This is a genomic window from Alteribacillus sp. JSM 102045, from assembly GCF_041949975.1.
GTDB lineage: Bacteria > Bacillota > Bacilli > Bacillales > Marinococcaceae > Alteribacillus.
This window is the reverse complement of the sequence record NZ_JBHFQG010000011.1, coordinates 57672-106447: the sequence shown is the minus strand read 5'-3', so window position 1 is coordinate 106447 and position 48776 is coordinate 57672. Positions and strand designations below refer to the sequence as shown.

Below are 48776 nucleotides of genomic sequence, written 5' to 3'. Positions count from 1 at the left end.
TGCGATGCGCTTCTCCCATATCTTTATGTGTTCCGATCGATCCATCGCAAAACCTCCTCTTTAGATCTTGAGGAGATTATCCCAAAATTCTTAGGCAATCAGAAGGTGTGATCTATTTTACGCTTACTGCTTTTTACCTAATTTATAAAAAAGTAAATTCGTACCCTTTTGCTCTTATTCGATCGATGAGCTCTGGAAGTACAAATAAGGTTTGTTCTACCTCGTGCAAAAGTATTATCGCCCCCTCCTTGAGATGGTCCACTACATTTCTAATGATAACACCGGGAAAAGACTTGTGCTTCCAATCATAAGAAGTGATTTCCCACATAACGGGCGTTAATCCCATTGTTTTTAGAAGGTTCATTGTATCTTCATTATATTGGCCAAAAGGCGGTCTGAAAAATTTTACGTTGGTTCCCGTAATTTTTTGCAGTACTTCCACACTCATTTTTATTTGCTTATATTGTTGGCCTTTTGTTAAAGAAGTTAAGTTTTTATGATTATGAGCATGGGAGCCTATTTCATGCCCTTCCTGTATAACTCTTTTCCACGGTCTTTGAGCATGAAGAATCTTTGATTGCCAGAAAAAAACGGCTGGAACCTTTTTTTCCTTTAAAACGTCTAAGATAGCATTCAATTGTCGGCTTGGTCCATCATCAAACGTGAGTATTACTTTTTTACCTTTCATTCCTATTTGGTCTGCATTTTTTATCCATCTCTCATCTTTGAGACCGTACACGACCTCTTGATTGATTACTCATGGATGATGCATAAAATAACACCTCTTACTGTTAAATTGAGAAGGTATTTAGTTTGGAACAGCTTTTATTGCATAATGAAAATCATTTAACTGAATAAGCTTTGTGTGAAAACCGTTCTCTTGCAACATCTTATTTAACTCATCAGAAGATAAGCGTATTTCAAGAGGAGGTCCATCTTCTGTTTCAACAGCTTCCCATTCTAACAGCAAAACTTTCCCTCCGGGTTTTAATATTCGCTTTATCTCATGGAGTACTTGTTTGATACTGCCTACTTCATGAAGAACAAAAGCTGCCAGCACCTTGTCTACCGCATTACCCTTTATATTAATAGCTTCTAGATCGCTAACAGCGTATTCAATATTAGTTAGACCTTCGTTTTCAGTTCTTTCTTTTAACATATCGAGCATTTTAGGTTCAATATCAACAGCATAAACAGTTTTATTCGTTTCTTTAGCTGCTGGTACAGTGAAAAAACCATTTCCTGCTCCAAGGTCTGCTATGAAATCATTTTCATTTATTGGAAGTTCAAGAATGATACTATCTGGATTTAAAAGTTTAATTCGTTCCTCACTTATAAGCTTATTAGCTTTACTCGGATCAAACCTTTTTTCATGCAACATTTTCAGCTCCCTTTCATTGGTTTTATTAGATTACCGGGTACTGTATAAAATATTGAAAAATTAAGTCAGTCACTCATCCTCCATTAATGTTTATGACATTTTCAAACCCTTGTTTTTTGAGGATATTTTTGCAGCTTTTTTGCTTCGCATACCGTTTTGGATCTTTTTCTTTATCTAATTCTCTCGTGCGGTCGGCTAATTCCGATAACGGAATATTTTTAAAAGGTTTTTAATGATTAGCTTTATATTCATTTGGTGTTCTCACATCTATAAATTGCGCATTCTTATCTTTCAAACGATTTTTCGCTTCTTCGATGCTTATATGAGATACCCCTTTACAGTCATGAACCGAGTCATCAAAAACCAAACAATAACAATCAGCAAAAGCCCTTTGAAAAAAAGTTTCCATCCATTCTCCCTCCTGTACAAATGTGATGTTTTTCGTATTGAGCTTTCACTTTAATTGAGTATATAATATACCCCATATAGTATATATGTCAAATACAGCAATGAGCTTCTTAAATCAAAACTTCATATTAGAGTTGGTAACTTTAACGATATCTCCTTCTTTTACTTCAATAGGAGAGGTATAGAGGTATCTGGAAGAACTTCATTATTCATCCTAAAACTAATTCCTTCCCCCATGCTTAAATCCACATCATAAGTTACAACCGGTTCAGGTATTTCCTCAAAAATTATATCTCCCCTTCCAAACCAACCTGCCATTTGCTGCCTTCCAAAATATGATGACCACAAAACTAACCAGCCCAAGTGCATGTTTATTTAAAAAATATTATCAAGAAGTAAATTATTTTAATTAATTACTACACATTACCTTCTTAAACCAAGGATCTACCATAAAACAATAATTGAATTTGATCGCCTAAAATTGTTTGAATCTTGTCGGTATTTTCAATGGATCTCAACATGAACAGTAGGTGTTAGACATTCAGAAACATAGGTTTTAAAGTTGATCAACTGATTTCTAATTCCCTTGCATAAAGCTGTCAAAAATAATGCAAACTATTCCCGATGTGCTATTAATGAGGAGGAAATTATGAATGGAACCAGCTAAAGAAATCAGCAAAACAGGTTTCAGTGCATTTACAAATAGGGACTCCTTTTATAAAGTTAGTATGATTGGTCACACCTCCTGCAGGAAGGGAAGAGTGAAACCTTTGACTAACTGCGATTACATACGGCCGTTATTAGCAGTGAAACCTAACTATTATAGGTAGCAGAGATATGAAACAGTTAGACAAACAAAGTATTAAAAAATTAGAAATGCTGCTATGGAGTATTGCCCTGCCTGGATTCGGTCATCTGTTAATCGGAAAGTATATAAAAGGATTTATTTTTATTTTTTTAGAGATTTTAATTAATGTTATGGCCAATTTTAATCAGGTTATCGTTTTAAGTTTTCATGGAAATATTCAAGAAGCGATTGAACAAACAGACTATCAGTGGCTTATGTTTTATCCTTGTTTGTATTTTTTTGCGATCTGGGATGCTTATAAAGAAGCAGGCGGCGGGACCAGGCCGTTCGCCTACTTGCCTTTAGCTTTTTCTGCCTATTTTGTAACAGTAGGCTTAATTTTTTCTCCCTCATTTACAATTTATGGGATATCTCCCGGTCCAATGTGGCTGCCCATGATTTTCTTGCCCATCGGTTTAGGTGTCGGAAGTATAATTAGAACGATTATATTAAACAGTCAAGATGAAACCTGAAATCTCACCCCATTTATAATACAAGAGAAAAATCCTTTCCACATATCAACAATGATTTGTTTCCTGACTTTTTGGGGCAGCACCTTATGGTTATTATAGGAGGTCAATTTGATGCATGATAAAAAAACCAGCTTAACTTCCGCAGAAATTGGCTCTGTGCGGAAAAAATAATGACGCTTTTAAGCTCTGCAGGTACAGGAAATTATGCTACTGCTGCTACTGCCGCTTCTGCCAGCCAGCGACTAGCAAGAAAAAAGAATAAAACACCAAATAGTAATTGCCTCCATTATGTGATTCCTTTGTGGACTCGCTTTTTTTATTGCTTTCTATTTTTAATAACCGCAATCAATAATAACAACAAAGGAATAATAACTTGAAGAGGCAGATGCATATATAGAGATACAATCGAAAGCCCTTCATAAATATGTTCTGCATAACTACTAGAAATAGTTATTGATAAAAACAAAACGACAATTCCTATTGGATAAACTAGTTTGGATGTATCTTTCACCTTACATAAGTTTGATATACCGATTATACCTGCATAAAAGTAAATACTGACCTTTATAAAACCACCGATAATCAATGCAATCATAAAGTAAACATCCAGCCGTTCTAGAAATTCTGCTACCTGGATGGCCTGTATAGTATTAAGAAGAGGAAATTGGGAACGTGTAACCAGGTCAACGCCCAGCACGGCAATATTAATTGCCATGGTTAAGCCAAGGTTAATGCCATTTAATGCAATAGCTACAATACCTGCCACTTTTAATTTTTTTGGCCTGTTTATATATGGAAATATCATCGTAAAAGCGATTACTTCACCAAAAGGGATATACAATGTCTCGGTTAAAACGGCCTCTAAAACAGGTTTCAATCCATTTTCTAATATTGGCTGTAAATTTTTCACATCAATTAACCCTGATACAATAACTAAAATAAATCCTGAAATGGCTAAAAAATACATCAACACAAAAAGAAGTTCGCTGGACCGGGCAATTACCTCTATTCCTTTATGTACCGTGTACACTACCGTAAGTAATAAAAGTGCATTAATAATAAATAATGGTGTCTCTTTATAGGCAAATGTTACGAGCATTTCACCAAAATCCCGTAGTACTCTTGCAGCGATGTACAAAAAATAAATGATGTAAACGCTCGCAAGTATTTTACCAAAAAATTTACCGATTAATTGCTGCATATATTCTGTTGGTAAAATGTCAGGATAATAGTTATACAGGCGCTCGTAAATAAAAAATAAGAAGAAGCCTCCTACCATTCCTAATAAAATGGCAAGCCAGGCATCCTGCTTTGCTTCTACTCCAAGAGGAATTAAAAGGGCGCTGCCTTGTTGGAAAAGAAAAATGAGAACAAACAGTTGACTTGCATTTATCTTAGCTTTTTCCACTTTTATCCCCCCTTTTTTCCTCGTTAACCTTCCATATTTGAAAAAAATGGTTTATTTCTCAAACCTGTGCGCCGTACAAAAGCATCTACCGTAATATTCACCTCTAAATCAGGGAAATATTCTTTATTCCAAGCGTGCTTCATTTGTTTCCAGGCTTGCGGATCTGCACGATGTACTGCTTCGCCAAAGCCTAAAAAATCAGTTTGTAGCTCTTGAGCCTTATTTACTGACGACATTATATTTTCTTTAATTTCTTTTTCTATCAAATCCTCCAATTCAATTAAAATGTGTGGATTACTAAGGTCAACTGGCTTAGAAGTTTCCCCTATCCCTCCTTCCACAGCAACTTCTACAGATATTTCCGGCTTATTTTTGTTCTTGACGCTGGCCTTAACGTTTGTATTCTGGCGAAGAGAACGGTAAACGATTGAATCTTTCTCTTCTTCCCAGTCCACAGCTACTGCTGTTTCCTTAATTTTATCCAATACCCATACGGTTCCTTTTGATAAATCACCATTTATTATGTCAATCATTTTCCCGTCCTTAAAAATAGCAATCCCAGTTGCCTGAAAGCGAGCATTAGGTACTGTTTCTTGGATACTTTCTAATTTTTCTCCTTCTTCTGGATCACCCGACATCGTAAAACAAGTAATAACAGGCTCTTGACCGGGCATAGTCAATTTTTTCAGCACATCCCTTGTCTCTACATTCAAATGTTCTCCCCAAAACCTTTCGGTAAGTTCCATCGTTTTAATAACTTTATTTGAAGGAATTTTATCAAGCGGCGTTAATGTTTTAATAATATCTGCTGCATTTACACCTTGAGCAATAATTATTCTTGTCGTTGTGCGAAATTCAGGATCCCGTTCTAAAGCATCAAAAATTTTCATAACGCCTTCTTCTCTTGCAAGCTTTTCACCAATAATGAACAAATTGGTATGAGCGTAGTATAATTGGCGCGAAACTTTAGTTGATAATCTTCTGTTTACTTCGATCAAACTGGTACCAATCTCTGAGTAACTTGTTACAGGTGCACTCTCTGAGCCGCCCGTTCCCTGTTTCCCTTCTCCAGCCACATTTCCTGGATTAATCACTTGCACAGTACCAACATATTGGCCATCATCTGTTTTATCTACTCCTAGTGCTGAGACCAAAGCCAAATCGGATAGTTCGTCATTACTCCAGCATCCTGAAAGAAAGAAGGTGCTGCACACTAGTAAAAGAAAAAGACATCGTTTCAATTTTATACGTCTCCTTCCCCGCCCAATTTTGCTGTTCTTTACTATAGCTGCATCAGAAATAGTGTTATTTTATCGTGCGCCTCGATGGCGGTTTAGGCTTTTGGTTATCTCCTTGACGAATCGTATTCTTATCCACCGTTAGTCTTGGTCTTTCTTTCTCCCCCCACCAAGGCAGACGAATAACAGAGTCTCCAGCACTAGAAGGAATAAATGGAGCAAGCGGTGACATATAAGGTACTCCAAAAGAGCGAAGACTGCACAAATGAACAACTAAAAAAATGAAAGAAAGGATAATCCCATAAAAGCCAAAAGCGGCTGCCACGATCATCATTCCAAAACGGATGATCCGGGCTGAAATAGCGATGGAATAAGCAGGAGTTGCAAAACTAGCAATTGCGGTAATAGCTACAATAATAACCATGGCTGGAGAAACAATACCAGCTTGAACAGCAGCCTGGCCAATTACGAGTGCTCCAACGATAGATATCGTTTGTCCCACTGCTTTTGGCATTCTTACTCCAGCTTCCCGCAGTATTTCAAAGGTTACTTCCATAATGATTGCTTCAATCACAGCCGGAAACGGAACAGCTTCTCGTTGTGCAGCAAGAACGACTAACAACTGAGTAGGAATCATTTCTTGGTGAAAAGTTGTGGCTGCTACATATGTAGCAGGTGCAAACAGTGAAATCAAAAAGATAACAATTCTTAATATACGTATACTGGTAGCGATATCAGAACGGCTATAATAATCATCTACAGATTGAAAAAATTGAATGAACACAGCTGGTACAATCAACACAAACGGGGTCCCATCAACAAAAATGGCAATCCTGCCTTCAAGAAGATTACCTGCCACACTGTCAGGACGCTCCGTATGATGGATAGTAGGAAAGGTCGTTAATGACTGATCCTCAATCAGTTCTTCAATATAGCCGGACTCCAATACGCTGTCTATGTCGATTCGTTGTAATCGATCACAAACTTCCTTGACAATTTTATCTTTTGCTATACCATTAATGTACATAATTTCCACATCAGTATTGGTCACTTTTCCAAGGTTTACCGATTTCACTCTTAACTCTTTGTTTTTAATACGACGCCGTACTAGTGCTGTATTGGTACGAAGTCTTTCTGTAAAGCCCTCGCGCGGTCCACGCAAAGAAATTTCTGTAGGCGGTTCTTCAATAGAACGTTGCTCCCCGCCCTTTGTATCTGTACTTAAACCTTTGGAAAGCCCGTCAATAAGAATGATGGTTTCTCCTGCAAACAAGGACTGAAAGAGCTTCTCCCAACCATTAATGGATTGGACCTTTCCCAGTGAGAGAACTTTAGCAGCTACCGTGGTTAAAACTTCTTCATTCAACTCTTCTATAAGCAAATCCTCATCATTTATGAGCGAATGAATGAGAAAATCATCAATTAATTGACTATCTACAATCCCTTCAACAAAAACGACAGCTGCTTTCGTTTTTGACTCGCTAGGAAGAGTCAATTCCCGAACAATAATATCTGAGCTGTCGCCCGTTCTTATTTTTAATTCTCGCAGGTTCTCCGTTAACGATTCATTTAGTGGCTCTTCCTTTTCGTTTGGTTGTATTGTCTCTTGCTTTGATTTCGTTCTTAAAAGCTTTCGCAGCTTAAATTTCATAACGCATAGATCCTTTTTCTGTTTTTGTTAGTTTTTTGCAAACAATCCAATATCTATACTCCTAATTTTAAACTGCATAACAATACGTCATCGGATAAAAACTAAGGATTGGAGTTGATCGAAGTGAAAATTACGGGGATTTCTTTTTTGGTAATGGGCCTGTTGATCAGTTTAACTTTTTGTTTAGACATAATTGCAGGGTTTGAATTAAAAACTTCCTTAAAGAATGCTGTTAATCCATTTCGTACAATGGAAACAGTAGAAATGTTTGTTTTATTTTTCTTTGTTTTTTTGTTTTTTATTGATGTAGTTTTATCTTTAATTAATAAAAGAAAAAAACATCAATAAAAGTTAATTTTAACAACTTGTGCGTTTATCATTTTGGAGAAATAACGTCTTTATCCTTGAAAAAGGAAAAGCCCGTCTATTTGCTGTGACGTATACGTATCTAAACCAATAGAGATAAAACTTATTGGTGTTGGCTTCATAAGATTATGGGTTAACAAAATTGTTTTTTTAATTCAAAGAATGACAAAGAATAGAGCCGATTTTATTTTAAAATAAAAGAGGAACCGTCCATAATTTCGACATCTTCTCTTCTTTTAATATCTTCCATCAAATGAAATAGTGATTCATCTTTTCTCTTTGCTTCAATCATGCAGTCTATTTGTGGAACGCTTCCTTTTATTTCTCTCAAAAACTTGAAAAACATATCAATGTCTATATAGTCAGCATGATGACGAAATGCTTTTTCGCTTTTCGGACTAGAAATATGCATTTTTATGGGCAGGGGGGAATGTTTCCATGAATGTACAACACGATCCCAATTTTCTTCCCAATTTTGGCGGTGATAATTAGCAAGATGATGATGATAATCAAACACTAGCGGAATCCCTAGTTTTTCACATAAATATAAAGTATCATCAAGAGTAAAAGCAGTATCGTCGTTTTCAAGCATAATCATGGTTTGCAGTTTTTTTGGAACCATCATCCAATTCGTTATAAAACGCTCCAGTGATTTTTCCTTATCCTTATAATTTCCTCCCACATGAATAACACAGCGGTGTGTGGTATCTATTCCCATTTCTTTTAACAATGCATGGTGAAGGTTTAATGTTTTTATTGTTGTTTTTAATACTTCTTTTTTCTGCGAATTAATAAGTACAAAATGATCAGGATGAAAATCTATCCTCATATTATTACTTTTCGCATAAGCGCCTAATTCATGCAGTGCTTCCTTTAACGGACTGATATAATCCCAATCAAGCAGTTCTTCATGGTTAGCAAGTGGAATAAGCCGGGATGTTAAACGGTAAAAATGAATATTTGAAGCAGCATTATGCTTTAAGAGTCTATATGTATTTTGTATGTTAGTAAGTGCGATTCGTTCTAATTTACGTAAGGCCGCTTCCCTGTTTTTGATCTTTTGAAATTGAGCAAAGGTCATGGTTTTTGAGGGGGAAGCGTTTGTCAATTCCATACTCATTGCCACGTAACCTAATCGTACCATTGTCATTTTATCCACCTCATGAACAGTATGGAAAAAATAACAAAATGGTAATCAATTTAAATGAAATATATATCAACCAATAAAAAAATAACCAGAGTTCCCCCTATAGAGAAATCTGGTTTACAATGGTTTGGCACTATTATTTGCATTAAACTCCATAGTTATATTTTTACAACGTTTTGTTGGTTCGTAACAATTATGAGAACTTTTCCTTCAGTTAGTTCTTGGGCGAACTGTTCTTGGTTTAGGCTTTTCAATCCCTATTTCATTCTTTTTAGATTTTAATTCATCTACCGATTTTCGAAACAGATTTTTCGTAGCGGTTCCTAAGCCGTGTTTCCTTTACACCAATTTTGCTGGCTTCAGTTTCTTTTTTCATCCGCTTGGTGTGATTTTTTATTATGTGTCCACACATAAATGTCATCATTGTTTATACCCTTACTTTTTCAGTCCTCTACTGCTTCGTTAACTTTTCGGTCGTTATCAAAATCATTTATAATAAGATTCCTTTACCCTGGCTCATCCATAGGATAACTAAGCACATGGAAGCAAAATAATTTAAACGTTAGTAAGCGTTAATTCTAGTTCATTTTAAATATATTTATTGATTATATGCACATATGCTCATATAATAAAAAATATGAAAGGTAAAAATTTGTGCAGACTATGGTCAAAGAGGTGTTTTGATTTGGGACACAATCACAGCCATGCCCATAACCATACTCATCATGCAAATAAAAAAGCTTTATTGATCAGTTTTATTCTCATTTCCGTTTTCATGATCATAGAAGTTATCGGCGGCTTCTTGACAAACAGCCTGGCACTTTTATCAGATGCCGGTCATATGCTTAGTGACGCAGTAGCACTTGGGTTAAGCCTATTTGCCTTTAAACTCGGAGAAAAAAAAGCCAATGCAAAAAAGACATTTGGATACAAAAGGTTTGAAATACTGGCAGCATTTTTAAATGGCATAACCTTAATCGCTATTTCAGGCTATATTATATTAGAGGCGTATCACCGTTTCATAGACCCACCTGAGGTAGCAAGTATTGGTATGTTGTCCATCGCATCTATAGGACTGTTGGTTAATGTTATCGTGGCTTTTATCTTAATGAGAGGAGATACGACAGAAAATTTAAATCTAAGAAGTGCTTTTTTACATGTCATCGGCGATCTATTAGGCTCTGTTGGGGCAATTATTGCAGCGCTTCTCATTTTGATATTTGATTGGGGGATAGCTGACCCGATTGCAAGTGTTATCGTCGCCATACTTGTATTAATCAGCGGGTGGCGTGTTACGAGAGATTCGGTTCATGTATTAATGGAAGGAAATCCTGCTCATTTAGACTTATTAAAAATTAGAAAATATCTTACAGATTTTAATGGAGTCATAGGCATCCATGATGTACACATATGGGCCATTACTTCTGACTTTCCTACAATAACATGCCACCTTGTAGTTAATGAAGATGTAGACAGGGACAAATTGCTGCAACTCGTTACGAAACAGCTTGAAGAAGAATTTGGGATTCAACACAGTACCATTCAAATAGAAGGGCCTTCCCTTAAAAAGGATATAAAAGATATGTGTAATACGTGTAACTAAACAAATTAAAAAACAAACCATGCAATCGTACATCGAGCATGGTTTGTTTTTAATCATGTAAACAATGGTTTATTGATTGTTTTAACAGAGATACCACATGCTGATCCTCTAGAGAATAATATATAGAAGTCCCTTCTCTTCTAAATTTCACTAAACGCAATTTTTTCAAAAAACTTAACTGGTGGGACACCGTGGATTGAAGCAATGATAACTCGTTTGCTATTTGGGACACGGCACATTCTTTTTGCGTTAATAAATGTAATATCCTCACTCTTGTCGGATCTGATAAAGCCTTAAAAGTCTGAGTAACTAATAACAAAATCTCCTCATCCAAATCCTGTATATTATGGTTGTCTGCTTCTCTCATTCCTATATTCTCCTTAAATAATTAAATCCTCTTATTATTAGCATACCGAAAAATACAAAAAAAAGAAATTGCTGTTATTTCAAAAAAATGAACGGGGAGCTGAAGTCTTTCTGCAAATAGGTTATCACAAGGAAAAAGGTCGTAAAGCTGCCATAAATTCCTGTGCGGAACGATAACCAGCTCTTATCGCTCTCATTAATACATTCTTCAGCTGCCTGTTTTTCAGATGAAAGGTGTGTACTCTTTGCGGCACTTTTCCATTGATGAGATAGATACACATCAAAGCTGCTTTGTATAAATCGGTTTGCCTGCTTTTTGCATTTTTTGTATACTTCGATAAGTTAAAATCTACCAGCTTTACTGTAGAAGAGTTGTCGTTATGAATCATTACATTTTTCGGCAGCAGATCATAGTGTACAATGCCTTTATAGTGTATAGATGCTGCAGGGCTTTTAAAATATAAATAACAATTTGTACTGCTTGTTTTACGCTTCGTTTCTTCCCCTCATAATAAAAATTACTTACTCCAAGGGGCTTACCTTCAACCTGTTCCATTACTATATGAGCCTGTTTATTTTTCACAAAATAATTATAAAAAGCAGGTAAATATTTCGATTTTCCATAACTTCTCATAATAAAAGTTTCGTTGTCGGCAACTGCTATTTTAGGTATTTTTTTTATTGCTACCTTTCTCTTATTTTTAAGATCATAGCCAAAATACACTGTTCCGTATGTTCCTATCCCTTTAGGATTGACTTCCACTGAATATTGATTCCAAATAAATTTTCTCAACTTTTTTCGCTCCATAAAATGTTTAATACATTATATGAAATGAAAGTTTTTTATGAATAGATAAATGTTCTAGCAAATAAATTATTTGATTTTAGAAAAAAGCAGGGAACCTACAAGGAACCCTGCTCTTTGAAATATAACACGATATTCAAAAATATTATAAAGATTTAATTGTGGAAATCCAGTCCGGATTGAACTTCTTTGACATAACCAGTACGAATGACATAATCACCGAAATGTTCGCCTTCGTTTCGTTCTTTCGCATATTCGAACAAAATCGGACGTAATGTTTCTAGAATCTCTTCTTCCCCAATATTTTCACGATATAATTTATTTAGCCTTTCCCCTGCAAATCCAGCACCCATATACAAATTATACTTTCCAGGGGCTTTTCCAATAAAACCGATTTCTCCTAGAGTCGGCCGGGCACAGCCATTAGGACAGCCCGTCATTCGAATAGTAATTTCATCATCACGTAATCCCGCTTCTTCCATAATCACTTCCAGTTTATCTATTAAAGAAGGAAGATAACGTTCTGATTCAGCCATAGCCAGGCCACAAGTAGGAAAAGCAACACAGGCCATGGAATTTCTGCGCAGGGCTGAATCACGTTTTCCATCAGAAAGACCGTACTTTTCTACAAGTTCATTTATTTTACTTTTCTTTTGACTTGTCACGTTACTGATGATTAAGTTCTGATTAGGAGTGAGCCTGAAATCACCAGTATGAACCTTGGCGATTTCCCGAAGACCAGTCATTAACTTGTAATCTTCCGTATCTTTAATTCGTCCGTTTTGAATAAATAACGTTAGATGCCACCGGTTGTTTGTGCCTTTTACCCATCCGTAACTGTCTCCGTTATTGTCAAAATGATATTCCCGCTGCTCTTTCAGCTCCCATCCCAGCCGTTCATGCAGTTCATTTTTTAACCAATCTAACCCTCTTGCATCGATTGTATATTTAAAACGTGCATTTTTTCGGTTGGAACGATTGCCATAATCGCGCTGGATAGTCAGAATTTTTTCTGCCACCTCCAGCACGTCCTCTGGCTTACAGAAACCAATGACTCTGCCGAGCTGCGGATACGTATCTGTTTCTCCGTGGGTCATTCCTAAACCGCCGCCAACGGAAATATTAAAGCCCTGCAATTGACCTTGTTCAACAATAGCAATAAAGCCAATATCCTGTGAAAAAACATCTATATCGTTGGAAGGCGGTACTGCTACACCAATCTTAAATTTTCTAGGCAAGTATAACGCACCATACATTGGTTCGATTTCATCTTCGGTCTTGGAGCTGTCCACTACTTTTTCTTCCCCGAGCCAAATTTCATGGTACGCTCTTGTTTTTGGAAGCAGATGCTCACTGATTTTTGTCACCCAATCGTATACCTCTCCATGAACTTCGGATTGGTATGGGTTCGAATTACACATTACATTTCTATTCACGTCACCACAGGCAGCAATGGTATCCATCATCGCTTCATTCATGGCCTGCATGTTTTTCTTCATGTCCCACTTAAGAATCCCGTGTAATTGAAAGGTCTGACGAGTCGTCAACCGCAGGGTGCCGTTTCCATATCTCTTTGCAACGTCATCCATCGTCAACCATTGTTTTGGCGTAGCAACGCCTCCCGGAAGACGGACACGCACCATAAAGGAGTAAGCTGGTTCTAGCTTTTGCTGTCTTCTTTCATTACGTATATCTCGATCATCTTGCAGATAACTTCCATGGAATTTAGTTAATTGGGCATCATCGGCAGATACCGCTGCAGTAAGCGGATCTGCAAGCGACTCTTCCAGCGTTCCCCGCAGATAATTACTTTCTCGTTTTATTCTCTCATTATCACTGGGTGGACCAGCTTGAGTAGGAACTGTTTTATTTTTTTCCATGCTTAATCTCCTTTCCCGCCTTGATTAATAAACATCCCGCTGATAACGTTTTTGCTGCTGCATATCTTCTATATAGGCATCTGCATCTTGTTCACTCATGCCGCCTTCTTTTTGTAAAATAGTTTTTATGGCTTCATGCACATCACTTGCCATATATTGTTCGTCTCCGCAAACATAAACGACTGCTCCTTCCATGAGCCAGTTATAAAACTCCTGGCTCTTCTCGAGCATACGGTGCTGTACATATACTTTCTCCTCTGTATCACGAGAAAAAGCCACATCCATTTTCGTTAAGACGCCTTCTTTCAACCATCTCTGCCATTCGACCTGATAGATAAAATCGGTTCTAAAATGCTGATCTCCAAAGAACATCCATGTTTTACCTTCCGCTTCAATCTCTTCTCTTTCCTCAAGAAAGGCTCTAAATGGAGCAGCACCAGTACCAGGCCCTATCATAATGATTGGCGTATCTGGATATTCAGGAAGTTTGAAGTTTGGATTACGCTGAATAAAAACTGGCAGCAAGTCGCCTGGTTCCGAACGTTCCGCACACTGACCAGAACATACACCCGTCCGCGGTCGTCCGTGTGTTTCATATCTTACCGTGCCGATCGTAAGGTGCACTTCATCTGGATTAGCACTCGGACTGCTGGCAATAGAGTATAAACGCGGTGGTATTTTACGTAAAATCTTTACAAATTCACTAACCGGCACATTCCAAGGAGCAAAATCTCTGCCTAAATCCAATAAATCTCTTCCATTAATATATTCTCTTAGCTTCTCCTCATTTCCTGCTTCCACAAGCTCCTGCAGCTCACTATTATCAGAGAGAGGAGCTGCCTTTTCCAATAACGGCTTGGTCAGTACCGTAATTTCATAAGTGGAAATCAAGGCTTCCCGTACCGTTTGCTGTTCTCCTTTTTTATTTACCGTGATTCGTTCTTCTGGATCCCAGCTCATTTCATCTATCAGTTTATCGACAAGCTCCGGGTCGTTTTCAGGGTATATGCCAACACTATCTCCTGGTTCAAATTCAAGACCAGACCCTTCAAGAGATAGTTCAATATGACGGGTTTCTTTATTAGAGCCGCGACCATTTAGATTTATATTTTCTAAGAGTTCAGCACGAAAGGGATTTGTTCTGGAATAACTTGTCTGCGCTCCTGCAGTCGTTTGCTTCGGCACCGGAACTTGAGCGCCAGCACTCGCATTAGCTTTTGCTAACTCGAGAAGAGCTCCGGATACCCCTTCCAGCCATTCTTCTGCAGACTCTTCGAAATCAACGTCACAATCCACTCGCTCGTACATCCGCTCTCCACCTAACTCCTCCAAACGTTTATCAAAATCTTTTCCGGTTTGGCAGAAGAATTCATAAGAAGTGTCTCCTAAAGCGAGGACGGAATAACGGAGCTCTTCTAACTTAGGTGCACGTCTTCCATGCAGAAATTCATAGAATGATAGAGCATTATCTGGGGGATCTCCTTCCCCATGGGTGCTGACTATAACAAGTAAGTTTTCTATTTTCTTTAATGTTTTGGGTTTAAAGCTGTCCATAGACGAAAGAGTAACTTCAAATCCTTGCTCTTTCAGCTTTTGGCTTGCATCTTCTGCTAATGCCTGCCCATTCCCAGTTTGAGAACCATAAAGTATTGTTATTTTTTTTGATACACTATCAGAAAGAGCCTTGGGTGCTTGAAGCTCCTGTAAAGCAGCTGCATTGGGAGCAGCAGGGGCAGCAGCTGTCTGATTTGCAGCCAGATACCCGCTCAGCCATATTTTTTGTTCCTCTGTTAGTGTTGGCAACACACGATTAAGTAAATCCGTTTGTTCTTGACTAAAAGGACTGTTATTTATCAGAAGCTGCAACAGTATCCACCTCACAACGCAAATTTTTATCCATCTAGATGCTTAATATGATGGACATAATGCTAGATAAATCATCACCATTATGTATAAAAGAACAAATGCTGTTGACACGAAATGAGACAGGTACCTCTTCGGTCTAAACTCCACTTGCATCTTTGGTAAATGAACAGGATGAAAAACTTGTAATCTAGCGTCGAAATGATTATGTTTAATCGTATCTTTATTATTCCTATGTGTCAAGTTGGTTTTTGATACAAATAAAAGAAAAAACAGTTTTGAGTAATGATAGATCAAAACTGTTTACTATTACATATTATTTATATGTTGGTTCGTTTGCAGTAATGAAGAGTTTACGTTGCTGAGAGAGTTTTCTCCCGAGAGTGCCATCGTGATATCCAATCAGCAATGATGTTTTGTAAAACCTCTTTTACACTTGCTCGCCTGCTACGGCTAATCCATACATACACGGCCTTCCGACAAGCACCAATTTTGCTCCTAAAGCAAGTGCCTTGATTACATCGGCACCTGCCTTATACCGCTGTCCATTAAGATGGGAATCTGGTCTTTGGGATCAGCAGTTTCCAGTATATTAAAAATCGAAAAATATTTATTGTTAGTAAAAATGAAGGATAGTTAAAGGAAGGAAGGGCAAAATAAACGCATAAGTGAAAAAGGATGGAGTATAAAAATATGCAAGAACCCCTTGTTGTTATTGTCCGCTCAATTATTACTTTTTTCACCATACTGTTGTATGCCAGGCTGATTGGCAAACAGCAGATTGGAAATTTCACAATGTTTGATTACATAAACGGCATTACGATCGGATCCATAGCAGCTACATTAGCTACTGATCTTTCATCAAAAGCGTTAGTTCATTGGATTGCCTTAACCATATTCGTCGTTCTAACCATTCTCCTTCAGTATCTTGGTGTAAAAAATCGATATCTTTCGAAAGTACAGGATTCAGAGCCTGTAGTTCTTATGGAAAATGGAAATATATTAGAAAAAAATTTAGCAGCAGCCAGAATTACTAAAGATGAATTAATGACGCAGCTGCGATGTAAAAACATTTTCTCTCCCATTGAAGTAGAAGTGGTTTTATTAGAACCTGACGGGTCTGTATCCGTTCGTCCCATTTCCAGTTATCAAACCGTTCAAAAGAAGGATTTAAACATACCTGTTCAGTTTTCTAAATTAACCACAGAAGTAATCGTGGACGGAATAATAATAAAACAAAACCTTGAACAGCGAGGAAAAGACGAAGCTTGGCTGATGGATCAGTTACACAAACAAGGAGTGCGCTCTCTTAATGAAGTATCTTATGCAGCAATTCTGCCTAACGATTTTTTCTACGTTGATAGGTATGATGACAACATTTCAGATGAGTTAAACATTAGTGATTATCAAGGTCCCTACTAAATAATTTTATTATTTTATATATTAAAAAGGCAGGGAATATCAAATGAAAAAATTCCTTCTATACTTCATCCCCTGTGTATTTATTATTTCTACTTTTGTTTTAATGACGAGCGGCGGGTGGATGAAGAATTCATTCAACGAAAATAACAACGTCATTTCTTACTTAGAAAACATGGAACACCATATAAAACACGAAGAGTGGAATAGTGCCAAAACTGAGCAACTAAAAGCTCAAAAAGCGTGGGAGGCAGTATCAAAAAGAATTCAATACAGTGTAGAACGTGCAGATATGCAGACTATGAATCAATCTCTTTCTAAAATAAAAGGCGGTATTGAAAATCAAGACACCAGCACCATTTTTCCAGAGTTATATTATTTTTATGACGCTTGGGACAAATTAGGATAAGAAGTCCATACATGAGGTGAAAAACAGATGAATCGAGGAATCGTAACAGCATTGTCAGCGATAGGTATCGCCCAGGGTCTTAAGGTTTTTACCCACCAGAGAAAAACAGGCAACTGGAGCTGGAAGCCTATATTTCAGACAGGAGGTATGCCTAGCTCACATTCTGCAGGAGTCTCTTCACTCGCGTCTTACATTGCGGCAAATAAAGGTACAACGTCAATTGATACAGCCCTGGCTGTTGTTTTTGGTGCAATCGTCATGTACGATGCTCAAGGAATTAGACGTCATACAGGTGAGATTGCGGAGCTGGTGAATGACATTGACGAAGATATTGAAGTTATTTCTGATGACTTCCCTAGTTTACGACACGAAAAACAAGAAGAGGAGCTGAAAGAACTACTTGGACATCAGCCTGCTGAAGTTGCTGGTGGAGCTGTATTAGGAATATTACTTGGAGTGATTAGTGCTGGCTTAGAGAATTAATTTATAAATTGAAAAAAGTCTTCTGTCCCGTCCAGAAGACTTTTTTATGTGTAACACTGGGACTGTTATGTAGTATTTCTCCATTCTTTTCGTAAAGAAAACTTGAAACAATAAGTGGTGAGAAACTGATTTTAATCATTTATTTTTCGATAAGGAAGACGCCATTTAAAGTGTACCGAAAGCATTCTAAGCGTTACGATTACTACAAGCAAAATAATAAAACCCGGGGTAGAATTTACAAGCCCTAGACCGATGATTAATCCTGCCAGCATCGCCCAGGCGATGTATATTTCCTGCCGCAAAAACATTGGTTTTCTATCGGCTAACACATCTCTCACCATTCCGCCGCCAGTTCCTGTTAAAGCAGCAGCTGCAATAGCTGCGCTGACAGGATGACCCATATTCGCAGCATAAATGGCTCCTTGAATAGCAAAAGCAGCTAACCCCATTGCATCAAATAGGACCCCCCACTTCATCCATTGATGAATCCACAGCTTCGGGAGAAAAAATGCTAGGGTCATAACAATAAATGCAATAACAAATAAATTCCCCTGCTCCCATAATGCAGATACCGGAACCCCTATAAGAAGATTACGAATAGCTCCACCGCCAAATGCGGTGACAAAACCTAATATATAAACTCCCATTAAATCATATTCTTCTTCCATTGCCACAATAACGCCGCTTAGCGCAAAGGCAATAGTTCCTATTACATTTAAAATATCCCAGGTCATCGAGTCCATTCCTTTTTAGAAACAGTTAAAAAGATATGTTTTTATAGTTCCTTAGATAGTATATCACTTTTATCCATACAAAAAAGCCTGCCTCTTTTATTGAGACAAGCTATTTTCCCTGAAAGGATATTCTTATTGGAAGGTTCCCTTTAATGTTTCTGGACTTTTACCAAGGATTAACTTACATACGTTTTCATACCCTATCTCATTAAATTGTAAAAATAAACGTCGCACTTGATTAAAATGTTCATGGTTTTTCAATTTCATTACTTCATCCAAGTACAGTCTTTGGACAGACGGCTCCATATGAGTAGTTTGGTATCTGCTTGAATCTTGTTCTAACAATAGACAGCCTAAATATTGATATTTGATTTGCATTTGCCGTGTTAGATTCGTAACATGCCTTAATGCTTTATACACATCCGGGTAGTGGATATTTAATTCATTAATCTTTTTTCTGACTGCATACAAGTCTTCTATACTCGATAAAGCTAACATAAAATATTCCTCCCTATCCTATAATTCCCATGGTTTTTCCAAGCTGATAGACCCTGCAAGCTCTTTACTTTTTTGTCGTTTCAATTTCCGTAATTGCTCCCTCTCCGGACCGGTCTCAAACAGTTTCTTTTCCTCTTCTGTTACAGGAGAAATACCTGGTACCTTTATCGGTTTTTTATTTTCATCTAGAGCCACGAATGTTAAAAAAGCGGTTGTAGCAATGCGGCGTTCTCCGGAAATCATATCTTCTGCTATTACTTTACAAAATATTTCCATAGAGCTTGTGCCTGTATAAGAAACAAACGATTCAATACAAACGGAATCGGTTTGATAAATAGGACTTAGAAAATCAATGGAGTCCGTAGAAGCTGTCACGCACTCTTTTGCTCTTGAGTGACGTCTTGCTGATAACACAGCGCAGCCATCCAGCTTTTTCATTAATACTCCGCCAAACAATGTATTGTAATTATTTAAATCACTGCATAACACTTGGTCTGTGTTAACGACTCTACTTTCTTTTGGCTGCTTTTTTTCCATTTTACCTTCACCTTTCATACCAACGAAAAAAATGTTTTCTCCACAGCCTTTATCGTAATATGAAATGTTCCATGCGTAAAATGGAATTAATACATAAGTTTAGATAACTTTTGTCTATGATAACGCATACGCTTTTTTAGATTAGAATATTTTTTAAATGGGGGAATAAAAATTATTTACGAATGAAGTTTTTCCTTTGCAAATCGAAGCCATTCGTTTGCAGCGTGTGATAAATAACTATCCTTCCGCCAGATAACAGCAAGCTTCCAATACATATCCTCATGATAAATTGGAAGTGTTATGATTTCTCCTTTCAGCTGATTGCAAATGCTCTCAGGTAACAATGTAATCCCTACCTTTGAGGCAGCCATTTTTCCAAGAAGGTCCCATTGCGAGCTTTCAAAAACGATAAAAGGCTCAAACTCCTCTTTTTTACACGCAGAAAGAATACGGTTACGAAGGGCAAAATCACTATTTAATAACATAAAGTGTTCTTTTTTCACATCATCTAATGTCACTCTTTTCTTCTTAACTAATGGGTGAGAAGTATGAACGACCAGCTTAATATCCTCTGTGACAAAGGAAAAAGAATCGAACAACTCTTGGTTAATTGGTAAAACAACCACCCCAATGTCAATCGTGCCATTTTCTACATCGGAAGCAATCATATTTGAACCATTTTCGATTAATTCGATGGTAATTGCAGGGTACTTTTCACGAAATTCGCCTATGATTGCTGGGAAAAAACTAGAACCAACCATTGGAGGCAAACCAATTCGAATATGTCCTTGCTTTAATTCGGAAAGGTTTTCCAATTGATTTTCTAAATTCTTAAAGGCGTTAAGGATAACTTGAGCCTGTTCCAAAATAATTTTACCTGCATCTGTTAAAACCACCTGTCGTTTCGACCGATCAAATAAACTGACGTTAAATTCCTTTTCTAAATTTTTTATCATTTTACTAATAGTCGGCTGAGTCACATATAAATGTTCAGCGGCTTTACTAAAACTTTTAAAACGATTTATCTCAATAAAATATTGTAATTGTTTTATATCCATGGTTTCACCTGCTTGTTCTTTATTAAGTATCTCTTTCACATTCTAACTCCATCAAAAGCATTGATTGAGTTTTATCTAATTTTTTATAAAATGGGATTATATGACACACATAAAAGTGGTGAAAAATGCGTGTTTTATTTACATACGTTTGAGATCATTCTGGTCTTTTTTGTGCTGTTTTAATCGGTATTTCCAAAACGGGTCTGCCGACATTAGGCATTTTGTTTGTTGCAATTATGGCCTCAATTTTTCATGCAAGAGAATCTATAGGCATTGTTTTACCGATGTTAATAACTGCTATATCATTGCCGTTACATATTATCGGCGCAGTGTTAACTGGAAAACATTATTATCATTATTACCGTGGGTTCTAGGTGGATTATTCAGCGGCTTTATTTTATTGTATTTCATCGTTTCAAGCAGACCGATTGAGATTATTTTAGGAATGATAATTCTTGTTATGATTGCCCTTCAAGTTTCAAGGGAGCTATGGGCAGCAAAATGGCTGGAAGCTATTCCACAGTCCAAATGGTTCGTTGGTGTAATAGTAACATTGGCGGGTTTTACGACGATGATTGGCAATGCCGCCGGACCCATCATGCTATATTTTTACTTGCTATTTCCCTTCCCAAGAAAGAATTTATTGGTACAGGAGCCTGGTTTTTCCTCTCGGTTAACCTGATTAAAGTACCTATGTATATTGGGTTGGGATTGATTACGTGGGAAACTTTAACTTTTAATGCGTGGCTCATTCCAGCCATCCTAGGAGGAACCTATTTAGGTATAAAATTTCTGCCTTTTATTCCCCAGAAAAAGTTTAATATTATCATTTTATTATTGGCCGTGTTTGGCGGGCTGCGCCTTTTTTTTTACTTAATACCTTCCAGTAAAGAAACTTCTTAGTATCGTTTTTATTGCTGTTAGTAGTTTCTTCTTGTCATCAGTTTTTGCTTTTCCATAATTTTATGAGATTTTTCGATAATATCTGTTAATACTTCCCCTTTATATACCTTTCCATATTTTGTGTTTTCCTGATAGTATTCTACAACTTCATCCAGCAATTGAGCTGTTTCTTTATGGATCCGAACATTGAGCTGTACTTTTTCATTTTCTGTACTCATAAAATCAACCTCCAAAGATAGCGAATACTAACTTTTTGATATCATCTGCTAGCAGTGTAATAGCATGCGCTATTATACAAATTTTTGGAGAAACTTGTCAATTAATTCTTTGCAGGGGTAAATCACCTAACGTTCTTGGTTACTGCATTGCATGAACCGTCACAAGTAAAACAAAAAGGAGGCTCTTAATATGACAGCCTCCTTCTGCTATAAATTTTTCTTTGCTTTATATCTTCTTTTTCACTAAGATTTAATGAAAGATAGTTTTCCTATTCTCTAGGATTAGGAAACACTCTTTGTATCATTTCATTGAATTCCTCAAAAAGTCCTTCAATTGGTTCTCCTCTTTCAAGCTTATTTGCGTAATGTTCCATGCGATCTACAAAATCTGGGTTGGCGGACACTAATACATTTTGAATATTATTATCTGCTGACTTCACTTCTTCAGAAATTTTTTGTTCTACTTCATCTCTAACTTCTTGTTTTGCTTCTTCTTCTAGCACTACCGCAACATAAGCTGTTCGATTTGCCACAATCACATAGGATTGCTCGACCTCATCCAGGCTTTCGACATTATCAGCGACCTCTTCTGCAACTTCCATACGAGTTTGATTTTGATTTTCATTGTTGTATGTTAAATTTTCGGTACCTCCCCCTTCACTTGATTGATTATCCTGCTCTCCCTGATTGGCCCCGCACCCTGTAAACAACGCGATTGTTAAAAGTAGAGAAAGACTTTTCATTAAAAACTTCACTATATTTCCTCCTTCATTTCATATCAAATTTATTATTTTACCTGCTGCATTTATTATACAGATAGTATTGTTAAATGCATTTTCATCCATACCAAGTTTGGTTTTGCTGTCCTTTTTTATTTATTATCTTTGGAGGCAGTGGTTTTAAAAGTAAATGATCCAACAGGCGAACCAGCAGACCATAGTTTTTTAAATTTGTTGTATTATAGTGGTGTGACCATTTTATCCGTTGGTTATGGTGACCTGGTGCCGGTCGGAAGCGCCCGGTTCTTTTCTCTTATTGAAGCAGCTATTGGTTTATTACTTCCAGCGGCTTATTTTGTAAAAGTCCTTAATAGCCAGGATAAAGAAAAGGGTTGGGTACAACAGGAATTTTCTTCGAAAAACAGAATATAAGAAAAAGAAGCATTCAACGGAATCGTGAGGTGGCCTGAAATGAAAGCAGATGCGGTATTTGAAGGCGGCGGAGTTCGGGGTATTGCTTTTACCGGAGCTATTCATGCAATGGAAGAAGTTAACATAGAGTGGCAGAGACTAGCTGGCACCTCAGCAGGGGCTGCAATTGCTGCTCTGTTAGCCAGTGGTTACAAAAGCTTTGAAATACGAGAACACCTCAGAAAGATGGATTACTCTCAGTTTCGCGGCAGGACTTTTTTCAACCACATTCCTTTTATAGGAAGCTTTTTAGCTCTCTCCCTGCACCTGGGCATTTATAAAAATGATTACCTGGAAAATTGGATGGATACCCTGCTATCAGAAAAAGGAATCCACACATTCGCTGATCTTCCAGAGGGAAAATTAAAAATCATTGCCTCTGATATTTCAAATGGGCAGATGCTCATATTTCCTGATGATTTAATACGCTATAAAATGACTCCAAATGACTTGAAAATCTCCACTGCAGTGATGATGAGTGCTTCTATGCCTTTTTTCTTCCGGCCAGTTATATGGAAAACAAAAGACCAGACAAAATCATATATTTTAGACGGTGGACTACTTAGCAATTTCCCTATATGGCTTTTTGATGTATCTGCTCCTCGTTTTCCCACTTTCGGTTTCCGTTTTGTAAAAGAAGAAGTAAATGTAGGATCTGTTATCCCCACGCCTATTCACCTTTTTAAAAATATATTTAAGACGATGCTGCAAGCACACGATTTACGGCACATAAATGAGAAAACAAAAGAACGTACTATCCAAATTCCAACAGGCAGCATTACTTCCACAGATTTTGATCTCTCCCAAAAAGATATCGAATTTCTATTCAATTCCGGGTTCGAATCGACCAAAGAATTTTTAACTCATTGGGATTTTGAAAAACACAAAGAAAAGCGAAAACGCACTCTTTTTTAAAATATTTACTATTGGTCACCCTAATCATAGGACAAAAGAAAGGATTTGAAAGAGGCATGGCTCGGGGTTCATATTAGAATAGGAGATATTCTGATTTTCAAAAATATAAATACCCTACCCAGCACTTATATTCACGCAGCTTTAACAATTGATGACGTAAACATGATTGATACCAATTTTTTAAAGCAGCAGGTATACATAGAATTAATTATCCCGCCATGAGAAAAAAGGCAGCCCCTTACGATTATTTAAGATAACTTGGAATGATCTTCAAGTACATTCTAAAAGCTGACCTGCCTCATTCGTTAAGTTTAAAAGAACGATTTATTTGTACAGAAGTGATCAACCGTTCTTTTAAAAACAAGAAATTAATTTGTTTCCCGCAATCCTGGTGATATTGCCCCTGCTGATTTCTTAACATCAAACCGTCCTTCCTTTATCGGTGTTAATAAAACAAGATAAGTTTAATAAACAGCACATAAAATCCCCCGTACAAAAATAATCATTACTATAAAATCAATTTTAGAAAGAGGTATCATATGATTCAATTGGCGGGGATGCCTTTTCAACAAACAAATCTTTGGCAGTCAGGAAGTATTGAAAGTCACATTGTTCAAGCTATGATGGAAGATCGCACAATGTATGCTTATCCCTCCATGAACGTATTGTCTTTTGAAGTAGAACTGCGCAAAAATATTATTTTAAGTGCAAGAGCTTTAAATGATAGTGATGCGGAATTTGAAATTTTTGCATTAACGCGAGCAAACCCACAGTACTGGTATGTAACAAATATGGGTTCTATTGAATTAAAAGCTGGAACAAGTCCTTCTGTGGCTATTCGTGACATTTTTGGAAACAGTTCCTTTTATGGGTTCGAATGCGCCACTGCGATGATAATCATTTATTATTATGCCGTGATGAATGTTATTGGAGATCATGCATTCAATCGACTTTTTCCTAACATTCAATTGTACAGCTGGAACTTTGACCCTGACCTGGGTTTAACTACGAGTTATACGAATTACTTTATTCCTGGAGACGTCGTGTATTTCGAAAACCCGGATTATCATCCGCAGATGTCTCAATGGCGTGGAGAAAATGCTGTTGTTCTAGAAGACGGCCGTTACTTTGGATACGGAATTGGAATTACAACCGAAAGTGAAATGGTTCAAATTTTAAATGAGTTAAGAAAAGCAAACGCTACCCAGTCTGCGTATTTATCTAATATCGTTGCCAGGCCAGGTTTCCTTCATTTAGCCAATGTCGCGATGCACAGGCCAGAATTTATAAGACAAAAATTAAGATATGTTATCATTCAGCACAACGAAGATTCTATTTCGCTGGACCGGTATATTTATTATTTAAATACAATACCTTCCAACCCATTCTCCTTTTGAGAAATGGGTTTATGAAAATCCAGGCATTAAAGAGAAGATAATGAATGATAAACTGGTGAAAACTCCTCCCTGCGTGCGTTAAAATAAGAAAACAACGTTAATCCTTAGGGAGAGGATAAGATTGCCAACGTTAAAACAAGTGCTCGAATTAGATATTTTAAGCCATGCTAAAGTGAAAACTGCCAGTCATAAAGTATCAGAGCTCGTGGTAGAGTGGGCTTCCATTATGGATATCCCAGTTGAAAATTTTATTCGCGACAATGAACTGGTACTTAACACAGGATCTGGTTCTGGTCATGATATGGAGATTTTCTTCGAATTTGTGAAAAGTGTGTATGAAGCGGGAGCCTCTGCGCTTGCGATCGCAAAGGGACAATATATTACGGAAATTCCAAAAAGCGTGATTGCGTTTGGAGAGGAAAAAGAATTTCCAATAATAGAGATCCCTTGGGAAATTCGTTTTGGGGATATTGTTCATTCAGTAATTTCAGAAATAAAACATGTGAAAAATAAAGAAATGCTTCGTACAGAAGATATTCAGCAGCAGCTTCTTGATATTATGCTAAGCAGTCCCCCATTATCAAAAATTGCTGAGTTTATGGAAGAAAAATTAAACTATCCTTTGATTATAGTAGACAATAAAGGTTCCATTTTGGGTAAAAGTCAAAACGCCAGGGATTTAGCCGAGAAATGGAACAGTCACCGAGTGACAAACAATGTAAGTTTACAAAGTCAAGAGTTATTCTTTAAAAATAAACAACATCCTCTCCACACAAGAATAAAAAAACTACAAATATTTAATATAACCATTCTACAAACCCCCATTGAATCCTCACATTCTATACAAGGATATTTAAACATTAGCTTCAAAGAAGAAAGAACAGCCAATGATTTTCTCGAAACGTCGAATATGGTTTTATTAGAACACTCCTCTGCTATACTTGCCATGTGGTTTCTTCGGGAAAATGCGATTGAAGAAACTAAAATGCGTTTACGAGGTGATTTTGTTTGGAACCTGGCATCTGATGATTATCTAAATATAGATGATAAGCTCTCGCAGGCTCAATCGCTCGGTTATAACCTGGACCTGCCCTATATTTGTATTATTGGAAAACCAGAAAACTTATTTGAACTTTATAAAAGAAACAACCCAGACACTTCTTACGATCTCTGGAAAGAGAGCATGATACATTATATCCAGGACGAGATTTTCTTAACTGCTCGTATGGTAAATCGAAAAGTAATGACTACTCCTTACCGCAACGATATTATATTGTTTATTGAATTTTATCGAGACGACTCAAAAGAGAAGCTGCATGAGTTTTTGGAACTATTAAACAGAAGATTAAACAACCTCATGCCAGCAGTTTTAATGTCTTGGGGAATTGGCAGATTTCATAATAATGAAAAAATGTTTTCCGGAAGCTTCCGTGATGCAAAGACCGCATTAAAAATAGGCAGAAAAACAGATGGTCACGGGTGCCGGATAAATTATGAAGATACAAAAATGGAAAGAGCGCTTATAAGGATCTCAAAAGACGAGGAAATGAGAGAAATAGTCTCCTCTACCCTATCTGCATTGGCAGACTATGATAAACAAAAAAACTTAAACCTTATGGAAACGTTAGATGTCTATATTGAAAATCAAGGGAAAATCAGCCAAACTGCACGCCAATTACATCTCCACCGTCACACTTTACTTTATCGCCTTAGAAAAGTGGAATCCTTAACCAATTTATCAATGTTACATCCGTCGGATCGATTTTTAATGGAATTAAGCATTAATTTGTGGAGGTTAAATGAGATCTAGCAATTATTAAAGCTCATGACTAGCAGAATGTCATGAGCTATTTGTTATCACTTGATAAATGATGAGCGCGGCAGCCTAGTTAAAACCTCACAACTAGCTTCCGTGACCCGTATTGTTTCTGAAAGACCCATTGCAAATTTACCTGGAACAAGCCCCCATGGAATTAAATGAAAAACCATGTTGGGCTGTAATTCCCGGTGTTCTCCAGGATGACAGCTGAAAATATGCCCTTCATCCCAGCCCGGCGCAAACGCAATCCCAATAGAATATAATGAGCGGGCTAATTGTTGGAGTCCCAGTTTATTTCGACTAATAATATTTCTGCTCACTGCATCTATTTCCGATGCCTTTACACCTGCTTTTATCACATCAATTGTTGTATCTACCGCTTCTCTGATTATCTTCTCCGCTTGTACCTGATCGGGGGAAGGTTTGCCTATAAAGCCGGTGCGCATGCATGCTGCATGATATCGATGCTTACAGCCAGCCACCTCTAAGAAGACGCAGTCACCCTGTTCCAGTGTCCTGCCGGACCATGTTGCATGGCCTACTGCTGAACGTGGACCAGTAGCAACGTAAGGCTGAACAGCTGGATAATCACTTCCTGCTTTAATCATCGCATAATGCATAGCAGACGAAATATCATTGTCTTTTACTCCTTCTTCAGCAGCGTCGATGCCGGCATTTAAAGCAGCTTCTGTAAATAAAACAGCTTCCTTAATTTTTTCTAATTCAGCCTCTGATTTAATCAGCCGCAATTCTTCAATAAGTCCCGCGCAATCAACAAAAACCGCATCTCTTACTAAGGAGAATAGCTTATCTTGCTGAGATACTGTCAAAAACCATGAATCTCTTTCATATCCAATTTTTTTCGTATGAAGGTTAAACTGCTCTAAAGCTTCTTTTGTTCTTATAAATGGATCTTCACTATCGATATGAGGAAAACTGTGTTCAAGCCAGCTTAACGCCTGCACCCCTGTGTCTTCGAGCACACGTGTCACTATAAACGGTTCTGGCTCTACAGGAATAAAAAGAGCTTGATAACACATATATCCGGTTGTTTCAAATCCAGTTAAATAAAAAATGTTTTCCGGATTCGTAATCATCATGGCGTCCAGACTGCGATGGTTTAATTCTTTTCTTACATCATTAACACGCCGTTCGTATTCTTCAATAGGAAATGGCAGATCCGTACGAAGCCTGGCGGTTAATTTTCTTTCTAGAATTTCCAATAACATCACCTCGTGTTTTAGTCTGCATCACCGGAAAACCGATTTATTTTATTGTAGTTGCAGGAACGTTCACCTGCCTATTGCCATTATGTAGAAAAAATTTAAAATTTTTTATACAGCTTTTCATCGTTTTTTTTATGCCTGCCTTATTTGAGATAAAAAAGATGAGTGCTGCGCTATTTTAGAACTAGTATCACCGGTAACACAGGGTGGATCACGTCCGGGTCCGACGAGCTCTGGAGTCAGTGATGTATGTAAATTCTTTCCTGGTAGAAGTATTGCGGCCATGCAGAGGACAGAATTTGTATTACGGTCGAGCTATCGGGGTTTAAAGGAATTACAATGTTTACCTCCGGTAAAAGCAAGATCTGCTTCAGAATTTAGACCTGGAAATGATAATGAAGAAGATTAATCATTTTGATCCGGATTTTCATAGAACTTAGCCCACATTCAGATTGAAAAAGAACGTGGGCTGAAGTTTACATATCATGAGAAGCATTCTTTTTTTGACGTGTATGATTTCTATTTTTCACCTTGTGAGAACCTTCCATTGGTTCTCCGTAAGGCTGTTTTGGACTCTGAGGCAAGTTTACTTTTTCCTGCTGTTTCGGACCTTTTGGATTTTCTTTAGCCATACCTATTCCCCTTTATATATTTTGGTTTTAAGAATAGGATTTGGTGAAGGTATGGAACTTATACGTCCTGCCTTCAATTTCTCAAAGCAGCTTGGTTTCCTGCTTGATAATAACCTCTAATGTATCTTTAGAACGCATACCCGTCACAATGGTTTGACCGATAATAAACGTTGGTACAGCTGTAATATTTGCCTCTTGGTATGCATGGGTTAATGCTCTTGAATGAACTTCTTTATACTTTCTTGTATTTAATGCTTCTTTAAACTTATTTTTGTTTAAACCCACTTCTTCTGCCAGCTTTGTTAACACATCTACTTTGCCAATATCTTGCTCTTCTTGGAAAAAGGCACGGAAAACTCTGTCATTATAAAGGTTTCCCCTGCCCATTTCTTTCGCATACTGGTATCCCTCAAATGCTATATGCGTATATGGCTGAGGAGAAATCCGGGGCAGAACAATGTCAATTCCCATGCGTTCTGCCATGGGGTAAACAGACTGCTTCCATGTCGTTTGCAGATAATTATCTTCTGGCTTTAATGTTTTGTTAGGATAGGGCCGTAATTCGAACGGCATCCATTCTACTTCTACATCTTTTCCTTGAATTGCTTGTTGAAGCGGTACCTCCGCTAGAAAACAAAACGGTCACACAAAATCTGAATAAATTTTCATTTGCAGCGTCATAAAGCTAACACTCCTTGATTGTATTTAAACGATAACCTGTTTGACATACAAAAGTCCAGTTTCTCCTCGTCGATATTACCTCTCATCTATAATGTTTCATTTTCTTACATTCAAAAAAATGTTTGTAAGGTTATATTCCACCATTGTAAATTATTCTATAAAATAATGTTAATGTGTCTTTGTATCCGGATACAAAGACACACATAGGGATGATAATAGAAAAACTGCAATTAAACATAGACATGGTATGGATTATACTCATGCCATACTAGTGTTTATTATGCAAGCTGGATTTAAAATCCCATCACTATTTAATGCGATGAATGAAAAAATGAATCGAATGACTGCAGAAACCATTGACATGACGGAGCATCTGGACACTGGTCACTGAGAGCACCAACCAGATGGGAGATTCTCAGCAAGATCAGTTAGAAGAAGTTCAATGTCTGCTTGAGATTATGGAAGAAATAAGAAGTACCAGTGGAGAAAATGTATCTTTATCAAACGAAACAGATATGCATGCTCTTCATAAGAAAAGTACTAAACTCGGTAAGGATGTTAAGCAATTTTAAACAAACGCCACTCCAGCTCTCATTTAAACAACGAAATGAGAGAGCCGCATTAGCAGCAGTGCGGCTTTTACTTTATTCTTTTGCCCAGGAGAAAACATACCCTTTATAAGAAAAATGATGATGAAAACCTATATGTTTCGCAACTGCCTGAGAAGGTTTATTCTCCTCCATACAATCCCAATAAGGAGTATATCCTTGTTTTAGTGTATTTTGGACGAATTCATGCGCCATTTTCTTTGCAAGCCCTTGATTTTGATGTGCTTCTGATGTCTCAATAGCAATGCACTGTCTATTATCTGTAGTGAAATTAGTATGACACAACCCTACTATTTCATCTTCTAAGACAATACAATATCCGATTCCCTGCTTGAAAAAGTCCTCTGCTGAAAACCATGACTCGTTAATTTTTCTGTGAAGATAAGTAATATTTATACAGTTAAACTTGTCAAAATAAAAATCCTTTGTAATCTTTTTTATTTTATACGGAGTGGTTAAAATAATCCTTTCTTGCTCATACTGCTCTTTTTTTAAAATATAAACATGCTGGGTCCAGCTGGATAACGTTCGATGTTGAAATAATTTTTCTATGGCAGGATACCACCCAGGATAGTTTCCAATCATTTCAAAGTGAAAAAGATCCTGCTCTAACATTTGCAGCTTGATAACTTCCTCCACATACCTTCCTATTCTCCCATTAAAATCCTTGTTATCAGGATTTCCAATAAAAAAGAAACCATCGTTATTACCTAGCCATATCATTCCTGCATTCGGCAAAACTGGATTATCAACAAAAATTCTGCCGCGGTTCACCCCATCCACTACGCCTTTCACTTCGACATGACGTTCGTTGTTCAGTAAGGGTTTACACTTTATAAATTCATCTCTTTTTAATTCATATACCATTTTTATCACTGCCAGTCTTTTTAATAACTCTTTGTCATTTTATCACTAATTTTACCTTTAAAAGTCACATGCACCAAAAATACTATTTTCTCTTAACTCCATTGACACTGATAATCAATTTCAATTAACTTAAAAGTAGATGTGATGCCCTTATACTTTAGGCAATTTCGAAATAAGCATTAAAAATTAGGAGGACAGGCAAGTGCAAAACATGAAATCTACTTACATACTTTATTTGTGTCTATTTACATACATATTTTCAGAAGTCCTGTTATCTCCTTTTTATCCCCAATTTTTTGAAAAAACATTTGCGATTGATGGAACAAAATTTACAGGAATTTTTATTTTTACCTGCCGTCTTGCCGTACTGCTATCAACACCGGTATGGGGAAAGTTTTCCCAGAAAATAAATACTACAACGTTATTGTTATTCGCACTAGGCTGTTCTCCGTTTTTAACCGGGGCGCTGGCTTTTGCCAAAACTCCTTACATTTTTCTTTGTCTTACTGTTCTTTTATTAGCAGCAAAAAGTGGTATGCTTCTTATTTATCCTTTGCTAGCAGAAACAAATGGTGCTTCTGACATGTCAAAAAAATTTCAGCTTCTCTTTCACGGCGCTATCATTACAGCTTCCCTTTGCGGCGGGCTTATTATGTCACTAGAAGAACCTATTCGTATTTTTATCGTGCTCGCCATTATGGATCTTCTTCTCTTTGTTCTAGTATGGCGTGTCAGAAAACAAATACCCGTCTCAACCCAAGCAGCAAAAACAAGTGATAACAAATCAGCGGATCAAAAAAGAAGTTTATCCATGCCGCTTGTTATTTTTCTGCTGTTTGGCATGGCAGTATTCACTTTTCATTTTGGTAACAATATAGTCCGGCCCTATTTTACCCTTTATGCAGAACAAACATTTTTAGCCGATTCTTTCACGAGCAGTATTTTATTCATGCTTCCAAACGCTGCAGCTTTAATGGTTATGCCATGGCTGCATAAGTGGGTAACAAATGAAAATGCCTTGACATTCTCTGTTATAGCTGTGTTTATTCTTGGGCTCAGCCTGCTTTTGCAATGGGGAGCATCGTTCTTTTGGCTATTTGTCGGTGCCAGGCTGTTTTATGGATTATTTCTTGCTTCTGGGCAGGCGGCCATTGATTCATCTTTTTTTCATTTGCAAAAAAAGGGAAATACTCCTTATGCCTACAGCCTATTGTTACTTTTCCAAAACACTGCTATGCTGAGCGCCCCGATCGGTGCAGCGTATACAGCTGAGACGTATGGATTGGCCATGCCTTTCCTAGCTGCTGCTCTCATGTTAATAGCTTCCTTTGTTTTTTTATATCATCTTACTTGGACAGCAGTGCCGAAATGGCAAACTGACATTGGAAAAGAAGAAAAGAACAGCCATTCTGTTCATACTCCATAGCTGTTCTAAGGAATTGTTTGCTTTATTTTGTTTTCACTTATTAATGACAAAACGGTTTATTGGAATCGTAGGTATCCTTACCATGCTATAGTTTCCTGAAGGGGCACTTCATATTCCATCTGGTTTGCTCTGGCTTCATAACCATTACCATAATCCACTTACCAGCACAGCGGTATCCTATGTAATGGTCACCGCCCACTGATATGCCCCTTTGTTCCTCCTTATTAAAATGATAAGGTTATTCTCGTTTTCCCTACATTTGTAATTTTATAAAGCAAAAACCCTGTTGTATTCATAAATGAGATTTTGGAAAAACTGTAGAAAAGTTTCCTTACAATGGTGGAGGTGGAAACATTGGTAGAGACAATAAAAGAGATTGGTCTCGTATTCGGACGGATTATAACGATTTTACCTCTATTGTTAGCCGTTACCATATTCATGGGAAAGCGGGCAATTGGAGAACTTCCAATATTTGATTTTTTAATAATTATTACACTTGGAGCAGTGGTAGGAGCAGACATTGCTGACCCTAGTATTAATCACATTCCAAGTGCTGCCGCCATAATCGCAATTGGCTTTCTGCAGCGATTGGTTTCAAGCTGGAAAATATCAAGTCGGAATGTAGGACGGCTTATCACATTTGAACCAACCGTAGTCATCCAAAACGGAGTCTTTCTCGATGAAAATATTAAAAAGATTAGATATTCAATTGATAATATCTTACAAATGCTTCGGGAAAAGGATGTATTTGATGTAAATGATGTTGAAACTGCGGTTGTGGAGGCAAATGGTGAACTAAGTGTGTTAAAAAAACCGGAAAAAAATGCAGTTACTGCGGAAGATATGGGGATAGAAAAAACCTCTGTTATTTCCTTTCCAGTCATAATGGATGGTAGTATTTATTCTAATATTCTTCATGACTTAAATGTAGACGAAATTTGGCTGCGTTCTAAATTGGCGGGGGAAGGTATTGATGATATATCCAATGTATTTTTTGCTTCAATCAATCAAGCATTAGAACTGCATGTGTCGTTAAAAGATAACAATATTACGATTCCCCCCATTCGCCATTAACTGTTATTGTACGGGGGCAGCTTTCGTTTCTGTCACACGTTTCACTCGTACTACAAACGTGGTGGCCTGCCTTTTTTGTCGCAAACATCAAAAAGATTTTCACAAACCATTTCAAGGGACGGTTTGTGGCTGTATAAATAAGTTGGGTCCTACAGGAATCTAGTTTAGTTAATTCATACTTTGCGGTAATATCAAACATGTTTGCGAGGACAAAACCAACTTTTAAAATTTTTTGTTCTGGTGTATTCAAATATTCTATCATTTCTACTTCATACTCTTCGATCCTTTTTCCTTCTTTGTACTTTTGCAGGTAAATACTTCCCACACCTTCTTCTGTTATTTTAACAGGTTCATTTTCTACCACATTTGGCATGATTTTTTGCATGTTTTCTAACGAGCCGTCAAGCAGTTCCCATACTTCTTCTATAGGCACGTCTATTTCTATTGTTTTCGTCCATTTTTTCATGAAAGAACTCCTCCTCGTATCTCTCTTTTAAAGATTCGTTTATGTTGTAAAAAACACCTCTTTATCCGAATGAAAAAACCTATGTTAAAATAAACCCACTATTTTTATTTTTTATTAAGGAGAATTTAAATGAAAAAAGAACTGGACCACATTGGAATAGCGGTCGAATCCAGCACTTACAACGGTTAAGGTATGGATCTGTCCATAAGTCTTCTTCAAAAGGAAGTGGATAATATCCGCTATATGGGAAGACTTTTAGATCCATATTTTTCAAATGTAATTTTTGAAGTAAATTTCTTTTCTCCTGCTTTTCTGCTACTTCCCGCCAATGTTCAGATTCGGCAGAATGATGACTTCGCAAGGTCTTCATGCCGTAACTATTTAAGAAACCATAGTGAAGAGTACTAATCAGCGGCGGGCTATACGAATAGTATGTACATTGTCCACCTGGGTCGTCAAACCAATCCACTGAACTTTTTGCTGCTGCTCTGCCATTTCTTTAACATATTTCATCAACCACGTACCAAATACCTTGTCCTCGCCAGGTTTTAGCCGTCCTCAACCTTCCCAGCATGGCATATCTTTCTGCTAATAACATATATCCTGCTATTCCGACCATTTCGTTGCCTTCAAAAGCCCCTTGATCTTCCTCTATAATATATGGAAAAATATCTTTCACATAATCCTCTTCCATTCCTGTATTCATTTTCATTAATCGGCCTGGTCTTGAAAATTCAACGCACGAATATAAAAATTGCTCCTCTCCTCTTACATTATCTGGATTCTTTCGTCTCATTTTTATGAAAAACCATCGATATTTCCTGAACCTTCTCTTCAGGCAGCTCTTGTTCAATCATTGGAAAAATAATGCGCTCTTCCCTGCGAATGTGCGCTTCCAACATGGTACCTAGTTTATTTAACAGAGCCGTACTAGTATCCTCTTTCTTCAGTACTCTCTGAAATAAAGAACGTGCTCTATAAGCATTTCCTGCATTTCCTTTATGTCTTCCGTATCTATCGAAGCATATTGAGAAAGTGCCGGCAGTAAAATCTCTTCCTCTTCCCGAAAATGCTGATTACCGCCCGAATTCCAAAAATCTTCTGCTGCTTCTACCACTTCTTCTTTAGAATACCGTGATTTTTCTGTTCCAACCCGTTTCAAATTCATCGCCACAAAAAGACCATGGTGGTGATGATGGGACAAGGGATACAGCACCTTGTGCTCATTAATCCTTTTCGTTTATTTTCATATAACTCACTCACCTTTTTCTATTACATCAACGAACGGATCAAACCCAAACCATACAGCACATCCTAAAACAAACAAGAGGGTTCCTTGCACTAAAAACAAAAAACCCCACAACTTGGCAGGGATAAAAGTTAATCGAGCCAAAACCGAAGCGTCTCCTGCGTGCTTTGGACTCTTTATACTGATTAAAAAAATATGCCAGCAGCTTAAAAATGCTTGAATTAACAACACTAAACTTACACCGATAAGCAGATATTCTATTGCTTTTGTATAACCCTGGTACCACAATAAATAAGCCCCTGCTAATATCGAAAGTATCCAAAAGATGCCAAATCCATTTCGTACCCAAAATATTAAGGTGCTGCCTAGTAAAATTAACAAAAGGAACCCTGCAGCTGTATACCAATGGTTTACAGCCATATAAATAAAAACGACAGAAACAAAAGAGGCAAAAGGATACCCAGACAAAGCAGTAATAAACATTCCAATTCGATGATGATGAGTGACTGCTGCTCCTTCGGTGCTCTTAAAAAGAGAGATAGATTTAACTTGCCCTCCTGTTAATTCGGCTGCTAACGCATGCCCGCTTTCATGCACCAATGTATTAAACAATGAAAGATATGAACCGAGAACGGGGACATATGTAAAAATTGCTATGACAACACCGATTGCTAAAATCATAATAAATATTTCCAAAATAACACCTCAATGCTTATCATAGCAAACCAAGCAGTACCTGGCTAACACATTGCAGACCACTTCTAACATTTTATTTTGTTTTATTTTGAAGCGAGGAAATACTAGATAATACAGATATTTTCTCTGGATTACACATAATCTCAATCACAGAAGGTCCTTTAAGCTTCAGGGCATTTTCTAATGCTTTTTTAAAAGAAACATCATTAGTTACCCGTTCGCCTTGAACTCCAATCGCTTTAGCTAATTTACTAAAATTCACTTCATTTAAAGTCGTTCCGATCACGTGATGTGGAAAGACCTTTTCCTGATGCATCCGAATCGTTCCATACATATTATTATTAAATACAAGAGCAATAATCGGCACTTTATATCGAGCAGCCGTTTCGAGTTCCTGCACGGTCATCATAAAACCGCCATCTCCAGATAATGAAACAACCATTTTGTCTGGAGACGCCATTTTTGCTCCGATACCTGCCGGAAGACCATAACCCATCGCCCCTGATGTCGGCCCTGCATAGGTGTTTGGTTTATTGAAACGATAATAGTTATGAAGCCAGGCCGCAAAATTTCCTGCATCATTTGTAATAATTGCATCTTCTGGCAGTATTTTCTGCATCGTGTTTATAATTTGAGCTATGTCAACGGAATCTTCGTTTGGTAGGTTTTGAATGGCTGTCGTTTTTTCATAAACATTTCTCCGTTTCTCTGCCCAAGTTCTCCAATCAATCTTCGAGTGTATCTCCCTTTCACTTAAGGTCTGTAAAGCCTGGGTTGCATCAGCAACTATTCCAACCTGCGGGGGATAAACCTTTCCCAATGTATTTGGCTCAATATCTATATGGATAAGCTGCAACTCTTCTGAGAAAATGGTATAGCTTTGGGTCATTATCTCAGAAAAACGAGTGCCTACTGCAAGCACCGTATCTGCTTGTCTCATTGTGTCTAATATTTCTGGGAAAGTACCTAAACCGGAATGTCCAACATATAAGGGGTGATTATTGGGAAGCACATCATGCCGGCGAAAAGAAGCGATAACAGGGATATTTGTTTTTTCTGCAAACAACTGAAGTGCTCTCTCCGCGTTCGATCGAATGATTCCTCCGCCTGCAATAATCAATGGACGTTTTGATTGAGATAATAACTGCAGCGCTTTTCTGATATCTTCCGGATCAGGCAGCGAACGCGATGGACGGTATGCAGGTACTGGTTTGTACGTGCTTTGTTCTGCAAACACATCCGCCGGTATCGAAACAACTACAGGCCCCGGACGCCCTGACTGTGCCGCTCGAAAAGCCCTGCTGATCATTTCATTGGTACGATTTGGGTCGGTTAGTTCGAATGTACATTTTGCTAAATGAGAAAACATTTGGTCGAGTTCTACTTCCTGAAAGCCTTCACGGCCGCGGATTTCTCGCTCGACTTGACCTAAAATCACGACCATTGGTGTAGAATCCTGGCAGGCAGTGTGAACTCCTATGGAAAGGTTGGAACCTCCTACTCCTCTTGTCGCCATAACGACACCTGGCCTGCCGGTTATTTTTCCATACCCTTCAGCCATAAATGAAGCACCACCTTCATGGCGGCAGGAAACAAAATCAATTGATTCCTCAAGATAAATTTCATTCATTAAATCAAGAAAACTTTCTCCAGGAACAGAAAAAACCCGGTGAACTTCTTCTCGTTTCAATATTTCGACAATTTGGGCAGCGACCGTTATTTTATTTTTCATCTTACCTATCCCTTCCTTATTATTAAAAGAAGCATAAGGATGTCCAATAATGGAAAATTTTCGGGACTAAATCTTTTTCTTCTGCTGTTCATTATACCGGAAATTAACATCCTTCGTAATTTCTTAAGAATATGTTCTTATACACTATTATGAACACAGCGAGTAAATTATTAAATGACTTCTTTAAACATGGGAATAGAACACATAATGTTTATATTAATGCCCTGTAATAGAAAACCTTTTCGAATGGAGAAGCATATATTGTTTCAGAATTGTAAACACTTGTGGTATCTACCAAGTTTACAGTATGGAGGGGTATATGTATGGCTGGTCATTTACCACAATCTCCTGAACCTTATTGGAGAGAAACAGCGGAGCTGCCAAAGTTTAATCAATTGCATGAGGATATAAAAGTAAACGTCGTTATTGTAGGAGGGGGAATTACCGGTATCACGGCTGCTTATTTATTAGTAAAGGAAGGCGTAAAAGTTGCTTTAATTGAAGCTGACCATTTACTTAACGGTACTACTGGTCATACGACAGCCAAAATTACCGCACAGCATGGATTAATTTACGATGAAATCATTCAGCATATGGGCCAAAGTAAAGCGAGAATGTACTATGAAGCAAATACGGATGCGCTCCAATTCATTGAAAAAACGGTGAAAGAGCAGCAAATAGATTGTGATTTTAAAAAACAAGATGCCTATTTGTATGCAAGCACAGACCAATATGCAATGAAGCTGGAACAGGAATGGAAAGCCTATCAAAAGCTTTCTATTGAGGGCAGCCTGAAGGATAGCATTCCTTTTAATATTAGCGTACATAATGCCCTTTCTATGACTAATCAGGCTCAATTTCATCCATTAAAGTATTTAGCTCACCTATTGAAAGTTATTACAGATGCAGGCAGTCTAATATTTGAGCATACTACTGCTGTAAATGTGGAAGCAGACAGCCAACAAGCAGCAGTGTTGACGAGAAACGGGTACCGTGTCACAGGACACCATGTATTGGCCTGTTCTCACTTTCCATTTTATGAAGGAACTGGATTATACTCAACGAGAATGTACGCTGATCGATCTTACATTTTAGGTGTCAAAACAAAAGAGTCATATCCTGGTGGAATGTATTTAAGCGTTGATCAGCCAACACGTTCTCTACGGTCCGCATCTTTAAATGGAGAAGATATTGTACTTATTGGAGGAGAGAGTCATAAGACCGGTCAAGGTAAAGATACACTAGAACATTACGAAGCTTTAGAAACTTTTGGAAAAAAAGTGTTCCAAGTGGAAGACATTCTTTACCGTTGGTCTGCTCAAGATTTAACCACCCTCGATAAAATACCGTATATTGGAGAAATTACTTCCACTAAGCCCCGTGTTTTAATTGCTACTGGTTACCGAAAATGGGGTATGACAAATGGAACTGCGGCTGCACATTTATTAACCGATATTGTTTTGAAAAAAGAAAATCCTTATAAATCCTTATATTCACCTTCACGTTTTTACGCAGACCCAAGCTTAAAAAAGTTTTTTATAGAAAATGCGGACGTGGCTAAACACTTAGTAAAAGGTAAGATCGATTTGCCTCATAAAAAGGCAGAAGAATTGGATGTAGATGAAGGATCCGTAGTGACCATAGATGGAAAACGAAAAGGGGCTTATAAAGATAAAGAAGGCCAGTTTCACATTGTAGACACGACCTGTACCCATGTTGGCTGTGAAGTGGAATGGAACCATGGAGATAGAACATGGGACTGCCCGTGCCATGGTTCACGATTTTCTTATACGGGAGAAGTCATAGAAGGTCCTGCCGAAAAACCATTACAGAAAGAGGACCACACTATGCTCGAAAATGTCACCGAAGAAGATTCTGGGTATTAAGCGCGGACAGCATCCTGAATGGCTTGTTTAGTAATATTCATATGTGATGTGTCCCAAGACACCTTTTTGTTTTTAATAAGTAAAGCTTGAGGAGATTCGTGTTTCACTCCTATGTCTTCAGCAATTTGCTGGGAGATAGGACGAGATTCAATGACTTTAACAAATACGAATGCTGCTTTCTTTTCATCTGCTTCTTTTACAGCAGCTTGAAATTCTTCCCAAGCATCAGCGCTTTTCGGACAGGTAGTACTATGTTTCATAACGAGGACTGCCTGCTCATTTGATTGTTCTAAAGTATGTTGCCAATCCTCTATGGTGGTCAATTCGTGAAGTGCTGCCACTTTCATCTCTCCTTACATCTAACTGAATTTTTTAATAAACACTACTTTAAGATAGTTGCCCTCTGGGTATTCTTCGATTGATGGAAAATCTTTTGGTAAATCGTGTTCTTCTAACAATTTATACTTCTTTCCTGCCTCCTTAAAAGCCTGCTTAATAAACGATTTAAATTTGTCCATGCCAAAGCCGCTGTGATTTGTCGAAGCTACTATAATACCGTCATCTTCCGTTAGCTGGACGGCTTTTTTTACGAGGTCTTTATAATCCTTGGCTGCACTGAATGTGCGTTTTTTCGAACGAGCAAAGCTTGGAGGATCTAAAATTACCATGTCAAAGGTTAATCCTTTTTTATAAGCATAGTTAAAATATTTAAATACGTCCATTACTTTTATTTTATGAGCTTCATAATCTATATTGTTTACGCTGAATTGTTCTCTCGTTTTTGGAAGACTACGATTCGCTAAATCTACACTGGTTGTATTTTCGGCCCCCCCAAGAGCAGCAAAGACGGAAAAAGCACCTGTATAAGAAAAGGTGTTAAGAACTCTTCTTCCTTTTGCATACTGGTCCCGAATCGCTTGTCTTACATTTCTTTGATCTAAAAAAATACCGGTCATAGGACCTTCATTTAAATGAACAGCTACATTAACTCCGTTTTCCTTCACTGTTATTGGAAATTCTCCTCTTTCCCCAGTAACAAAGTCGTCGTCTTCAACGTACTTTCCAGCTGTATTAAACCTTTTTTTCTGATAAATTCCTCTAAAAGTGCTCACTTTCTGCAAAGAGCGGAGGATGAAATCCTTAAACGTGAAAATACCTAGGCTGTACCACGTAATCACGTAATAGCCGTCATAATTATCAATTGTTAATCCGCCGATTCCGTCACCTTCTCCATTAAATAAACGAAAAGCGGTAGTTTCATCATCCTGAAAAAAAGAGCGGCGCTTATTAAAAGCTGTGCTTATTTTATTATCAAAAAATTTTTGATCTATTGATTCGTTTTCATTTTGAGTAAGTATCCAGCCATACCCTTTATTTTGCCTGCCATAATACCCTTTACCCAGGAAACGATCGTATTCGTCTGTCAGCCTCAAAAGGGTTCCTTCTTCTTTTAACACCTCAACATTTGAAATTGCTTCTTTCCATAATAGCGGATATCCCTTTTTATATTTGTTTAAAAATTTATTTTTCAATTTTAGTGTTATTTCTTTTGTCATCTTTTTCACCCTATCGCAAGCCTTGTATTAATATATTGTCTTTTCGTACTTTACATGATTGGGGATGATAGTGTCTATTCAAGAATAAATGAATTTCAAAACGTATAATAGGGGGAGCGTGCCTAACGCAGCAGTTGTAGTAAAAAAAACAACTGTAGAAGCAAACTGTACGTCTCCTCCATATTTTTTCGCATATAAAGAAATGGCATGCCGGTAATAAGCACAGCTACACACTCATTAGAGGGTAAGATATAGGAAAAACCACATAACAGGTACAAGTAATAATGGAATAATAATGAGCTTTAGGGCAGTCCCTTGCCAAATGAGTCTATTTTTCATATAAAACAAAATTCCTTTACCAGTGACATTTTTAAGTAAACTTCCAAGAAGAATCATCGATAAAGGCACAGTCATTTTACCTATACTTTCTAATAAACTTGACACAGGCTGAGGCCAGCTTAATGGCGTGAAAAATATCATGAGCCCTGTTATAACAGTTATGATACCTGGATTAATAAACACCTTCTTCCATTCAATCGTTTTCTTGGACTGGACAAACAGATAAATACCATACGTCCAAATTAAGCAATATTAAAGATGGTTGCGTACACAATCTCGATTTCATTGAATAATAAATAAGCGACAGCATAGCCAAGGAAACCCTGGTTCCCAAATATAATGAGTCCTTCTAAAACATTATCCTGTCCAGTAGATAAGGCAGAACGATCTCTCATCAGTCTGCCGATTACACAAGCAAGAAACAAAATATATACAGATAAACAAAACAATATAACCATGTCCACTGCCATGGCTTTAGAAAAAGATATATCCATAGAAAATAATATTAACGACAGCAGTGTGATAAATAAAACTAATAGTGTAATGGTGTGGTCCGCATGGCTGTTTAAGACAGCCTTCTTTCTTGCCAGATAACCGATAACAACCATGCCATACAGGGCTGACATCTCTTGAAGAAACGGCTGTATATCGCAAGTGAAAATTGAGCCATTTCGCAATTTAATTTTGAGCCACCTGTTTGGTACTCGTTTTTATCCATTCTTCTGTTTCTTTCATTCTAAAGGAAGGGCCATTCATGTTTAACACATGCGATTTATGTGTTAGACGATCTGTTAATGCTGCCGTCAAGACTGGATCGTGAAAGATCTCCTGCCATTTTAAAAATGACAGGTTGCTTGTAATAATGGTTGACTTTCTTCCAGCACGTAAGGATAGATGGAAAAATAATAATTCCGCACCTTCTTTATCAAATGATATATAGCCTAATTCATCGATAATCACTAAATCATATTTCTCGAATTTTAATTCAAACGATCGAAGGGTTCTTTCAGATCGATGTTCCTTCAGTTAATTAATTAATGATGGTACTGTCGCAAAGAATACCCTATAGCCAGCTAAACACGCTTCCATACCTAGACCTATGGCAGTATGAGTTTTTCCGGTCCCGGGTGAGCCAGTTAAAATGACATTTTGGCCTTCTTTTATAAAATCTAATGACTTTAAGTATGGTAATTTTTGCTTTGCTTGATCTGGAAAAGCATCTTCTACTAATTCCTCCAACAGCTTTTTCTGTGGGAAATTAGCTGCACGAATTCTATTTTGTTTTGCACGTACGAATCGATCACTTTTTTCCTGTAAAAGCACTTGTAATAACACTTCATACGCCTGGTTGGGATCTTTGAAATCTGCTTCCTCCTGAACCATTGTTCGAATACTTGGTAAACGCAATTCTTTACATATTTCAATAAGTTGTTGTTTTTTATCCATATTTAGTTACTCCTTATCCCATTCGATTAAACATATTCGCATATGCTTTCATGTTGCTTTCAGATTGATGCATTGTTTCATCCCGGTTAAGTATGTTTCCTTCTTTAGGAGTAGTGGATTGTTCACATATGAACAAGATTCTTTCTGTCGTGACATATCCCAACCGAATGGTATTCAATTCTTCAACTGCTCTCATTACACGATCGAAGGTATGATTTTCTTTAATATAGAGGAGTAACTCTATGAATTCTTTCTCTTTTCCTATATAATAATCGTTGTATAATTTTTTAATTTTTGTTGGTGCCTGCTTCAAACATTCACTTTGAGCTACGGCACCTTTTTTCTTTTGGAATGTTTTTAAATAATGGTAAATATTCATTTCCTATTGGTGTAGGCCCCAATTACGCGGATGCTCTGCGACCAGTTCTCCTTCCATGAATAATTTAATGTTCTCGGCACCTACCTTTGCTTTCATATACTTTCCTACGTGTCCTTCTGGGACAGAGTAATGGTTTTGCTTAATAACCACCGTACTATACTTATCCACACGACATTCAACCAACTCTGCTACATCAAATGGAGTTATGACTGCTAGTTTAGATATTGCTTTTTCATTTTTCATCAAGTCCGTATGCTTTACTTTATGCTCGTGATGATTTCGCTCATTTAGCCTCTTTAATGATCTAGAAAGGTGGTCTTCTTTTAAGCTAGAAAAGGAGTATGGCGATGAAAAAGCTTTCCTTCGAATAAACTCAACACTCCGTTCCACATGCCCTTTTTGATTACCTTTCCTAGGCTCACACAGTCGAATTCTAAATTCATAATAGGTTGATAAGTTCATCATGCTATCCGTTATTGCTCTTTCTGTTCCAATGAATGATTTAACGATTGTTCGCATATTGTCATATGTGAACACCGAAGGTATAAAACCAACATGCTCTATAAATTTCGTATGGACATCTAACACACACTTGCGATTCGGATGGATATATTCTTGCGTATCGATAATTACTATGCGCTAACGTAAATACCGCGAGTGAATAACTTCTTATTTTGCCATTTATCTCTAGTTTTACTTCCCCCCAATCAAATTCAACCTCATGCCCAGGCTCGCAATTTCTTCTGATAAACACTTCCTTCGTCTCCTTATTAACAAAATTTCGTACCGTTGTATAACTTATAGAATAACCAGCATCCATTACCTTTTCATGCATATCTATTATTTTCATTTGCTGCTTACTCATATAGTGATTTCTTTTCCACTCATTTTCCTTTATATACTATGTGCAATAGTCACAATAGGTTTAGGTGGGAGGCTCCCGTAAAGGTTCTTGACAAGTTTGCTCAAGAACTACCCTTCATTCATTGAATCCATCACTTTATTGTAAACTTGTTCCTCACAAATGATATACAGATTCGTATCCATGGGCAAGTTTTCATCTAAGTGCTTAATAATATTAAAATTATCTTTATCAGCAATCAAATGAGCACCCTTTTTCTTTAAATCTTCAAAAGCATCCTGATAAGTAACCCAGCTTTCTCTTTTAGGTATATTCCACAAGCTGACATCATATTTTCGACTTAACAGCTTCATAAATAAAGTACTTGACCCTTTAAACATAGCCGATCGTGCCATTAAATCTGATAAAGCTTCACCTGCCAAAACAAATTCATCCACTTCTAAATGCTTAAAATTCTCGATATGATTTTCTTTCATTATTTCTACGAGTGTATATACATTTTGGTTTTTTTGCCTCATGAAACTTTTTATAGAGCTTGTAATTAGTAAAATCATTCCATCCGCAGCCGTTTTATCGATCATCCCGCTAGGAGAAAAAATAAGTACCGCTTTTGCGCACGTGAGGTTCGCCTTTTCATAAGTTTCTATTTCCGTTATATCTCCCTGTATATAAAACAGCCGTGTGGAGGGAGTAAAAGGAGCCTTACGGGTACTATCAATGACAACAATATTCACATCAGGTTTAGAAAGCTGCAGCTCCTTAATTGTATTTTGACTTTTTTCCGTCCACCCCACGATTACGTAATGTTCTTTTCCTTTGTAACTCAATTTTCCCTCCTCCTTTAGCTTTCTGTATATCCCAAAGCTCTCTACTATTTTTCCTATAACGACCCCGATCAGGCCTACACCGAATACATATAAAAATATAGCAAATAATTTCCCCGTAACAGTCTCAGGAACAAGATCACCATACCCTGTTGTTGTCATGGTAGTCATCACCCACCAGAAACCAAGAAAGGGAGTAGTAAACACATCTGGTTCTAAATACGAAATAAATAAAGAACTGAACGTAACAAAGAATATAGTAAAAATAAAAATAGTAAGTTTTCTTGCATTTACTACGTTTTTCATTAGCTCAAATATAAATAACACAGCCCTGCTTCCCCCTTTCGTACCCTATTTTTCCCCATACGTTTTACTGCTATCCTTCTTCCTTAAAAATGGTTTATCACATGGACAGCGATATACGGATGGATCGAACGCAAACATTTATATAAGGAGAGGTCAATCACAAAATACATAAACAAAGGACATCAATTATAAAACATCTCCTTTTTAATTTTTTAAGTACTAGCTTTTTATGGCGAAATATTGATATTTTTGGTGTTTGATTAAAAAAAGAGTACCACTTTTTAATATACCTTTATCATAGATATACTTTACTATTCTTTCTTCTAGGAAAATCTTTCCGAAATCCTTCTAAAAACAATAAACCAAATGGAGAACGAGCATACTAAGAAAAATTCAAGGGGAGGGAGAAAAAATGCTTATTAATGTAATAGCTGGGATGATTATTCCGTGGATTTTTTCTTTCTTTTTATATAAAAAATATCCTAAAGTAATAATTCTGTTGTATCCTTTAGGCATCTCTATTGCCTTTATTTCAAATGACTGGGGGTTTGATATTTTTTGGCTGGTAGCCCTCTTTCATGACAATCCTTCCTTTTCTGCTCTTCCCTTTAATCTAGGATACTTCCCCTTTATCTGCAGCCTTTTCGTCTATCTTAAATTAAAAAAAATAATAAACAAAACAGCTGCTTGTTATTTTCGTTTTAGTTATGACAAGTATAGAATATGTAGCTGTGTTACTTAACAGAGTTCATTATTATGGGGAGTGGAATATATTCTTTACCTCCTCTTATCTATTTAACAGGATTTACGATTACTTCTATATATGTGAATATTTTATTAAAATTCAACGCACTTTGAGACTTAAGAATAAATAGAAATTGTACTTCTACCGAGCAGTGATCCTCAGCTGACCAGCTTCAATTGGTAGTGCAGTTACAGAAAACGCATGATAAGAATCAACCGGAACAGGCTGTTCTTCGATGTGAATGGGGGAAGAATCAAGTTGCAGCTTCATGGTGTCAGCAATGGTTAGCGCTTTAGTAAGAGCATCCTCTAAAGAAAGGTGAAAAGCCTGCTGGTAATAGTATGATTTTTTATCTAATGAAAAATGAACGTTAGATACTCGATTTGCCTTATTCTGGATTGCAATGTCAATAATACCGCCTGTTTCATCCAGGTTATCTATCGTCACGTTAATCATATGAGACACTTGAAATTCTCTAAATTCCTGTTTCCCATCCACATAAATGTTTTCTTCTTTTATCCCTTCTTCTATAAAGAAGCAATAACCTGGTTCATCACGATGGCTGCTAGGCATTAGTCAATTCTCTGCTTTCTGTCACCACCCCAATCTGTACGTTTGCTGTAGTCGGCTCTCTTGAAACATTTCCAATACCTTCGACAGTCATTATTCGTTGAGAAGCAGATCATATTCCCTCCATCGATGACTTATGATACATCTCCATTTATTCCTCCTTTACATTTTTTTCATTCTATACCATTTCATGACACAACAAACTATAATATGATGTTGTTTTTCAATAAAAAACCACTACTCCAAATGTCGGAACAGTGGTTATAGGTATCCCTTAAAATTCTCTAATTACACTCAACAAGCTCCTCCTGGACTTTGGCTGAATGCCTTGATATACATTCAGTAAGCTATCCAGCTCCTGACTGCAAGTTACGGTTCTCTGGTCTGTCAATCCAAAATGATTTGCTTTCCGATGCATTTCTTTTCTCTTCCACGTAATCTTACTCAGTAAAACCCATTTCCTAAAAATCGTTTCCATCTCCTCTATCCTGTTTTAAATATTTATATTAGATTGGTAGATTCTTAGTTGTTTTAACGCACATTGACTATCATACAGCAAAATGATTTAAAATTTTGTAGAAAATTGTTTTTGATGAAAATTTTTTTCGACTTAATTTTTATTAATTAAATTTAGCTGCATGGCAAGCCTCATGGGGAATGTCTTTGTAGGTTTGATTCGTTCACGCCACAACGAAACAAGAGAAGGAAATAAATATCCTTCTCTCTAAAAAGTCCTGCAAGTGCTATAGATTATATATTAATAAAAGAATGGGAAGCCAATATATCTTAAGTGAAAAAATGGAAACCTGAAACGTCTAAATCTTCGAAAACGACGGGGATAACCATAACCATACCACGGACCGTAACCAGGTCCGCCCCAAAACTGGCGTTGATGAGCAAGAGACTGATTTTCCATATCACTGTCCGGCATTAAAAGAGTAACTCCTTCATTATCTACATCTTCAATAATACCTTCGTGCATTTGGCCATCTGATGTTTGAAGCTGAACCATGTATAAAAGGTACTGCTGGCACATCTCATGCATATGATGTGAATTACGATGTTCATTATTTAATGAGTGAATCTCAGGTTGGTCAAATGGCTGCTGGTGAAAGTTGTACATCTTCTTACCTCCTGCAAAAATGCTTTCAACCACACCATATGCAAACACCCAATTTCTGCAACCTTAAGAAGGCAATATTATTGGTTATTTAGAATAAAACCTATTTTTCCAAGCTGCTCCCCTTTTTCCATTCTTTGAAAGGCTTCTTCGTATTGTTCAAGAGGATATACATGATCCATTATTGGTTTAATCTGGTTGCGTTCAATAAATCTCAACATTTCTCTATATTCTTCAGCACTTCCCAATGTAGTTCCGAGCAGATTATATTGGCCGTAAAAGAATTTTCGAATATCAATTTCCACGATATCACCTGCAGAAGCCCCAAAGGTAACAATTGTCCCTCCCAGCCGTACCTGCTTTAAAGACTTTTGAAACGTGGCAGCGCCTACACATTCAATAACAAGATCTGCTTTTTCTTTATTTAATTCCTTGTTCCAGTCTTCGTTACTATCAATTGCCTTTTCTGCTCCCATCTCCATTGCTCTTTTACATTTTTCCTTTGAACGGGACGTTACATAAACCGTTGCTCCAGCCGCTTTCGCAAATTGCAATAAAAAAGTTGCTACTCCGCTTCCGATCCCTGGAATTAGTACAGTCATGCCAGGGCGTAGTCGGCCCCTTGTAAATAATGCCCGATAAGCTGTCAGAGCTGCCAAAGATAATACTCCTGCTTCTTCCCATGATAAATAGTCAGGTTTAACTTCGACATTCTCTGCAGGGATAATTATATACTCAGCAAAAGTCCCGTGCTCTGGATAACCAAGTACGTTAAATCCCTGAGGCGGTGCATCGCTGTTTTCTTCCCACCCTAGGGACGGATTAATCATAACATTATCGCCAATTTTTACTTTCTCTACCCTTTCTCCAGCCGCTTCAATAGTGCCAGCTCCATCAGAACCTAAAATTACTGGAGGTTCTGTTGGTTTATGCCTATCAAGCAGAAATAAATCACGATGGTTTAATCCAGCGGTTTTTAATTTTACTTTCACTTCATTTTCACCTGGAGCTTTTTCTTCCACGCTGCGAAAGTGAAGTCCATTCATACCCGTTTGACTTTCATGCACTAC

The 48776-nt window shown here is 37.3% G+C and carries 55 protein-coding genes and 4 pseudogenes (1 of these 59 only partly in view); 17 read left to right on the top strand and 42 right to left on the bottom strand.

All coding sequences use genetic code 11. The annotated features are described in order from the left end of the window. Positions 1-142: 142 nt before the first annotated feature. From ACE1TI_RS09970 to ACE1TI_RS09955, 4 genes and pseudogenes are all read right to left on the bottom strand, one after another. A complete protein-coding gene (locus tag ACE1TI_RS09970) occupies positions 143-739 on the bottom strand; it encodes a polysaccharide deacetylase family protein (RefSeq protein WP_375007426.1) in 597 nt (198 codons plus the stop codon). Between the two features lie 69 nt (positions 740-808). Continuing rightward, entirely contained in the window at positions 809-1381 is a 573-nt protein-coding gene (locus ACE1TI_RS09965) for a class I SAM-dependent methyltransferase (RefSeq protein ID WP_375007425.1), read from the bottom strand. A gap of 73 nt (positions 1382-1454) precedes the next feature. Continuing rightward, positions 1455-1738, bottom strand: a pseudogene (locus ACE1TI_RS09960) (rhodanese-like domain-containing protein). A 213-nt stretch (positions 1739-1951) separates the two neighbouring features. Beyond that, positions 1952-2107, bottom strand: coding sequence for a hypothetical protein (locus ACE1TI_RS09955; RefSeq protein WP_375007424.1), 156 nt, complete (start codon positions 2105-2107; stop codon positions 1952-1954). Between the two features lie 519 nt (positions 2108-2626). On the opposite strand from ACE1TI_RS09955, the gene ACE1TI_RS09950 reads away from it, so the two are divergent. Beyond that, positions 2627-3109: a hypothetical protein gene (locus ACE1TI_RS09950; RefSeq protein ID WP_375007423.1), complete on the top strand. Its 483-nt coding sequence runs from the start codon at positions 2627-2629 to the stop codon at positions 3107-3109. A 316-nt stretch (positions 3110-3425) separates the two neighbouring features. Here the strand turns inward: ACE1TI_RS09950 and ACE1TI_RS09945 are convergent, their stop codons facing one another. From ACE1TI_RS09945 to ACE1TI_RS09935, 3 genes are all read right to left on the bottom strand, one after another. Further along, positions 3426-4517: a GerAB/ArcD/ProY family transporter gene (locus ACE1TI_RS09945; RefSeq protein ID WP_375007422.1), complete on the bottom strand. Its 1092-nt coding sequence runs from the start codon at positions 4515-4517 to the stop codon at positions 3426-3428. Positions 4518-4540: 23 nt separating this feature from the next. Then, on the bottom strand, positions 4541-5758 hold the full coding sequence (locus tag ACE1TI_RS09940) for a Ger(x)C family spore germination protein (RefSeq protein ID WP_375007421.1): 1218 nt from the start codon (positions 5756-5758) through the stop codon (positions 4541-4543). A gap of 64 nt (positions 5759-5822) precedes the next feature. Beyond that, positions 5823-7406, bottom strand: coding sequence for a spore germination protein (locus tag ACE1TI_RS09935; protein WP_375007420.1), 1584 nt, complete (start codon positions 7404-7406; stop codon positions 5823-5825). A gap of 123 nt (positions 7407-7529) precedes the next feature. Between ACE1TI_RS09935 and ACE1TI_RS09930 the strand changes: the two genes are divergently transcribed. Beyond that, positions 7530-7754, top strand: a complete 225-nt coding sequence (locus ACE1TI_RS09930) for a YczF family membrane protein (protein WP_375007419.1) — start codon at positions 7530-7532, stop codon at positions 7752-7754. 202 nt (positions 7755-7956) lie between these two features. On the opposite strand, the gene uvsE is transcribed toward ACE1TI_RS09930, so the two are convergent. Next, positions 7957-8922, bottom strand: coding sequence for a UV DNA damage repair endonuclease UvsE (uvsE, locus tag ACE1TI_RS09925; protein ID WP_375007418.1), 966 nt, complete (start codon positions 8920-8922; stop codon positions 7957-7959). A gap of 682 nt (positions 8923-9604) precedes the next feature. On the opposite strand from uvsE, the gene ACE1TI_RS09920 reads away from it, so the two are divergent. After that, positions 9605-10522, top strand: a complete 918-nt coding sequence (locus tag ACE1TI_RS09920; RefSeq protein ID WP_375007417.1) for a cation diffusion facilitator family transporter — start codon at positions 9605-9607, stop codon at positions 10520-10522. A 49-nt stretch (positions 10523-10571) separates the two neighbouring features. On the opposite strand, the gene ACE1TI_RS09915 is transcribed toward ACE1TI_RS09920, so the two are convergent. The 6 genes from ACE1TI_RS09915 to ACE1TI_RS09890 all read right to left on the bottom strand — a co-directional run bounded on the left by ACE1TI_RS09915 (position 10572) and on the right by ACE1TI_RS09890 (position 15923). Continuing rightward, the gene (locus ACE1TI_RS09915; RefSeq protein ID WP_375007416.1) at positions 10572-10889 is read right to left on the bottom strand and encodes an ArsR/SmtB family transcription factor; all 318 of its coding nucleotides are present in this window, start codon (positions 10887-10889) and stop codon (positions 10572-10574) included. Positions 10890-11013: 124 nt separating this feature from the next. Next, a complete protein-coding gene (locus ACE1TI_RS09910; protein WP_375007415.1) occupies positions 11014-11277 on the bottom strand; it encodes a hypothetical protein in 264 nt (87 codons plus the stop codon). Continuing rightward, complete coding sequence (locus ACE1TI_RS09905; protein WP_375007414.1) at positions 11277-11681, bottom strand: protein kinase domain-containing protein; 405 nt, start codon at positions 11679-11681, stop codon at positions 11277-11279. Before ACE1TI_RS09905 ends, ACE1TI_RS09910 begins: the two co-directional genes overlap by 1 nt. A 167-nt stretch (positions 11682-11848) precedes the next feature. Beyond that, a complete protein-coding gene (gene cysI, locus ACE1TI_RS09900) occupies positions 11849-13573 on the bottom strand; it encodes an assimilatory sulfite reductase (NADPH) hemoprotein subunit (RefSeq protein ID WP_375007413.1) in 1725 nt (574 codons plus the stop codon). A 24-nt stretch (positions 13574-13597) separates the two neighbouring features. Beyond that, a complete protein-coding gene (locus ACE1TI_RS09895; RefSeq protein WP_375007412.1) occupies positions 13598-15439 on the bottom strand; it encodes an assimilatory sulfite reductase (NADPH) flavoprotein subunit in 1842 nt (613 codons plus the stop codon). Between the two features lie 427 nt (positions 15440-15866). Next, entirely contained in the window at positions 15867-15923 is a 57-nt protein-coding gene (locus ACE1TI_RS09890; protein ID WP_375007432.1) for a hypothetical protein, read from the bottom strand. Positions 15924-16129: 206 nt separating this feature from the next. On the opposite strand from ACE1TI_RS09890, the gene ACE1TI_RS09885 reads away from it, so the two are divergent. The 3 genes from ACE1TI_RS09885 to ACE1TI_RS09875 are packed head-to-tail and all read left to right on the top strand — an operon-like array spanning position 16130 to position 17747. Beyond that, positions 16130-16858 carry a DUF421 domain-containing protein gene (locus ACE1TI_RS09885; protein ID WP_375007411.1) on the top strand — a complete coding sequence of 243 codons (729 nt, stop codon included), beginning with the start codon at positions 16130-16132 and terminating at the stop codon, positions 16856-16858. A gap of 43 nt (positions 16859-16901) precedes the next feature. Next, positions 16902-17264: a DUF4363 family protein gene (locus tag ACE1TI_RS09880; RefSeq protein ID WP_375007410.1), complete on the top strand. Its 363-nt coding sequence runs from the start codon at positions 16902-16904 to the stop codon at positions 17262-17264. A gap of 27 nt (positions 17265-17291) precedes the next feature. Next, complete coding sequence (locus ACE1TI_RS09875) at positions 17292-17747, top strand: divergent PAP2 family protein (protein WP_375007409.1); 456 nt, start codon at positions 17292-17294, stop codon at positions 17745-17747. Between the two features lie 131 nt (positions 17748-17878). Here ACE1TI_RS09875 and ACE1TI_RS09870 read toward each other — a convergent pair whose 3' ends face one another. The 4 genes from ACE1TI_RS09870 to ACE1TI_RS09855 form a co-directional block, all read right to left on the bottom strand. Continuing rightward, a complete protein-coding gene (locus tag ACE1TI_RS09870; protein WP_375007408.1) occupies positions 17879-18481 on the bottom strand; it encodes a trimeric intracellular cation channel family protein in 603 nt (200 codons plus the stop codon). Between the two features lie 132 nt (positions 18482-18613). After that, positions 18614-18979 (bottom strand): hypothetical protein, encoded by a 366-nt coding sequence (locus tag ACE1TI_RS09865; protein WP_375007407.1) that lies wholly within the window; start codon positions 18977-18979, stop codon positions 18614-18616. A gap of 18 nt (positions 18980-18997) precedes the next feature. After that, positions 18998-19516, bottom strand: coding sequence for an acyl-CoA thioesterase (locus tag ACE1TI_RS09860; RefSeq protein WP_375007406.1), 519 nt, complete (start codon positions 19514-19516; stop codon positions 18998-19000). A gap of 176 nt (positions 19517-19692) precedes the next feature. Beyond that, positions 19693-20574, bottom strand: coding sequence for a LysR family transcriptional regulator (locus ACE1TI_RS09855; RefSeq protein ID WP_375007431.1), 882 nt, complete (start codon positions 20572-20574; stop codon positions 19693-19695). Positions 20575-20674: 100 nt separating this feature from the next. Between ACE1TI_RS09855 and ACE1TI_RS09850 the strand changes: the two are divergent. Next, positions 20675-21477, top strand: a pseudogene (locus ACE1TI_RS09850) (sulfite exporter TauE/SafE family protein). Between the two features lie 17 nt (positions 21478-21494). Here ACE1TI_RS09850 and ACE1TI_RS09845 read toward each other — a convergent pair. After that, positions 21495-21695: a hypothetical protein gene (locus tag ACE1TI_RS09845; RefSeq protein ID WP_375007405.1), complete on the bottom strand. Its 201-nt coding sequence runs from the start codon at positions 21693-21695 to the stop codon at positions 21495-21497. Positions 21696-21964: 269 nt separating this feature from the next. Then, positions 21965-22450: a YhcN/YlaJ family sporulation lipoprotein gene (locus ACE1TI_RS09840; protein WP_375007404.1), complete on the bottom strand. Its 486-nt coding sequence runs from the start codon at positions 22448-22450 to the stop codon at positions 21965-21967. 3 nt (positions 22451-22453) lie between these two features. Between ACE1TI_RS09840 and ACE1TI_RS09835 the strand changes: the two genes are divergently transcribed. Both ACE1TI_RS09835 and ACE1TI_RS09830 read left to right on the top strand, forming a co-directional pair. Beyond that, the gene (locus ACE1TI_RS09835) at positions 22454-22846 is read left to right on the top strand and encodes a potassium channel family protein (protein WP_375007430.1); all 393 of its coding nucleotides are present in this window, start codon (positions 22454-22456) and stop codon (positions 22844-22846) included. Positions 22847-22885: 39 nt separating this feature from the next. Then, positions 22886-23800 (top strand): patatin-like phospholipase family protein, encoded by a 915-nt coding sequence (locus ACE1TI_RS09830; RefSeq protein WP_375007403.1) that lies wholly within the window; start codon positions 22886-22888, stop codon positions 23798-23800. Between the two features lie 298 nt (positions 23801-24098). Here ACE1TI_RS09830 and ACE1TI_RS09825 read toward each other — a convergent pair whose 3' ends face one another. After that, the gene (locus ACE1TI_RS09825; protein ID WP_375007402.1) at positions 24099-24221 is read right to left on the bottom strand and encodes a hypothetical protein; all 123 of its coding nucleotides are present in this window, start codon (positions 24219-24221) and stop codon (positions 24099-24101) included. 118 nt (positions 24222-24339) lie between these two features. Between ACE1TI_RS09825 and ACE1TI_RS09820 the strand changes: the two genes are divergently transcribed. Together ACE1TI_RS09820 and ACE1TI_RS09815 are read left to right on the top strand one after the other, a co-directional pair. After that, positions 24340-25197, top strand: coding sequence for a protein-glutamine gamma-glutamyltransferase (locus ACE1TI_RS09820; protein WP_375007401.1), 858 nt, complete (start codon positions 24340-24342; stop codon positions 25195-25197). A gap of 121 nt (positions 25198-25318) precedes the next feature. Continuing rightward, positions 25319-27007 carry a PucR family transcriptional regulator gene (locus tag ACE1TI_RS09815; protein ID WP_375007400.1) on the top strand — a complete coding sequence of 563 codons (1689 nt, stop codon included), beginning with the start codon at positions 25319-25321 and terminating at the stop codon, positions 27005-27007. A 47-nt stretch (positions 27008-27054) separates the two neighbouring features. Here the strand turns inward: ACE1TI_RS09815 and ACE1TI_RS09810 are convergent, their stop codons facing one another. The 3 genes from ACE1TI_RS09810 to ACE1TI_RS09800 all read right to left on the bottom strand — a co-directional run bounded on the left by ACE1TI_RS09810 (position 27055) and on the right by ACE1TI_RS09800 (position 29555). Continuing rightward, positions 27055-28239 carry a M24 family metallopeptidase gene (locus tag ACE1TI_RS09810; RefSeq protein ID WP_375007399.1) on the bottom strand — a complete coding sequence of 395 codons (1185 nt, stop codon included), beginning with the start codon at positions 28237-28239 and terminating at the stop codon, positions 27055-27057. A gap of 479 nt (positions 28240-28718) precedes the next feature. Further along, positions 28719-28874 (bottom strand): small acid-soluble spore protein P, encoded by a 156-nt coding sequence (locus ACE1TI_RS09805; protein WP_375007398.1) that lies wholly within the window; start codon positions 28872-28874, stop codon positions 28719-28721. A gap of 81 nt (positions 28875-28955) precedes the next feature. After that, on the bottom strand, positions 28956-29555 hold the full coding sequence (locus ACE1TI_RS09800; RefSeq protein ID WP_375007397.1) for a DsbA family oxidoreductase: 600 nt from the start codon (positions 29553-29555) through the stop codon (positions 28956-28958). A gap of 247 nt (positions 29556-29802) precedes the next feature. On the opposite strand from ACE1TI_RS09800, the gene ACE1TI_RS09795 reads away from it, so the two are divergent. Both ACE1TI_RS09795 and ACE1TI_RS09790 read left to right on the top strand, forming a co-directional pair. Next, positions 29803-29946, top strand: coding sequence for a hypothetical protein (locus tag ACE1TI_RS09795; RefSeq protein WP_375007396.1), 144 nt, complete (start codon positions 29803-29805; stop codon positions 29944-29946). A gap of 13 nt (positions 29947-29959) precedes the next feature. After that, on the top strand, positions 29960-30127 hold the full coding sequence (locus tag ACE1TI_RS09790) for a hypothetical protein (RefSeq protein ID WP_375007395.1): 168 nt from the start codon (positions 29960-29962) through the stop codon (positions 30125-30127). A 72-nt stretch (positions 30128-30199) separates the two neighbouring features. Here ACE1TI_RS09790 and ACE1TI_RS09785 read toward each other — a convergent pair whose 3' ends face one another. Next, positions 30200-31030 carry a GNAT family N-acetyltransferase gene (locus ACE1TI_RS09785; protein ID WP_375007394.1) on the bottom strand — a complete coding sequence of 277 codons (831 nt, stop codon included), beginning with the start codon at positions 31028-31030 and terminating at the stop codon, positions 30200-30202. Positions 31031-31241: 211 nt separating this feature from the next. Here ACE1TI_RS09785 and ACE1TI_RS09780 point away from each other — a divergent pair, with 211 nt between their 5' ends. Next, a complete protein-coding gene (locus ACE1TI_RS09780) occupies positions 31242-32456 on the top strand; it encodes an MFS transporter (protein ID WP_375007429.1) in 1215 nt (404 codons plus the stop codon). Positions 32457-32810: 354 nt separating this feature from the next. Then, positions 32811-33530 (top strand): DUF421 domain-containing protein, encoded by a 720-nt coding sequence (locus ACE1TI_RS09775; protein WP_375007393.1) that lies wholly within the window; start codon positions 32811-32813, stop codon positions 33528-33530. Here ACE1TI_RS09775 and ACE1TI_RS09770 read toward each other — a convergent pair. The 6 genes from ACE1TI_RS09770 to ACE1TI_RS09745 all read right to left on the bottom strand — a co-directional run bounded on the left by ACE1TI_RS09770 (position 33505) and on the right by ACE1TI_RS09745 (position 37673). Continuing rightward, positions 33505-33996 carry an SRPBCC family protein gene (locus ACE1TI_RS09770; protein ID WP_375007392.1) on the bottom strand — a complete coding sequence of 164 codons (492 nt, stop codon included), beginning with the start codon at positions 33994-33996 and terminating at the stop codon, positions 33505-33507. The genes ACE1TI_RS09775 and ACE1TI_RS09770 overlap by 26 nt on opposite strands. A 79-nt stretch (positions 33997-34075) precedes the next feature. Further along, on the bottom strand, positions 34076-34465 hold the full coding sequence (locus ACE1TI_RS09765) for a hypothetical protein (RefSeq protein ID WP_375007391.1): 390 nt from the start codon (positions 34463-34465) through the stop codon (positions 34076-34078). Between the two features lie 30 nt (positions 34466-34495). Beyond that, the gene (locus tag ACE1TI_RS09760; RefSeq protein WP_375007390.1) at positions 34496-34792 is read right to left on the bottom strand and encodes a GNAT family N-acetyltransferase; all 297 of its coding nucleotides are present in this window, start codon (positions 34790-34792) and stop codon (positions 34496-34498) included. A gap of 150 nt (positions 34793-34942) precedes the next feature. After that, complete coding sequence (locus tag ACE1TI_RS09755) at positions 34943-35200, bottom strand: hypothetical protein (protein ID WP_375007389.1); 258 nt, start codon at positions 35198-35200, stop codon at positions 34943-34945. A 51-nt stretch (positions 35201-35251) separates the two neighbouring features. Beyond that, on the bottom strand, positions 35252-35941 hold the full coding sequence (locus tag ACE1TI_RS09750) for a M50 family metallopeptidase (RefSeq protein WP_375007388.1): 690 nt from the start codon (positions 35939-35941) through the stop codon (positions 35252-35254). Positions 35942-36014: 73 nt separating this feature from the next. Beyond that, on the bottom strand, positions 36015-37673 hold the full coding sequence (locus ACE1TI_RS09745; RefSeq protein ID WP_375007387.1) for a thiamine pyrophosphate-dependent enzyme: 1659 nt from the start codon (positions 37671-37673) through the stop codon (positions 36015-36017). 323 nt (positions 37674-37996) lie between these two features. Here ACE1TI_RS09745 and ACE1TI_RS09740 point away from each other — a divergent pair, with 323 nt between their 5' ends. Further along, entirely contained in the window at positions 37997-39559 is a 1563-nt protein-coding gene (locus tag ACE1TI_RS09740; protein ID WP_375007386.1) for an FAD-dependent oxidoreductase, read from the top strand. Here the strand turns inward: ACE1TI_RS09740 and ytxJ are convergent. The 7 genes and pseudogenes from ytxJ to ACE1TI_RS09705 form a co-directional block, all read right to left on the bottom strand. Next, positions 39556-39900 (bottom strand): bacillithiol system redox-active protein YtxJ, encoded by a 345-nt coding sequence (gene ytxJ / locus ACE1TI_RS09735; protein ID WP_375007385.1) that lies wholly within the window; start codon positions 39898-39900, stop codon positions 39556-39558. The genes ACE1TI_RS09740 and ytxJ overlap by 4 nt on opposite strands. An 18-nt stretch (positions 39901-39918) precedes the next feature. Further along, positions 39919-41115 (bottom strand): class I SAM-dependent rRNA methyltransferase, encoded by a 1197-nt coding sequence (locus ACE1TI_RS09730; RefSeq protein WP_375007384.1) that lies wholly within the window; start codon positions 41113-41115, stop codon positions 39919-39921. Between the two features lie 237 nt (positions 41116-41352). After that, entirely contained in the window at positions 41353-41595 is a 243-nt protein-coding gene (locus tag ACE1TI_RS09725) for a hypothetical protein (RefSeq protein ID WP_375007428.1), read from the bottom strand. 101 nt (positions 41596-41696) lie between these two features. After that, entirely contained in the window at positions 41697-42131 is a 435-nt protein-coding gene (locus tag ACE1TI_RS09720; protein ID WP_375007383.1) for an AEC family transporter, read from the bottom strand. A gap of 1 nt (position 42132) precedes the next feature. Next, positions 42133-42900: pseudogene (istB, locus tag ACE1TI_RS09715) on the bottom strand (IS21-like element helper ATPase IstB). A gap of 13 nt (positions 42901-42913) precedes the next feature. After that, a pseudogene (locus tag ACE1TI_RS09710) lies at positions 42914-44180 on the bottom strand (IS21/IS408/IS1162 family transposase); the annotation flags it as partial. Between the two features lie 71 nt (positions 44181-44251). Beyond that, positions 44252-45292, bottom strand: coding sequence for an ion channel (locus ACE1TI_RS09705; RefSeq protein ID WP_375007382.1), 1041 nt, complete (start codon positions 45290-45292; stop codon positions 44252-44254). Positions 45293-45683: 391 nt separating this feature from the next. On the opposite strand from ACE1TI_RS09705, the gene ACE1TI_RS09700 reads away from it, so the two are divergent. Next, positions 45684-46013: a hypothetical protein gene (locus ACE1TI_RS09700; RefSeq protein WP_375007381.1), complete on the top strand. Its 330-nt coding sequence runs from the start codon at positions 45684-45686 to the stop codon at positions 46011-46013. A 144-nt stretch (positions 46014-46157) separates the two neighbouring features. On the opposite strand, the gene ACE1TI_RS09695 is transcribed toward ACE1TI_RS09700, so the two are convergent. The 4 genes from ACE1TI_RS09695 to ACE1TI_RS09680 form a co-directional block, all read right to left on the bottom strand. Further along, positions 46158-46589, bottom strand: coding sequence for an SIMPL domain-containing protein (locus tag ACE1TI_RS09695; RefSeq protein ID WP_375007380.1), 432 nt, complete (start codon positions 46587-46589; stop codon positions 46158-46160). Positions 46590-46860: 271 nt separating this feature from the next. Continuing rightward, positions 46861-47064, bottom strand: a complete 204-nt coding sequence (locus tag ACE1TI_RS09690) for a Spo0E family sporulation regulatory protein-aspartic acid phosphatase (protein ID WP_375007379.1) — start codon at positions 47062-47064, stop codon at positions 46861-46863. A 279-nt stretch (positions 47065-47343) separates the two neighbouring features. After that, complete coding sequence (locus ACE1TI_RS09685; protein ID WP_375007378.1) at positions 47344-47709, bottom strand: hypothetical protein; 366 nt, start codon at positions 47707-47709, stop codon at positions 47344-47346. A 77-nt stretch (positions 47710-47786) separates the two neighbouring features. Further along, on the bottom strand, positions 47787-48776 hold the 3' portion of the coding sequence (locus ACE1TI_RS09680) for a zinc-binding dehydrogenase (protein WP_375007377.1). The gene runs 9 nt beyond the window's last position; only the last 990 of its 999 coding nucleotides appear in the window; the start codon falls outside the window, past its right edge; its stop codon occupies positions 47787-47789.

Coding starts and splice junctions, on each gene's coding strand:
- ACE1TI_RS09825 (WP_375007402.1), bottom strand. CDS start 24,221: ATGTTAAGAAATCAGCAGGGGCAATATCACCAGGATTGCGGGAAACAA.
- ACE1TI_RS09770 (WP_375007392.1), bottom strand. CDS start 33,996: ATGAAAAAATGGACGAAAACAATAGAAATAGACGTGCCTATAGAAGAA.
- ACE1TI_RS09915 (WP_375007416.1), bottom strand. CDS start 10,889: ATGAGAGAAGCAGACAACCATAATATACAGGATTTGGATGAGGAGATT.
- ACE1TI_RS09820 (WP_375007401.1), top strand. CDS start 24,340: ATGATTCAATTGGCGGGGATGCCTTTTCAACAAACAAATCTTTGGCAG.
- ACE1TI_RS09950 (WP_375007423.1), top strand. CDS start 2,627: ATGAAACAGTTAGACAAACAAAGTATTAAAAAATTAGAAATGCTGCTA.
- ACE1TI_RS09860 (WP_375007406.1), bottom strand. CDS start 19,516: ATGGAAAAAAAGCAGCCAAAAGAAAGTAGAGTCGTTAACACAGACCAA.
- ACE1TI_RS09725 (WP_375007428.1), bottom strand. CDS start 41,595: ATGATATTTTTCACGCCATTAAGCTGGCCTCAGCCTGTGTCAAGTTTA.
- ACE1TI_RS09795 (WP_375007396.1), top strand. CDS start 29,803: ATGGATTATACTCATGCCATACTAGTGTTTATTATGCAAGCTGGATTT.
- ACE1TI_RS09805 (WP_375007398.1), bottom strand. CDS start 28,874: ATGGCTAAAGAAAATCCAAAAGGTCCGAAACAGCAGGAAAAAGTAAAC.
- ACE1TI_RS09845 (WP_375007405.1), bottom strand. CDS start 21,695: ATGAGTACAGAAAATGAAAAAGTACAGCTCAATGTTCGGATCCATAAA.
- ACE1TI_RS09785 (WP_375007394.1), bottom strand. CDS start 31,030: ATGGTATATGAATTAAAAAGAGATGAATTTATAAAGTGTAAACCCTTA.
- ACE1TI_RS09955 (WP_375007424.1), bottom strand. CDS start 2,107: ATGGCAGGTTGGTTTGGAAGGGGAGATATAATTTTTGAGGAAATACCT.
- ACE1TI_RS09880 (WP_375007410.1), top strand. CDS start 16,902: ATGAAAAAATTCCTTCTATACTTCATCCCCTGTGTATTTATTATTTCT.
- ACE1TI_RS09965 (WP_375007425.1), bottom strand. CDS start 1,381: ATGTTGCATGAAAAAAGGTTTGATCCGAGTAAAGCTAATAAGCTTATA.
- cysI (WP_375007413.1), bottom strand. CDS start 13,573: ATGGAAAAAAATAAAACAGTTCCTACTCAAGCTGGTCCACCCAGTGAT.
- ACE1TI_RS09935 (WP_375007420.1), bottom strand. CDS start 7,406: ATGAAATTTAAGCTGCGAAAGCTTTTAAGAACGAAATCAAAGCAAGAG.
- ACE1TI_RS09875 (WP_375007409.1), top strand. CDS start 17,292: ATGAATCGAGGAATCGTAACAGCATTGTCAGCGATAGGTATCGCCCAG.
- ACE1TI_RS09740 (WP_375007386.1), top strand. CDS start 37,997: ATGGCTGGTCATTTACCACAATCTCCTGAACCTTATTGGAGAGAAACA.
- ACE1TI_RS09700 (WP_375007381.1), top strand. CDS start 45,684: ATGCTTATTAATGTAATAGCTGGGATGATTATTCCGTGGATTTTTTCT.
- ACE1TI_RS09730 (WP_375007384.1), bottom strand. CDS start 41,115: ATGACAAAAGAAATAACACTAAAATTGAAAAATAAATTTTTAAACAAA.
- ACE1TI_RS09685 (WP_375007378.1), bottom strand. CDS start 47,709: ATGTACAACTTTCACCAGCAGCCATTTGACCAACCTGAGATTCACTCA.
- ACE1TI_RS09745 (WP_375007387.1), bottom strand. CDS start 37,673: ATGAAAAATAAAATAACGGTCGCTGCCCAAATTGTCGAAATATTGAAA.
- ACE1TI_RS09790 (WP_375007395.1), top strand. CDS start 29,960: ATGGGAGATTCTCAGCAAGATCAGTTAGAAGAAGTTCAATGTCTGCTT.
- ACE1TI_RS09865 (WP_375007407.1), bottom strand. CDS start 18,979: ATGTTAGCTTTATCGAGTATAGAAGACTTGTATGCAGTCAGAAAAAAG.
- ACE1TI_RS09690 (WP_375007379.1), bottom strand. CDS start 47,064: ATGGAAACGATTTTTAGGAAATGGGTTTTACTGAGTAAGATTACGTGG.
- ACE1TI_RS09855 (WP_375007431.1), bottom strand. CDS start 20,574: ATGGATATAAAACAATTACAATATTTTATTGAGATAAATCGTTTTAAA.
- ACE1TI_RS09885 (WP_375007411.1), top strand. CDS start 16,130: ATGCAAGAACCCCTTGTTGTTATTGTCCGCTCAATTATTACTTTTTTC.
- ACE1TI_RS09870 (WP_375007408.1), bottom strand. CDS start 18,481: ATGACCTGGGATATTTTAAATGTAATAGGAACTATTGCCTTTGCGCTA.
- uvsE (WP_375007418.1), bottom strand. CDS start 8,922: ATGACAATGGTACGATTAGGTTACGTGGCAATGAGTATGGAATTGACA.
- ACE1TI_RS09695 (WP_375007380.1), bottom strand. CDS start 46,589: ATGCCTAGCAGCCATCGTGATGAACCAGGTTATTGCTTCTTTATAGAA.
- ACE1TI_RS09760 (WP_375007390.1), bottom strand. CDS start 34,792: ATGAGACGAAAGAATCCAGATAATGTAAGAGGAGAGGAGCAATTTTTA.
- ACE1TI_RS09830 (WP_375007403.1), top strand. CDS start 22,886: ATGAAAGCAGATGCGGTATTTGAAGGCGGCGGAGTTCGGGGTATTGCT.
- ACE1TI_RS09780 (WP_375007429.1), top strand. CDS start 31,242: ATGAAATCTACTTACATACTTTATTTGTGTCTATTTACATACATATTT.
- ACE1TI_RS09910 (WP_375007415.1), bottom strand. CDS start 11,277: ATGATTCATAACGACAACTCTTCTACAGTAAAGCTGGTAGATTTTAAC.